We start from the raw sequence: 54174 nt of genomic DNA on the forward strand, positions 1-54174 counted from the left end.
TGATCCGGAAATCCCAGCTCTCGGCGATGTCTCTGGTGGCAGCGACGATCGCCGGTACGTCGAAATCGTCGCGGGTGGCTGTCCCCTTGCCCTCCAGCGCGGCGATTACGTAAGCGGTGGCGCTCTCCCACGTCTCGGACACCGAACTCTCCCCTCGGTCGCACAAAGATACGGTCGATCACGGTTCTGGACCGACGCCGTGCGCGGCGCATGGCGCCGTCCCCGACACGGCGGGCGTGCAGCCAGTCTTCCGACAACGCGGCCGCCGCGAAAGCGCCGAACGCGCCACCTTCGGGCAAAACGCGCCAATGTGCGGCGCCTCAGTGCGGGGTGTAGCGCCACACCCCGAGCATCGCCTGCTCGTCGAGGAAATCGTCATCGGTGTGCACGGTCTCGCGCAGGCGCGACAGGGCGGTGTCGGCGGGCATGCCCGCCCCGATCAGCACCAGCCGGCTGGTGCGCGGTTCGCCGCGACGCCACGCGCCCGGTTCGAAGACGATGTGCCTGCCGACCATGTGCAACACGAACTTCCTGCGCTCGGCCGCGACGCCGAAGGCCGCGAAGCCCTTGGCGCGGAACAGGCCGGGCGGCGGGTCCTCGAGGAAGCCGATCAGCCTGCGGGGATCCAATTCCCGTTCGCTGGTGAAGGAGACGCTGGTGTAGTCGTCGTGCAGGTGGCGGTGCTCGTCGTCGTGGTCGTGGTCGTGGTCGGCGAGCAGTTCGTCGAAGCTCAACTGCTCGGCGACGCGCGGGGTCGCGCGCAACGGCTCGTCGAACAACAGGCCGGGATCGATGCGTCCGCGGGTCGTCGCGTACACCGGCACCGCGCCGACCAGGTCGGCCAGCTCGCCGCGCAACGTGTCCAGCTCGGTCGCGGCGACCCGGTCGGCCTTGTTGACCACCACCAAGTCGGCCAGGCGCAGATGAGTCAGCAGTTCCGGGTGCCGTTCGCTGGTGACGGGGAACTGTTCGGCGTCGACCACCTCGACCAGACCGCCGTAACGGATGCGCGGATTGTCGCTGCCGACCACCATCCGGATGAGGTTGCGCGGCTCGGCGAGCCCGCTGGCCTCGACCACGATGACGTCGATGTTCGCCCGCGGCTGCGCCAGCCGGGTGAACAGCTCGTCGAGCTCGGTGACGTCGACCGCGCAGCAGACGCAGCCGTTGCCGAGCGAGACCATCGCGTCGACCTGCCCGGCGACGAGCATGGAATCGATGTTGATGGCACCGAAGTCGTTGACGACCACCCCGATCCGGGTGCCGCGATTGTTGCGTAGCAGGTGGTTGAGCAGGGTGGTCTTCCCCGAACCGAGAAAGCCGGCGACGATCAGCACAGGAATCCGGTCAGCCACCCGGACCACCCTAGTGTGGCGCGCGACGGCGCGAAAACGGCCGAACGCCGCCCGGTGAATCGGGCGGCGTCCGGTGGCGTGACGACTAGCGCGCGGGGCCGAACAGTTTGCTCGCCAGGGTGTAGGCCAGGTTGATCAGCTCCGTGGTGATCGCGGTGTTGTCCATGCCGAGCGCCCGGGCCAGCGGCATGAGCATTTCCAGCACGGTGGTCGCCAGGACGCCGAGAGTGCTGGATTCCGAGTTGGACTCGGCGTTCGGCGTCGACTGGGTACCGGGCAGCGCAGAGGTTCCCGGTGTCGCCGGGTTGTTCGGCGTCAGCTGGTTGCCCGGGCTCGTCTGGGTGCCGGGGCTCGCCTGGCTGCCCGGCATCGGCTGACTGCCCGGAGCGGACCTGACGCCGGGAGACATCCCTTGGAGGGTTTCCCCCTGCGGCGCGGTGGGGTCGGGAACGCTTTGCGCCGAGCCGTTGGGGGTGCCCGGTGTCGTTCCGCCGGGCGCGCTCTGTGCCGCGCCGTTCGGTGTCGAGCCGCCGTTCGCGGTCGAGCCGTCGGCATTCGGCGCGGACTGCGCCGGAACACCCTGACCGGGCACGGACGCGGGCTGGTCGGCGGCCGATCCGCTCGCCGCGGGCGGAGCGGCGAGCAGGTAGCTCACCAGGCCGGTGGTGATCGCGACGGCGTGCTTCAGCTGTCCGTCGGGACTCTCCAGCAGCGCGGCGTCCTCCGCGTTCGCGCCGTTGCCCATTTCGACGAACACGTTCGGCACGGTGGTCAGCGCCGGTCCCGCGATATCGGATCGCGTCTGGAGTCCGTCCTGCACCCCGGCGTAGGTCGCCGCGGGGAATCCTGCACCCAGGTACGCGTCGCGGACCGACCTCGTCGCGGCCAAGCCGGGTCCGGACTGGACCTGGTCGACCTTGGCGTCGGGCACCGGCAGCTGCGGGACGATCAGGTGGAAGCCGCGGAACGCGGACGGCGCGCTGTCGGCGTGAATGCTCACCGCCACCGCGGCGCCGGAGTCGTTGGCCGCGCGGGCCCGTTCGTCGATGCAGCCGCCCCAGCCGCTGTCGTCCTGGCGGCTGAGCACCACCCGCGCGCCGAAGCTCTCCAGCGAGGTCTTGACCAGCTGGGCGACGTTCCAGTTGATGGTGTGTTCCGGTACGCCGTTGACGGAGGTCATGCCGGTGGTCTGGCAGTCCTTGGTGCCGCCACGGCCGTTGACCACCTGCCTGCCGAGGTTCTCGGCGTGGTCCGCCCCTTGGTGGCCGGGGTCGAGGAAAACCGTTCTGCCTGCGAGCTTGCCCGTCACATCCGGTACGGGAACGGCCGTCGCGGTTCCGGGGACGAACCCGGCGAGCGTCGCGGTCACCGCGGCCGTGACGGTGGTGGAGATACCGGCCTTGATGATGCTTGGCTTCATGTTCGGTCGGCGCCCCGGGACGGAGCACCCCTCCCTTCCCATTAGTAACACCAAACCCAGTGGTCCACTCTTGCAACGCGCCACTCAGCGAAGCAAGGACAGTTATCGAACTGTTACCAAGGCCGACAAAGCAATCTCACCTGGTCAGAAGTATCAGCAATACCTTGTCGACCGCCGCGCAGACGGATACAGCTTCCGCGCAGCAGCGTTCGTCAGGCGGTGACGATGCGGTCGCCGTCGACGCGAACGGGGCGCGGCGCGAGGGGTCGTTCGGCGGGGCCGGTGGCCACGGTGCCGTCGAAGCGGAAGGCGCTGCCGTGGCAGCGACAAACGATGGTGTCGCGCTCGATTTTCGACACCGAGCATCCGAGGTGCGTGCAGGCGGCCGAGAATCCTTGGTACACACCGGCTTGCGGTTGGGTCACCACGGTGCCGCTCGAGATGACCGCGCCGCCGACCGGCACGTCGGCCACCTTCGCGACCTCGGTGCCTGGCGCGACTTCGCTCGCGGACGGCTTGGCGGGCGCGCACGCGGCGACGGTGACGGCAGCGGCGGCCGCACCGGCGCCCGCCAGCGCGGTCCGCCGATCGATGCGCAGCTCACCACGGTCTTCGGGTTTCATCGGTCGATCTCCCACCTGGTTCGGGCACTGCCGAACACGGTAGAGGGACCGGTCACCCGATCGCCGCCCGGGTCAGGCGCCCTGCGGGAGCTGCCGCAGCGATCGCAGCGCGTAGTGCACGCGCGTCTTCACGGTGCCGACCGGAACACCGAAGTCGGCGGCCACCTCCCGGTACGCGCGGTCGCGCAGGATCACCTCGACGACCGCCTCGCGCTGGGCCGAGGGCAGCCGGGACAGCAGTTCGGCGACCAGCAGTCCGTCGACGAGTCCGTCCACGAAATCGGGGTCTGCGACGGGCGTCGCGGCGATCTCGCTGAGTTCGTCCCACGCCGTGTCGAACGGCCGCGCCGCGCGGGCACGGGCGATATCGATGATGACGTTGCGCTCGATCGCCAGCAGCCAGGTGCGCACACTGCCGCGGCGCGCGTCGAACTGGGCACAGGAACGCCAGGCCCGCAGCAACGTCTCCTGCACCGCATGCTCGGCCACGCCCGCGTCCCCGAGACCACGGAGCGCACGCCAGTGCAGCAGGCCGCGATCGGCGGCAAGCACCTCAGCCAAACCGTCTTCGGTGCACAGGCCCGCGCAATGGGCGCCACACGTTCGCCGCCGCTCCGTGAGCGCGCGCAACGGCCGAATACCTCTCACACCATCGATATCGCGGCCGCCCGGTCCGATGACATCAGCGATCGGCGATTACGGCGGATTCATGCGAACAGCGCGCGCATCTGACGGAAATCGATCGAATACCCCCTCTCCGGCGGACGACTCTGGTAGATCTGGCCACGAAGATGCGGGGATCTTCGCAGGTCAGCCGTCCAGCCAGGGCGTCGATACCGAGGAGAAGAAGCGCATGCGCATGCTAGTGATCGCGGGGGCGATGGCGTCCGCCGCGACCCTGTTCGGAGCAGGAACCGCGGCCGCCGAGCCCGCCACCGTGATGCCGGGCGACGGCCTCTACATGGTCGGCGTCGACATCCTCCCCGGAGTCTGGGAAGCGCCGGGAACTCCCGACCTCGCCTATGGCTGCGATTGGCGCAGGCTGTGGAAGGTCGAGGGCGACAACACGAACATGCAATACATCATCGGCAACAACTTCACCCGGCTGAGCCCGGTCCGCGCGGAGATCAAGCCGACCGATGTCGCCTTCAAAACCGTGAACTGCGGCGCGTGGCGGAGGGTGTCGCAGCTGCCCCCGACCGGTTCGTCCGGCTTCTGATCCAAGGACCGAGGTCCCGCAGGCGGCGGACTCCTCGCGGTCGCCCGCGTTAAGGTCGGCCGCATGACGAGGACCAAGATTCTGATCACCGGCGCGAGCGCCGGCCTCGGCGCGGGCATGGCAAGGGACTTCGCGGCCAAGGGGCGCGATCTGGCGCTCTGCGCACGACGGCTGGAGCTGCTGGAAGACCTGCGCACCGAACTGACGGCCGCGCACCCGGGCATCACCGTCGCCCTTCGCGCGCTCGACGTGGACGATCACGCCGCCGTGCCGCGCGTATTCGGCGAACTGCGCGACGAACTGGGCGGACTCGACCGGGTGATCGTGAACGCGGGACTCGGCAAAGGCGCGGTGATCGGCAGCGGTCGCGCCGACGCCAACCTCGCCACCGCCACCACCAACTTCGTGAGCGCGCTCGCCCAGGTGGAGGCCGCGATGGAGATCTTCCGCACGCAGAATTCCGGACATCTGGTGCTCGTGTCGTCGATGAGCGCGGTGCGCGGACTGCCGAGGAAGAAGGCCGCGTACTCCGCCAGCAAAGCCGGGCTGGCCGCGCTGGGCGAGGGCCTGGCGGCGGAATTGGCGAAATCCCCCATCGCGGTCACCACGCTGTTGCCCGGATTCATCGCGACGGACATGGCCGACAAGGCGGGCGACGCCCGCATGCTCGCGCCGTTGGACAAGGGCGTTGCCGCGATGGTGCGGGCGATCGAGCGGGAACAGACGCGGGCCTGCGTGCCCGGCTGGCCGTGGCGGCTGGTGGATGTCGTACTGCCCCATCTGCCGAACGCGGTGGTCGCCCGCATGGGTTGACCGCCGCGCGAGACCGGAGCGCGGATTCCCGCCAAGCACACACGGATCGACGCCGATTACCCCTGAGGTAATCGACCGGCGCGCCACCGCCCGGCAGCATGGTCGCCATGATCGACGAGACCGGCACCAAGCTCTTCCACCAGTCCATGCCGTTCACCGAGCGCCTCGGCATCGAGGTGCTCGAGCACGGCCCCGAGCTGGTGCGCAGCCGGATCGCCTGGGACGAGTCGCTGTGCACGCTCGGCGGCATGCTGCACGGCGGCGTGCTGATGTCGCTGGCCGACGCGACCGGCGCGGTGTGCGCGTTCCTCAATCTGCCCGAGGGCAAGCAGGGCACCACCACGGTGGAGTCGAAGTCCAACTTCGTGCGCGCCGTGCGCTCCGGCCACGCCGTCGCCACCGCACGCCCCCTGCACGCGGGCCGCTCGTTCATCGTCGTCGAGACGGAAATCCGCGACGACGCGGACAAACTCGTCGCCAAGGTGACCCAGACCCAGGCCGTCCTATAAGCCCAGTTTCACCATCGTGAACTGCATGACGTCGACGTGCCCGCAGCGGAAATGCGCCCCGCAGCCGGTCAGGTACTTCAGGTAGCGGGCGTACACCTCCTCGGAGGTGAGCTGCACCGCGCGTTCGCGGTTGGCCACCAGCGCCGCCGCCCAGAGATCGAGGGTCCGCGCGTAGTGCTCCTGCAGCGGCTGGATTCGTTCGGTGCCGAGTCCGGCCTGCCCCGCGAACCGGGTGACCTCCGCTGGTCGCGGCAGCTGCCCGCCGGGGAAGATCTCCTTCCTGATGAACAGGCTGAACCGCGCGTCGTCCCGCGTGAAGGGAATATTCATCCGGCGCAGGTCGTTGAGCGTGAAGCCGACGATCGTATGCAGCAGCATCCTTCCCTCGTCGGGCAGCATCCGGTAGCAGCGCTCGAAGAACGCCGCGTACCGCTCCCGCCGGAAATGTTCGAAGGCGCCGATGCTGACGATCCGGTCCACCGGTTCGTCGAACTCCTCCCAACCCTGTAGGCGGACCTGGACCTCGGGCAGCCCGAGCCGCTCGATCTCGGCCACCACGTGGTCGTACTGATTGCGGCTCAGCGTCAGCCCGACGACCGCCACCCCGTACTGCTGCGCCGCGCGGAACATCGTTGCGCCCCAACCGCATCCGATGTCGAGCAGGCGCAGTCCCGGCCGCAGGCCGAGCTTGCCGAGCGCGAGGTCGATCTTGGCCAGCTGTGCCTGCTCCAAGCTCATACCGGGGCGCTCGAAGTAGGCGCAGCTGTAAGTCATCGAGGGGTCGAGGAACAACCGGTAGAAATCGTCGGATACGTCGTAGTGCGATTGGACGTCCCGGTAGAACGGCTCGAGTGCGGGCATGATGGACCTCCCGTCTGTGGCTGAGCACAAGGCCGGTCACAAACGGGTACGGAGCGCATGCCGGGCAGGTTCATCCTTGCGCTGATCGATGCGCGGCGGGTACCCTCGGCGCTGTCGCCCTCGTGGTTGTAGATACTCCTCCCACGGACGACTCCGAACTCCCCTTTTCCGCGATCTCGGATTCGCGACGAACGGGACCCATCACCCGAACCGGCCCGCCGCGCCGAACGGTATCGCGGTTTACCGGATCTCTTCCGCACTCATGGCTTTCGCCACCGCATCACTTATCCCAGTAAGGAAACATCATGAAAGACAACAACTCTCACCAGACCAGCGCCGAATACGCCGAACGACCGGTCGCCGGCATTCTCGACATCGTCGGCGCAACAGCCACCTTGCGCGTCGACGGATACCTCCCCGGGGACGACGACCTGCACGTGCCGCCCCGGCTCGTCCGCGAAAACGGCTTACGCCGAGGCGATTTCGTCACCGGTGCGGCACAGTCCGGGCAGCGCGGCGCGAAGCGCGACCCGCTCGTCCGCGTCGAGACCGTCAACGGCCAGAGCCCCGGCAGCGCGCGCAAGCGACCCGTCTTCGAGGATCTGATCCCCCTCTACCCCAATCAGCGCCTGCGCCTGGAAACCGAGCCGCACGAGCTGACCACCCGCGTCACCGACCTTGTCATGCCCATCGGCAAGGGTCAGCGCGCCCTCGTCGTCGCGCCGCCCAAGGCGGGCAAAACCTCGGTGCTGCAAGCCATCGCGCACGGCATCGCCAAGAACCACCCCGAATGCGAGCTCCTTCTCGTGCTCGTCGGCGAGCGGCCGGAAGAGGTCACCGACCTGGCCCGCACCGTTCCCGCCGACGTCGCCGCCGCCACCTTCGACCGCCCGCCCCGTGATCAGATCGCGCTGGCCGAACTCGCCGTCGAACGCGCCAAACGCCTCGCCGAAACCGGTCGCGACGTGGTGGTCCTGCTCGACTCGCTGACCCGCCTCGCCCGCGCCTACAACAATGCCGCCCCCACCTCGGGCCGCGTCCTCTCCGGCGGCGTCGACGCCGCCGCCCTCGCCCTCCCCAAGCGATTCCTCGGGGCCGCACGCAATTTCGAGAACGGCGGTTCGCTCACCATCGTCGCCACCACCCTGGTGGAAACCGGTTCGCTTGCCGACACGGTGATCTTCGAGGAGTACAAGGGCACCGGCAACGCCGAACTCAAACTCGACCGCGCCACCGCGGCCCGCCGCGTCTTCCCCGCCGTCGATATCGCCCAGTCCAGCACCCGCAAGGAAGAACTCCTGCTCACCCCCACCGAACTCGCCGCGACCCACCAGCTGCGCCGCACCCTCGCCGCGGTCGACGGCAATCACGCCACCGAGTTGCTGCTGGAGGGCCTGCGCCAGACGCAGACCAACGCCGAGTTCCTCACCCAACTCCCCCGCTCCCGCACCTAACCCCTTTTAAGTCCCCTTTAAGCCGCTGTCAAGACCCCCAAGGCATTGTTTATTTCAGCCCGGCCGGGCCTGTCCTAGGAGGGGGGGACAGGGTCGGCCGGGCGCTTTCGTCGGCGGGCATTCTCGAGGACCGCATTCTCACCCAAGCGCGAGACAGCTCACGCAGCTGGCGCAGATCGGCGTCGAAGTCCCGGGCGGGTAGCTCGAGTAGCTCTGCGCCCCTTGGGTTTCCGGGCTGCGCACCCGACTTGCGCGCGGCGGTCGCCAGCGCCAGCCGATGCGCGAATCGATCGAGTTCACCGTGGCCACCACGCAGGTCGTCCCCTTCATCGTGGACTGGAGGTAGGTATGGCCCGAGGTGGAGGATGGCATCGCGGATCTCCACGGTCATCCGGAACAACCGGCCGTGGCTGCCGGTGCCGACACCCGGCGGCATCACGATTTCGGGAACCGCCTCGGTCAGGTCGCGCCACAGCACGCGCAGCCTGCGGCGGGAGCGGCCCGCTGCGTCCAGCCCGGCCGCCTCACCCAATGCGGTAGCCAGGGGCAGTGCTAGCAGCACACCGTTGGCGGCGATGCACACGGTGAAGGTCCATTCGACACGGGGCAAGTGTGGCCCCAGATCGGGTCGCCCGAACACGAGCTGTGACACGCACAGCAGCTGACTCGTCCAGGAGAAGACGTCGACGGCGACCAGCGCGAGCGCGACCAGCTTCTCGACTGCTTCACGGCTCCCGGTTTGCAGCTCCCGAATCCCGCGGATAGCGAACAGGACCGTGTTGGCGGTGATCGGCACGCTGAAGGAGAGGAAGAAAAGGAAGCCCTGCCAACCGATTCCGAAATCCAGGGCCAGACCCTCCGCGTCGGCCGACCACCCGGCGAAGAGAATCGCCGCGGTACACGCCAGTGCGATCGCGCAGTAGCGCCGCTCGCGCCGCCGGACCCGGCTCATGTCCTCGTTCGGCCCCTCGAGACGCGCGATGCCGAGGAGATAGGTGGTCGACAGCACCACACATCCGATCGCGAGCTGCTCCACCACCCCAGCGAACGGCCCCGTCTTCGACCAGCGGTACAGCAGCAGCGTGAGCAAGCTGCACAGCAGCAACCGATTCACGAGGTAATCGATTACGGTGTCGCGGACAAGGAGGAATCTACCGGCGAGCACCAGGATCAGCGATCCGATGATCGCCCAGGCGACCCCATCGGTAATCGTGAAGGACATGGCTCCATCCTTCCTCGCGCCGCCCGGTCCGGCGCAGCCGGGCGGTGCCGCTCGAATCCCGCCGGACATCGGCAATCTCGGTCAGAGTCGCAGCGCGGCAGTGGAATTCGTACTAGCCGGCGATCACCAGGACGGTTGCGCCGAGGAACACCACCTGCACGAGGGTCCGCAGCGGCAGCGGCATCGTCTTGACGCCGACACCCCGTCGCGCTGCCCGCACATTGGCGGGGAACATCACCAGCAGCAACGCGGCGAGACCCGCCGCCGCCAGGTCCGCCGTAGCCGGGATCAACAGGCCGACAGCGCCCGCGATCTCCAGTACGCCGGTGAGCGTGACCAGCGCCGGGGCGGCAGGCAGCCGGGGCGGCACCATCTCGATCAGCGCCGAGCGGCGCGGTTGCTGGAAGTGCGCGCCCGCGGTCAGCGCGAACATGGCGGCGAGACCGAGACGAACGGCGTCGGACCACGAAGCGAGCCATGCGATCTCGCCGAGCAGGCCGATGAGGCGGGCCAGCGCGGTGACGACGGCGAGGACGACGAGGGGGGCCATGAGTATCTCCCTGGGGATTACGACGAACCAATCTTGACAGTGGCAAGATTAAGGACGACCGCCGAACTTGTCAACGACAAGATTGTCGGCCACTATCGGGGTATGGCGAAGAGCGGTTATCACCACGGCGACCTACGCACCGCGATCCTGACCGCGGCGGCCGAGCAGATCGCCGCGGACGGCGTCGACGCGATCTCGCTGCGCGGACTCGCGCGACGTGCGGGCGTCTCACACGCCGCGCCCGCGCACCACTTCGGCGATCGCGCCGGGTTGCTCACCGCGTTGGCGACCGAGGGCTACGACCTGCTCGGCGCCGAACTCGACAGTGCCGGGCCGGATTTCCGCGACGTCGCGGTCGCGTACGTCCGTTTCGCGCTGAACCATCCCGGACACTTCGACGTGATGTTCCGCCGCGACCTGCTGCGCGCCGACGATCCCGAGCTCCGCGCCGCGCGCACCCGCTCCGGCGCGGCGCTGCGTTCCGGCGTCGCCGACCTCCGACCCGAGCGCACCGACGGGCGCGAACGCGCCACTCAGCTGGCGGCTTGGTCGCTGGTGCACGGTTTCGCCGCACTGTGGCGGGAGGGCGCGCTCACGGACTCCACGCTGGCCGACTCGACGAACCCGGAGGAACTGGCCCGCGCCATGCTCGCCACGGTCCAGTTCGACTGAGACACTCGCGGGCGGCGTATCTTCTTGCACAGCAACGACGAAAGGAGCAGGCGGTCGATCGCCGCTCGATCCCGCCACCGCACCATGGAAGTCCACGCCTACCCCACCCGAACGACCACGCCGGTGGATCTCCCCGCTGCCGAACACATCGCCGCCGAATACCTGTCCTCTCCGGAAGAGCGCGCGACCGGAATCACCAACGTGGTCACCGAATTCGAGGGCGGCTTCGTCGTCGTCGCGATCCACGGTCCCGTGCCCGAGGGAGACTCCCCGCTGCCGCCACCGGTGATCGGCGGCTCGGTCAGCGTGATCGACAAGGCCACCGGCGCGGTCTCGTACTGGCCGACCTATCCCCCCGCGCTGGTCGCCGAGCACTACGACCAGATGCTGAGCACCGGCAAGCTGATCATCGCCGACGACTGGCCAGACCCGGACGAGGACACCGAGCCTGCCGCGGAATAGGCTCGCCCGCTACAGTTTCGGCGCCCGCGCGTCCCCGCCACCGCCGAGAACCGACGGTGCCCGACCACTTCGACCGACCTGTTCCGGAACACCTGGATGATGCGCTAGATGGTCCTGGAAGTCGGAATGCCGGAACTGATAGACCACACCGGCGGTGCGCAGCAGGCCGAGCCGGTGGGCATGCTGGCTACCTCGATTCTGCGGCGAGTGAACCGGCGGGTCGTCCCAGCCTGCCGCAGCTACAGGTGCCGGGCTGCGACAGCGCTGAATACGCGCCACCGCGTGGCGGGGCCTTTCCTCGGAGCTGTGATTCTGCGGACAGGATCAGGTCGCGGGCTGCACCACCGCGGGCAGCGGTTCGCGGTCGGCGTCCGGGACCGCGGTTCCGCGCAGCGACGTGCCCGCGGTCTCGCGCAGGAAGACCCAGGCGACCAGGCCGATCAGCGACGCGGCGACCATGTACGCCGCGGGGAAGAGCACCCAGCCGGTCGATTCGATCGCGGCCTCGTTCACCAGCGGCGCGGTGCCGCCGAAGGCCGCGGTCGAAACGTTGTAGGCGAAGGCGAAACCGGCGTAGCGCACGTGCGTCGGGAAGATCGCGGGGAAGGTCGAGCTGATGGTGGACAGCTGCGGCACGTACAGCAGGCCGAGCACGATGAACCCGACGATCGCCCACGCCGTGCCCTGCCCCATCAGCCAGTACATGGGCAGCGCGAACACCGCGAGGCCGATCAGCGAGAACAACCACATCGGCCGCCTGCCGACTCGATCGGAGAGCCTGCCGAAGAACGGCAGCACCAGCATCATCACCAGCTGACCGGTCAGCATCATCGCGGTGGTGGCCGACTCCGACATCCCGATGGTTTTCTGCAGGTAGGTCGGCTGGTAGGTGAGCAGCGTGTAGTTGACCACGTTGAGGGCGATCACCAGCCCGCCGAGGGTGAGGATCTCGCGCCGGTAGCCGGTCAGCAGCCCGCGCAGCCCGGTCGGCGGGTGCGGGTTCTCGGCGACCTCCTGGAAGACCGGCGATTCGTCGAGCTTGGCGCGCAAGTACCAGCCGGTCAGGCCGAGCGGGACGGCGAGCAGGAACGGGACGCGCCAACCCCAGTCGTGCATGGCGTCGGATCCGAGCGCGAGCTGGCAGGCGAGCACCACGGCCGAACCGCCGACGAACCCGGCCATCGTGCCGAATTCCAGGAAGCTGCCGAAGAACCCGCGCCGCCGATCGGTCGAACACTCCGCCAAATACGTTGCCGCGCCGCCGTATTCGCCGCCGGTAGAGAAGCCCTGCAACACCCGCAACGCGATCAGCAGCACCGGGGCGAGCACGCCGGCCGAGGTGTGCGTCGGCAACAGGCCGATCGCGCCGGTCGCCACCGACATGAGCAGAATCGTGGTGGCCAGCACCGCTTTTCGGCCGATCCGGTCGCCGAGCGGACCCCACACCATGCCGCCGAGCGGGCGTAGCACGAACGCGATGGCGAAGCCGAGCATGGTGCCGAGCGTCCCGAGTTCGCCGGGAAAGAACGCGTCGGTGAGATAGGTGGCCGTCGCCGCGTACACGCCGTAGTCGAACCACTCGGTGGCGTTGCCCATGGCCGACGCGGCCACCGAGCGCCTCAGTCGCGTCGGATCCTGTCCGCGATCGGTCATGACCGTCTCCTCACCGACCCGTCCCCTCGGGCCTCGATTCGTCCGTCCGGCCCACCTCGAAAAACGGGGGCCGGGCACGGAACAAACCGATACCCAGGTTTCACGCGGACCAAACGGCGGCGCACCCGCGCCACCGTTCGGCGAATACCCGGCCACCTGCACCACAACCGGTGAATGTGATTGTCGTCACACAGGCGACGAGGAGGCTCGATCGAAGCGGACACGGCCGAGCGCCCCGGACCGGCTCGATGACCCCGTCCGGGCGGCCGTGAAGCCCTAGATCGGCGTGACGTAGGCCCCCGAAATGCCGCCGTCGACCAGGAACTGCGAGGCGGTGATGAAGGAGGCGTCATCGCTCGCGAGGAAGGCGACCGCGGCCGCGATCTCCTCCGGCTGCGCGAAGCGGCCGAGCGGAATGTGCACCAGGCGGCGCGCGGCCCGCTCCGGGTCCTTGGCGAAAAGCTCCTGCAGCAGTGGCGTGTTCACCGGGCCAGGACACAGCGCGTTCACGCGGATGCCCTGCCTGGCGAACTGAACGCCGAGCTCCCGGCTCATGGACAGCACGCCGCCCTTGGACGCGGTGTAGGAGATCTGCGAGGTGGCCGCGCCGAGCACCGCCACGAAAGAGGCGGTGTTGATGATCGAGCCCTTGCCGCGCACCAGCATGTGCTCGATGGCGTACTTGCTGCACAGGTACACCGAGGTCAGGTTCACCTCCTGCACGCGGCGCCAGGCGTCGATGCCGGTGGTCAGGATGGAATCGTCTTCCGGCGGGGAGATTCCCGCGTTGTTGAAGGCGATGTCCAGCCCGCCGTAGGCCGCGACCGCGGCCTCGAACAGGTCCCTGACCTGAGCCTCGTCGGTGACGTCCACCTTCACGAACAGGCCGTCCACCTCCGCCGCGGCCGCCTCGCCCGCGGCGGCGTCGATGTCGGCCACGACCACCTTGGCACCCTCCGCCGCGAAGCGGCGCACCGTGGCCAGCCCGATCCCGCTGCCGCCGCCGGTGACGACGGCTACTCGATCCTGTAAGCGCTGCAACGCATCTCCTTCTCGGTGGATCACTGGGTTCGATGGATCACTGGGTGGCGATGAAGACGTTCTTGGTCTCGGTGAAGGCGAGCGCGGCGTCCGGGCCGAGCTCGCGGCCGAGGCCGGACTGTTTGAATCCGCCGAACGGAGTCCAGTACCGCACCGAGGAATGCGAGTTCACCGACAGGTTGCCGGCCTCGACGCCCCGGGAGACGCGCAGCGCCCTGCCGAGGTCGTTGGTCCAGAGGGAACCGGACAGGCCGTATTCGGTGTCGTTGGCGAGGCGCACCGCGTCGGCCTCGTCGTCGAACGGGAGCACCGCGACCACCGGACCGAACACCTCCTCGGTGAGCACCCGATCGGCAGGCCCGGTGGGCAGCACGACCGTCGGCGGGTACCAGAACCCGGGGCCTTCCGGGCGGTGGCCGGTGAAGGCCACCTTCGTCGACGGCTCCACGAATCCGGCGACCCGCTCGCGGTGCGCTGCCGAGATGAGCGGGCCCATCTCGGTGTCCTCCGCCCCGGGGTCGCCCACCCGCACCCCGCGCACCGCCGGCTCGAACAGTTCGAGAAATCGATCGAACACGCTGCGCTGCACCAGGATTCGCGAGCGTGCGCAGCAGTCCTGGCCGGCGTTGTCGAACACGCCGTACGGCGCGGTGGCCGCCGCCCGCTCCAGATCGGCGTCGGCGAACACGATGTTCGCGCTCTTGCCGCCCAGTTCCAGGGTCACCCGCTTCACCTGCTCGGCGCAGCCCGCCATGATCTGCTTGCCGACCTCCGTCGACCCGGTGAACACCACCTTGCGCACCGCGGGATGGGTGACGAACCGCTGCCCCACCACCGAACCCTTGCCCGGCAGCACCTGGAACACGCCCTCGGGCAATCCCGCCTCCCTGGCGAGCTCGCCGAGCCGCAGCGCGGTCAGCGGCGTCAGCTCGGCGGGTTTGAGCACCACCGTGTTCCCCGCGGCGAGCGCAGGCGCGAAACCCCAGGCCGCGATGGGCATCGGGAAGTTCCACGGCACGATGACGCCGACCACGCCGAGCGGTTCGTGAAACGTGACGTCGAGGCCGCCCGCCACCGGAATCTGCTTGCCGGACAGGCGCTCCGGCATACCCGCGGCGAAATGCAGGACGTCGCGGACGTTTCCGGCCTCCCAGCGAGCGTTGCCGATGGTGTGCCCGGCGTTGTCGACCTCCAGCCGCGCCAGCCGCTCCAGATCCGCGTCGACCGCCTCGGCGAAGCGGCGCAGCAGCCGGGCACGGTCGCCGGGCGCGACCTCCCGCCAGTGCGCCGCCGCGCGCTGCGCGCGCTCGATGGCGGCGTCGGTTCCCGCCGCGTCCGTCGGTTCGACCGTCGCCACGACCCGCTCGGTCGCGGGATTCACCACCTGGGTTACCGCCATGTCGTCCGCTCCTCTCACCCGACTCGTGTCCGCCGGTAGGCCGCGGCCGCGACCACCAGTGCCCGCATCAGACGATCATCGGCCGGATCGGCCTCGGGATGCCACTGCACGCCGATCAGGAATGGCCCGCCGGGGAATTCCGCCGCCTCGATCGACCCATCGCGCGAGCGCGCGCTGATCACGAGTCCGGGCGCGAGCGCGTCGATCGCCTGGTGGTGATGGCAGTGCGCCCGCAGCTCCGGCCCGGCCAGGTCCGCCACCAGCGTGCCCGGCTCGGTCAGCACCTTGGTGACGCCGAACGAGCCGCTGCCGCCCGAGTGCTCCTCGTGACCGACCACATCGGGCAGGTGCTGGATCAGCGTGCCACCCAGCGCCACATTCACCAGTTGCAGTCCGCGGCACACCGCGAGAATCGGCACACCGGCCGCGCGGGCCAGGCCGAAAAGGCCGAACTCCGACTCGTCCCGGTCGAGCCGCGTGTAGCCGAGTGCGGCGTCACCGAGCCGCGCGCCGTAGCGGGCCGGGTCCACGTCCGCGCCGCCGGTGAGGACAAGCCCGTCCAGCCGCTCCATCAGTTCCGGCCGCGCGGCGCCCGTGGGCGGCAGCAGCACCGGGATGCCGCCCGCGCGGTCGACCATGTCGACGTAGTCGTGTTGCAGCACCGCGCTTCGCGTGTCCCAGGTTCCGAATCGGGCTTGCTCCACGTAGGTCGGCAGGCCGATGACGGGGCGCGGGGCGCCGGGGTCAGAGTCGTTCGAATCCACGGGTTCGCTCCCAATCGGTGACGACGGCGTCGAAGGCGTCCAGCTCCACCTGCGCCGCGTTCCGATAGTGTTCCACCACCTCCGCGCCGAAGGCGGTGCGGGCCACGGCGCTCTCGCCGAACAGCTGAGCGGCTTCCCGCAGTGTCTTGGGCACCCGAGGGCGCTGCGAGCGGTAGGCGTTGCCGTGGAACTCCGGCTCCAGCGGCAACCGCCGCTCGATGCCGTGCAGCCCGGCGGCGAGCGAAGCCGCCACGGCGAGGTAGGGATTCACGTCGCCGCCCGGGACTCGGTTCTCCACCCGCAGCGAAGGGCCCTCGCCGACCAACCGCAGCGCGCAGGTGCGGTTGTCCCGGCCCCAGGCCAGCGCGGTCGGCGCGAAGCTGCCCGAGACGAAACGCTTGTAGGAGTTGATGTTCGGCGCCAGCAGGTAGGTGAACTCGCGCAGGCAGTCCAGTTGCCCCGCCACGAAGTGCCGCATCAGCGCGGAGGTGCCGTCCTTGCCGTCGCCCGCGAAGACCGGCTCGCCTTCCTCGTCACGCAGGCTCAGGTGGATGTGGCACGAGTTGCCTTCGCGCTCGTTGTATTTCGCCATGAAGGTGATACTGCGATCCTCCTGGGCGGCGATCTCCTTGGCGCCGGTCTTGTAGATGCTGTGGTTGTCGCAGGTGACCATGGCCTCGTCGTAGCGGAAGGCGATCTCGTGCTGGCCGGGATTGCATTCGCCCTTGGCCGACTCGACGTACATTCCCGCCCCGGCCATCTCGTTGCGGATCCGCCGCAGGAGCGGTTCGACCCTCGACGTGCCGAGCATCGAGTAGTCGACGTTGTACTGGTTGGCAGGCCGCAGGTCGCGATATCCCCGGTCCCACGCGGATTCGTAGCTGTCGTCGAAGACCAGGAACTCGAGCTCGGTGCCGACGTAGGCGCGCAACCCGTGCTCGGCCAGCCGGTCCAGCTGCTTGCGCAAGACCTGGCGCGGCGAGGCCGCCACCGGCGCACCCGCCGGATGCACCTGCTCGACGTCGCAGAGCACGAGCGCGGTGCCGGGCAACCACGGCGTCAGCCGCAGCGTGCTGAGGTCGGGGCGCAGCACGAAGTCGCCGTAACCGGTGTCCCAGGACGACATGGCGTACCCGTCGACGGTCGTCATCTCGACGTCGACCGCGAGCAGGTAGTTGCACGCCTCGGTCGCGTGGTCGAGCACCTCGTCGACGAAATATCGTGCCGCGCAGCGCTTTCCCTGCAATCGTCCCTGCATGTCGGTCATCGCGACCAGCACCGTGTCGAGTTCCCCCGTCTCGACCCGCTCCCGCAACTCCGCCAGCCCCAGCATCCCCGTTCGCATCCCACGGCCCCTCTCGGCGTCGACCCGTGATCACGCTAGAACAAAAACCGACCGCGCGTGCGGGGACACGCAAACCGGCGACGCGGCGGCGCCTACGCTTCCGGCGGACGGAACAGGGCCAGGGCGGACGGGCGGCTGGCGAAGACGAAATCGGTTCCGCGAAGATCGACTTCGCCGTCGGTGGCCAGCGATACCGAGTTCTCGGCGACGTGCACCGCGAGCGCGGGGACCTCTCTGCGCACGTAGGTGGCGGAGCTGCCGAGAGTGCCGGTCAGCGCGGCCCAGATCAGGCGGGTACGGGAGAAGCGAACGTCGGCGCGCAGGTAGCGGACGTCGAGGGTGCCTCGGTGCAGTTCGGGCCGCGACATCGGGACCTGATCGGCGGGGTCGTAGCGGCCGTTGCCGACGAACAACATCCAGATGGCCGTCGGAACCCGGTCGATGACGGTGTGCAGCGGCTGCGCGCCGAGCAGGACCCGGATCATCGCGACGGCCGCCGCGGGCCATTTGCCCACCCGCGGCTCCCACCGCTCGCGCAGCCGCACGAAGTCGGGGTAGCCGCCGAGGCTCGCGGTGTTGACGAAGATCCGCGAACCGCCGTCGTCGAACCGCACCTCCGCCGCGTCGACCCGGACGACCGTGCCGTGCTCGAGCGCGGCGAGGGTCGGCTCGGCCGCGTCGACGCCCGCGTCCCTGGCGAAGTGGTTGAGGGTGCCGTCGGCGAAGACCGCCAGCGGCACACCGCGCCGGACCGCCACCTCGGCCACCGAGGAGACCGTTCCGTCGCCGCCGGAGACGCCGAGCGCGCTGACGTCGGCGCGGTCGAGCCGCACGTCCAGTTGCGCCGCCAGATCGCGTTCCGGATCGATCTGCACGATCTGCGCCGCGGGCAGCCCGTCGCGCAGCTGCGCCGACGCCAGTTCGCCGTTGCCGCTGCCCGCCAGTGGATTGGTCACCAGCAGCAGTCCGCGCCCGTGTGGCGCCGGCTCTACCTGCTCGGCGCGGCCGAGCAACGCGGGTTCGTCGGCGCGCGCCGCCCACCACCGATGCGTGACCAGCGCGACCGCCGAGCCGAGCAGCGCGCCCGCTACCACGTCCGATGGCCAGTGCACACCGATGTGGACCCGCGAATAGCCGACCGCGAGGGCGACGGGCACGATCGCGGCGGCCGCTGCCGGACTCTCCAGCGCGACACCGGTCGCGAAGGCGGCCGCCGAGGCGGCGTGGCCGGACGGAAACGACGACGAGACCGGCGGCCGGACCAGACGGCGAACGAACGGCACCGACTCGTCGGGCGGCCTGCGGCGCGGGAACACCGGCTTGGCGATGCCGTTGGCGATCCCGCTGGCCAAACTCACCGCGAGCAGACCGCGCGCGCCCGCCCGCCGCAGCGGCCGGTTACCGAGCAGGATCAGGCCCGCGCCGATGCCGATCCAGAGCCGACTGTGATTGGCGCTCGTGCTCAGGCTGCGCAGCAGCCGGTCGGCGCGCGTCGGCCGCACCCGCGCGCTCCGGCCGATCAGCCAGACGTCGAGATCGCTGGCCAGTCCGGGCGGCGGCTTGCGGATCCGAGGCGGTCGCATCGCTCCAGCCTAGTGACGGCCCCGTCACTCGACGGTCAAGACGACCTTGCCCGGTCCGCGGCCGTGCTCCATCTCCCGCTGCGCCGCGGCCGCCTCGGCCAGCGAAAAGACGCGCGCCGGGCCGGGGAGACGGACTTCGCCGCGCGCGACACGCTCGGCGATCGCACCGAGCAGGGTGGCCGAACGCGGTCCCGGACCGGCCGAGAACACGATGCCGAGTTCGGCCGCCGCACCATCGGCGATGGTGACGATGCGATCGGTGCCGCCGCGCAGTTCGATCGCGGCGGGCAGCACGCCGTACCCCGCGGCATCGAACACGGCGTCGACACCGTCGGGAGCCAGTGCGCGCACCCGTTCGACCAGTCCGTCGCCGTACGGGGTCGGGATCGCGCCGAGCGCGCGCACCAGATCCTGGTTGGCGGGCGCGGCCGTGCCGATGACGGTGGCGCCCTCGGCGCGGGCCAGCTGCACCGCCATCGAGCCGACCGCACCCGACGCACCGTTGACCAGCAGGGTCTCGCCCGCCCGCGGCCGCAGCAAGTCGAGCACCTTCGCCGCCGTGCTCACCGCGACCGGGAGCGCGGCGGCATCCGCCCAGGCCAGGTCCGCAGGCTTGGGCGCGACCTCGGCGCTCAGCGCGTACTCGGCATAGCCGCCGCTCGTCCAGCCGATCACCTCGTCGCCGACCGCGACGCCGGTCGCGTCCGGTCCGAGCGCGTCCACCACGCCCGCCACCTCGGCGCCGGGGAACTGCGGAAAGCTCGGCTCACCGAAAACCAATGCGCCCGAACGGATCTTCCAGTCGGCGGGATTGACCCCCGCGACGCGCACCGCGATTCGCACCTGTGCGCCGGTCGGCTCCGGCAGGGCGATGTCCACCAGCCGCAGTACGTCGGGTTCGCCGAACTCGTAGAACGCGATGGCACGCATCCGGCCTGCCTCTCCCGGCCCGATCCGGCCGTGGTCGATGGAGACGAACAACAGCCGACAGGATATGCCCGCACCGAACCAGGCCTGGTAGGCCGCGATTCGCGGCACGGGCGTGTCGATCGGCGGTAACGGGGAAACCCTCCTGGTACGAGCTTCATCGCGAAACCTGGGCCGAGATCGGTTCGGCCGTCCACGAGTTGTCCGAGTGAATCGACCGTGCGCGCGGGCGCCGCCGCGTACGACGGGAGGTGCGATGTCTTTCTCGGCCCGGCCTTTCCGGCCGATCCTGCTCGCGATCGCCGTGGGCACGGTGCTGGCGCTGGTGGCGGCGGTGGCGCTGGTGGCCGGGCACGACGAGGCCGCAGCGGGACGCGATGAGGCGTGCCCAGGCATCGGCGTCGAGACCGCCGGATGGACACCGACGAACACCGACGTGGACGCCCCGATCGACGGTCATCCCTTCGTCGGCAACGGCTATCTCGGGCTGCGGGTGCCGCCGCGCGGGACGGGTTACGCCGGGACCGACGAGCCCACCGGCTGGCCGCTGTACACCCCGGCCTACGACGGCGCGTTCGTCGCCGGTCTGTACGGGCACACCCCCGGCGTGGCCGACGACCGCGAGGTGGCGGCGGCCATCCCGAACTGGTCGGGTCTGCTGGTCGGGGTCGGCGACGAGACCTACTCTCCCGCGACGCCCGCCGCGCGGATCACGAACTTCGCGCAGACCCTGCACCTGCGCTGCGGGCTGGTGCGCACCGAGGCGACCTGGACGACGGCCGACGGCCGGGCCACCGACCTGGTGTACGACGTGGTCGCCGCCCGGCCCGATCAGCATGTCGGCGCGGTGCGGCTGCGCCTGACGCCGCGCTGGTCCGGCGAGCTGGTGCTCACCGATCTGCTCGACGGAGCAGGTGCCCGACGGGTCGTACCGACGGGCGCGGGGCCGCGCGGCGACGCCGCTGTCGGCGTCGGATTCCGCACGGCGGGAACCGAATTCGCCGGTTCGATGGTGTCCGTTATGGACGCCGGGCCCGATGCGGCGATCGCGCCGTCACCGCCGCGCGACGACCTGAGCGCGAGCCAGCAGGCGCGAATCACGGTGCGGGACGGCCAGTCCTACACGGCCGCCAAATTCGTCGGCGTCGACACCGCGCGCACCGGAGCCGATCCCGCCGCTTCCGCCCTGGCCGCCGCGCGGCGGGCAGCGGACGGGGGCTGGGCCGCGCTGCTGGCGGAGACCACCGCGACGTGGGCGGGACTGTGGCGCGGCGACGTCGAGATCCCCGGCGAACCCGATGTGCAATCCTGGGCGCGCGGCGCGCTGTATTCGCTGTACTCGGCGAGCAATCCGGCACAGGACAACAGTCTTTCGCCGGTCGGGCTCAGCAGCGACAACTACGCGGGCGCGGTGTTCTGGGACGCCGACATCTGGATGTTCCCCGCTCTCCTGTATTTCGCGCCGGAGCTGGCGAGATCCGTTGTGGAGTACCGGTACAAGACGCTGCCCGCGGCGAAGGACAACGCCCGGCGACTCGGTTTCCCCGGCGCGTTCTACCCCTGGACCAGCGCGACGGACGGCGATCTCGACGAATGCCACAGCTGGGATCCGCCGCACTGCCTCGATCAGATCCACCTCCAGGGCGACGTGTCGCTGGCGGCCTGGCAGTACTACCTCGCCACCGGCGACACGGCATATCTGCGCGAACGGAGCTGGCCGATCATGAGCGCCGTCGCCGCATTCTGGGCCGCACGGGTGACACCGAATCCGGACGGCAGCTTCTCGCTGCGCGATGTCTCGGGCCCCGACGAGTACAGCAACGGCGTCGACGACAGCGTCTACACCAACGCGGTCGCGGCGCGCGCCCTGCGCAACGCGGTGCACGCGGCGGAGATTCTCGGCGCGCCGCACCCCGCGGAGTGGACCGCCGTCGCCGACGGTCTCCGCATGCCCTTCGACGCGGCGCACGGTGTGTTCGCCCAATTCGACGGCTACGCGGGCACTCCCATCAAGCAGGCCGACACCGTGCTGCTCATCTACCCGCTGGAATGGCCGATGCCGACCGACGTCGCGGCACGGGTGCTCGAATACTATTCCGCGCGAACCGATCCCGACGGTCCGGCGATGACCGATTCCGTGCACGCCATCGACGCGGCGGAGATCGGCGCGCCGGGCTGCGCGAGTCACACGTTCCTGGACCGCGCCGCCCGTCCCTTCGTGCGGCCGCCGTTCGCGCAGTTCGCCGAGGCGCGCGGCGCGAAGGCGGGCGCCCGCGATCCGCTGGCGGGCGCACCAGCGTTCACTTTCACCACCGCGGCGGGCGGCTTCCTGCAATCGCTCACCAACGGACTGCTCGGACTGCGGCTGCGCGGCGACGCCGTCGAGGTGAACCCGACGCTGCCACCGCAGTTCGAACGCGGCGTGACGCTGCGCGGCATGCACTGGCAGGGACGCACTTTCGATGCGGTGATCGGCGCGGAGCGCACGACGGTGACGGTGACCGGCGGCGATCCGATGCCGCTGCGGACGCCGAGTGGGACGCGCACCGCCACGCCCGGCGATCCCCTGACGGTCGAGACCCGCCGCCCTGACCGCGCCCCCACCGACAACCTCGCCCGTTGCCGTCCGATCACCGGCTCGTCCACCGAGCGGGGCCGCTATCCGAACGCCGCGGTCGACGGCGACACCGCCACCGGGTGGGCGCCCGACGGCGCGCACGCCAGCCTCACGGTGGATCTGGGCGACTCGGCCCGGGTCGAGCGGGTGTTGCCCCGCTTCGGCGAATTCGCGCCCGCGGCAGCGTCTGTCGCGGTGTCCGAGGACGGGCACGCGTGGTCCGCCGTCGCCGCCGACCCCTCGACCGGGGCGCTCCCAGAATCGGTCGCCGCGCGATTCGTCCGGCTGGAGGTGACCGGCGCGGATCCGGCCGCGCCGCCGAATGTCCGGGAGCTGGAGATTTCCGGCTCTCGCGACTGATCGATGCTCAGGCGCCCGAGGTCACCAAGGGCGTCTCGTCCCGACGAATCCTGCGGCTGATCGCCGTGCCCGCCAGGTAGGCGATGGGCAGCATGACGATGCCGTAGACCCCCGCGGGCACCGCCATCCGGATGTCGCCGAGCACGCTGATGGCGATGGTCATCGCCAACGCGCTGTTGTGGATGCCGACCTCCATCGAGCACGCGATGGCCTGGGTGCGCGTGACGCCGAACGCCTTCGGCACGAAATAGCCGACGCCCAAACTGGTCACGCACAGCAGCGCGACCACCAGCCCGACCGCCGCGAGATAGCCGGGCACGTTGCCTCGCTCGGCCACCAGCGCCGCCAGCGTGACCACCGCGAGGAACCCCACCGACACCACCCGCACCGGTCGGTCCATGCGGTCGGCGAAACCGGGCCGCAGCCGCCTGACGACGATGCCCGCGACGACCGGAATCAGCACCAGCGCGAAGACCTGGGCCACCTTGCCGAACTGCAGCCCGATACCATCGGCGCCGGGCGGCTCGAAGAAGCCGAGGGCGAAGTTGCCGACCAGCGGCATGGTGATCACGGAGAGCACCGAATTCACCGCCGTGAGAGTCACATTCAGCGCGACGTCGCCGCGGAACAGATGGCTGAGCAGGTTCGCCGTCGCCCCGCCCGGCGAGGCCATCAGCAGCATCACCCCCACCGCGAGCTCCGCGCTCAGACCCACCGCGAGCACCAGCCCGAACGCCAGCGCGGGCAGCACCACGAGCTGACAGCTCAGCGCGACCACCACCGCGCGCGGATACCGCACCACCCTGGTGAAATCGTTCGCCGTCAGCCCGAGCCCGAGCCCGAACATGATGAGCGTCAGCACCATCGGCATCGCGACGGTGACCGGCCAGCTGTCCATGAACTCCTCGTCATGTCGATGCGGCCCACCACCCCGCCGGCCACCGAACGTGTGTAGCACGATGCTACGGCCGGTCTCGGCGCCGCGCCGAACTCCCGGGACGCCGCGCAACGAGCCCTCGGCCGTTCCCCGTTCCGCAGCTGCGTGAATCCGTGTTAACTTAGTCGAGAATGGCAGTTAACTTAGTTGATCGGAGACAGCTATGAGGTCCGCCGTCATCGTGGATGTCGTCCGCACCCCCTCGGGTAAGGGCAAGGCCGGTGGCGGCCTGTCGGAGGTGCATCCGGCGACGCTGCTCGCGGGCGTGCTCGCCGAGCTCGTCTCGCGCAACGATCTGGATCCGGCGCTGGTCGACGACGTGGTGGGCGGTTGCGTCACCCAGTCCGGCGAGCAGGCGTTCAACATCTCGCGCACCGCCGTCCTCGCCGCGGGCTTCCCCGAGTCGGTGCCCGCCACCACCGTGGACCGCCAGTGCGGCTCCTCGCAGCAGGCCGCCCACTTCGCCGCGCAGGGCGTCATCGCGGGCGCCTACGACATCGCCATCGCCTGCGGCGTGGAGTCGATGAGCAGGGCGCCGATGTTCTCCAATGCGCAGGACAAGGACGCCAATCGTGGGCCCATCGCCCACCGCTACCCGGAAGGCTTGGTCCAGCAAGGCATTTCGGCGGAAGTGATCGCGGCGCGGTGGAAGTTCGACCGGACCGCGCTCGACCAGTTCGCGGCGCGCTCGCACCGGTTGGCGGCCGAGACCGCCGCCGCGGGCGGGTTCGACCGCGAACTGGTCGCGGCGGGCACGCTGACCGCCGACGAGACCATCCGCGCCACCACCACCGCCGAGGGCCTGGCGGGGCTGCGCCCGGCCTTCGTCGACGAGCAGTACAAGGCGCGCTTCCCCGAGATCGAGTGGTCGATCACCCCGGGCAACTCCTCGCCGCTCACCGACGGCGCCTCGGCCGCGCTGATCATGAGCGAGGAGGCCGCGACCAAGCTGGGCCTGCGCCCGCGCGCCCGCTTCCACTCGTTCGCCGTGCTCGGCGACGATCCGCTGCTGATGCTCACCGCCGTCGTTCCCGCCACCCGCAAGGTCCTGGACCGGGCCGGGCTCGGCATCGACGACATCGACGCCTACGAGGTGAACGAGGCGTTCGCGCCGGTGCCGCTGGTCTGGCAGCACGAACTCGGCGCCGACGCCGACAAGCTGAACCCGCGCGGCGGCGCGATCGCCCTCGGCCACCCGCTCGGCGCGTCCGGTACCCGAATCCTGGCCACGCTGGTCAACCACCTCGAGCAGACCGAGGGACGCTACGGCCTGATGACCATGTGCGAGGCGGGCGGCCTGGCGAACGCGACCGTCATCGAACGCCTCTGATGACGCTGCGACCCGGCTCTCGCGCAACGCGGTGATTCCCGACATCGTCCTCTCCCGCGTGGGCGACCTGATGTAGCGGGCTCGAGCCACGGCGATTGAGATCCGAGGGACCGGGTATGCGGCCAGTGTCAGCCGATAACCGAGATTTCGGAGGTAGACATCGTGTCGAAGCACGAAAGCGGTCCCCGCGAAGGTGTCAAGGGCGTCGTCGAAGACGCCAAGGGCAAGGTCAAGGAGGCCGCGGGCATCGTCACCGGCAACGAAAATCTGGAGAAGGAAGGCCGCGCTCAGCAGAGCAAGGCCGAATCGCAGCGTGAGGCCGCCCAAAAGGAGGCCGCCGCGGAGAAGGCGCGGGCCGAAGCCAGCGTCGACGAGGCGCGCCAGAAGGCGCACCAGCGCGGTAACTGATCGCTGACATACGACGAGTGGGCGGGTCCAATGGGCCCGCCCACTTTTGTTTGCGCTGTGCTCAGCGCGCGGTCAGCCGCTCGGCGACCGCGCCGAGGCCATCGGCGATCGCCCGCTGTTGGGCCGGAGTGAGGACATCGAGCAGCGCTCGGCGTACGGTTGCGACGTGCCCTGGAGCAACCTGCTCCAACCGGCGCCGTCCTGCCTCGGTGAGGACGGCGACCACGCCGCGTTCGTCGCATCGGGCGGCCGCGCGGCGGACGAATCCGGCCTTTTCCAGCTGCGCGACCTGATAGGTCAGCCCGCTCTTGGACGTGTAGAGCGCGTCGGCGAGATCGGTCATGCGCAGTTCACCGTCCGGCGCGGCGGACAGCCGGACCAGCGTCTCGTACTGCGTGTGCGACAGACCCTCTCGCTTCAGATGCTGTTCGATCTCGCGGTTGACGAGGGCCCCCGCCGCGAGGAATCCGTGCCACGCGCGCATCTCGCCGTCGTCGAGCCAGTTGGGTTCGTCCACACCGCCACCCTAGCGTTGTTGTTCAAATTTGAACTAAGAGGTACGGTCATGTCGTTCAAATTTGAACAAGCATCCGAGCGACGCAGTGGAGGAGCCATGGCCGACGGCGATGCCGAGCGGATGCCCGTGCTGTATCTCTCGCACGGCGCGCCCCCGCTCGCCGACCACCCGCACTGGCCGGCCGAACTCGGCGCATGGTCGGCCGAACTGCCGAAACCCACGGCGATCCTGATGATTTCGGCCCACTGGGAATCCGCGCCCATCGCGCTCGGCGCCACCACGACGGCGCCGCTGATCTACGACTTCAGCGGCTTTCCCCGGCACTATTACGAGGTCGTCTACCCGGCGCCGGGAGCACCCGAGCTGGCGGACCAGGTGCGCAAACTGCTCGGCGCCGAGGTGCACGAGGCACCGGGGCGGGGCCTGGACCACGGCGCATACGTGCCTCTCAAAGAGATGTATCCGGCCGCCGACGTGCCCGTCCTGCAACTCTCGCTGCCGACGCTCGACCCGCGCAGGCTCATGGCGATCGGCCGCAGGCTCGCGCCGTTGCGCGCGGCGGGCGTGCTGATCGTGGGCAGCGGTTTCTTCACCCACAACCTGCGCGCGATGACCCCCGACGACGAGCAGGTCTACTCGTTCACCGCGGAGTTCGACGACTGGGGCGCGCGAGCGCTGGCCGATCGGGACATCGACGCCCTGCTCGACTTCGAACACAAGGCGCCCGCGGCGCGGCGGGCGCACCCGCGCTCCGATCATTTCGCACCGCTGTTCGTCAGCCTCGGCGCAGGCGAAGAAGACCTCGACGACCTGCGAACCGTCATCGACGGCTACTGGTTCGGCATGGCACGCCGTTCCATTCAACTCGGCTGAGCACCGAAAACCCGGTTCGACAACCGAATCCACGACAGCAGACCGGCTGCACAGAGAGGACCTCGACATGACGACCACAACAGCAGCACCGACCACGACAACGGCCGCCAGCACGCTTCCCACCGATCTCGGCCTGCTCGTACTGCGCCTTGCCCTCGGTCTGACCATGGCCGTGCACGGCTCGCAGAAGCTCTTCGGCTGGTTCGACGGCGCCGGAATCGACCGCACCGCCAAGTTCTTCGAGTCGCAAGGCTATCCGGCGAGCAAGGCGGCCGCGATCCTCGCGGGCATCTGCGAAGGCTTCGGCGGCCTCGCGCTGGCCATCGGCCTGCTCACGCCGCTGGCCGCGGCCGCCGTTCTCGGCACCATGCTCAACGCGATCTCCGTCCGGTGGGGCGGCGGGTTCTTCGCCCCCAAAGGCGTCGAGTACGAGGTGCTGATCATCGCCTCCATCGTCACCATCGCGCTGGCCGGTCCCGGCCGCTTCGCCGTCGACAGCGTGGTGGGTTTCCTGCGTCCCTACCGCCTGGTGTACGGCTTCGCGGCGATTGCCCTCGCCCTGGTCACCGCGGGTGTGGTGCTGCTGGTGCGCAACTGATCACCGCAGCCGATGTACTACTCGTCGTAGAATCGCCGCCACCGAATCCAGGAACGACGAGGCGAGGGCACATGGTTGATCCGCGGGCGACCAACGAGGATCTGACCGCGAAGGCGCGGATCAGGAACGCCGCCATGGACCTCTACGCCCAGTACGGCGCCGAACGGGTGTCGTTGCGCGCGGTCGCGGCCGAGGCGCGGGTCACGCTCGGACTCGTCCAGCACCATTTCAAGACGAAGGCGGGCCTGGAGGCGGCGGTCGACCAGTTGGTCGTCGACTACTTCGGACACGCCGTCGCGTCCGTGCCGGTGGTGGGCGCCACCGTGCAGATCGCCACCGCTCGGGACGAGGCGGTACGGCGGATGCTGGCCGACAACCCCGCGGTGGTGAACTACGTCCGGCGCGCGGTGCTCGAGCCCTCCGGGACGCGGATCGAGCTGCTCGAGTCGCTGGTCGAGCTGACCCGACGGGAAGTGGTCGGGCTGCGCGAGGCGGGCGTGGCCTCCACCGATCGGCGCGAGTCGACGCAGGTCGTCTCGGTCCTCATCCGCCAGCTCGGCGAGCTGCTGCTCGCGCCGCTGATCGAGGCGGTGTGGGAGCGGGTCGCCGGGCCCGGCGACGCCGAGCGGCCCCGGTTGAGCATCACGGTCGAGGACTGAGGACGTACCTCCGTCTCGGCTCGGGCCGTGCGCGGTCCTCGGATGGACTCCGTTCCGCTGCGCCTACGATGCGTGTCATGTCGCACGATGCGGAGCTGGAGCGGTTGGCCGGGGTGCTGGCCGGCCGCCGGGTCGCGGTGCTGACCGGCGCGGGGATCTCCACCGACAGCGGCATCCCCGACTACCGCGGCCCCGATTCCCCGCCCCGCACTCCCATGACCTACCAGCAGTTCGTCGGGGATGCCGCCTTCCGCCAACGGTATTGGGCGCGCAACCACATCGGCTGGCGCCGGATGGACGCCGCCCGCCCCAATCGGGGACACCGCGCGCTCGCCCGGCTGGAACGCCTCGGCGTCGTCACCGGATTGATCACCCAGAACGTGGACCTGCTGCATACGAAGGCGGGCCACCGCGGGGTGATCGACCTGCACGGCGTCTACGCCCGGGTGCGCTGCCTCGGCTGTTCCGCCCTGATCTCCCGGATGACGCTGGCCGACCGGCTGGAGACGGCCAATCCCGGCTTCGCCGAGTCGGCCACCGCCACCGGCGTCGAGGTCGCGCCCGACGCCGACGCCGTGGTCGCCGACACCGACAGCTTCCGGATGGTCGACTGCGCCCGCTGCGGCGGCATGCTCAAGCCGGACATCGTCTACTTCGGCGAGAACGTCCCGAAGGACCGCGTCGCCGCCGCCTTCGACCTCGTCGACGCCGCCGACGCCCTCCTCGTCGCAGGGTCCTCGCTCACCGTCATGTCCGGCCTGCGCTTCGTTCGCCGCGCAGCGGCCAACGGCCGTCCCGTGGTGATCCTCAACCGCGGCCGCACCCGCGGCGACGATCTCGCCACCCTGACCATCGACGCGGGGTGCTCGGAAATTCTCGAAGCACTGGCTCGTCTCTACACGAACGAGCCCGCAGCCGCGGCGGTCGAGTCGAGGTAGCGTCCGCCTCGGCTACGCGACAGGTGGAAACCGTTGCCGCCGAGGCAGTCTCGGAGCTCGGCACGCCTGGATCGCCGCCCGGGAGCCCGCCTTCGGGTTGGCCAACCGATGGCGGAAGCCGTTGTCGCCGAGCCGGACTCGGAGATCGGCACGGCTCGCTCGCCGACGGGGACCGCTTTCGTTCGGCTAACCCGCGACAGAAGCCGTTGTCGCCGAGCCGGACTCGGATACCGGAGCGTCGGGCCCGATCGCACGGTCGGCGAGCCAGTGGAGCACGCGCACCACGGGACTCCAGCGCGCGGGCCGCCGGACCGACCCGGTGAGGGCGCGTTCGGCGCGGTCGAAGGAGTCCTCCAGGCACGCGTCGTGCATCCAGCGGTAGGCCAGTGGCCAGGTCAGGCGGGCCGGGCCGCGGGCGTGCATGGCGAGCAGGTGGATCAGGTCGACGCCGCCGGGAGTCGGCTGGACGGTGAATTCGTGGAAGCCGTCGAAGCCGCGCGGGCCGGTGAACCGGAAGCGCACCCACCGACCGGGTTCGTAGCGTTCCACCGTGTAGCGGACCGGACCGTGCCCACCGGCCGCGCCCACGCTCAGCGGGCGATCGAAGCGCATGGGTGGCCAAGCAGGCGCGGGCCAGAGCCTGTCGTCCTCGCTCGCGAGCGAGTCGAGCAGCGAGCCGGCCTCCGCCGCCGACGCGGCCAGGTGGCGAACGTGAATATTGATGACGGCCATGGTTTTTCGCTCCTTCTTCAGCCGTGCGCGGAAATCAGGCGGCGTGCGGGGTCGCGGTGGCGACGCCCGAGCATTTTAGAGAGTTGTCTCTAAAACAGAATTAGAGCATATCCTCCAATACATGGGAAGACCACCGAAGCACGACGCCGATCGGCTGCTCGACGCGGCCGCGGAACTGCTCGCCACGGGCGGGCCCGCCGCGGTCACCATGTCGGCGGTGGCCAAGGCGGTCGGCGCGCCGAGCGGGTCGGTCTATCACCGTTTTCCGGACCGGCCGGCGCTGCTCGCCGCGCTGTGGTCACGCACGCTGCGCCGCTTCCACGAGGAACTGCTCGCGGTGTTGACCATCGAGCGGCCCGAGGAGGCGATCCGCCGCAGCGCGCGGGCGACCCTCGACTGGGCACGACGAAACCCCCGCGATGCGGCCGTGCTGCTCACGGGGGCGAGGGAATTGGGTGAGCGAGACTGGAGCAGGCAGGCGCGCGAAGACACCGCGCGGGCCAACACCGCGATCCAAGACGCGCTGACCGAGCTGATCGCACGCACCGGCGACACGGGCGCCCAAGCTACCGACCAGGTGCTGCTTGCGATCGTCGACCTGCCCTACGCCCTGGTCAGGCGGTATCTACGGGCCGGGCAACAGATCCCGCCGCACGCCGCCGATCTCGCCGAGCGCGCCGCGGTGGCGCTGCTCGGCGCGACCGATTAGCGACCGAGAGCGCTCTGCAGCTGCCTCTTCGTCATCGTGGAGCGGCCCTTGATGTTGCGCTTCTTGGCCTCGTTGTACAGCTGATCCCTGGTCGGCCCCTTCGGACCGCTGCGGCCGGAGCGCTGCCCGCCGCGCTGCTGCGGCGACATGTCCTCGAGCGACGACCGGCTCGCGGTCTTGGTCTGGCCTGCCTGGGCGCGGTTCTTGTTGACGGTTCGGGCCGCGATCTCCTTGGCGCGCTTGGTACTCGCGCCGCGGTCCTGCGCGGAATCCTTGATGTGCTCGTACTGCCGTTCCTGTTTGCCGGTCCATTCCTTCGGCATGACACACACCTCCTCTGTCGATCGAATACCCGGGAAACGCGTCGGAAACCGGAAAAGCCCGCCTACCGCCACCACCCGGAGATCGGTGCAGCAATCCCGCCTGCCGCCACCGCCGCTCGTCGGTGACCGTCTTGGTCCGCTGCCTCGTGCGAGACTGGGCCGGTGAGAGTGCGTGAGCGAGTGGAAGGCATGTCGTGAGCGAGCCGGACAAGGCCACCGCCGGAACCGACACCGGCAAGAACGAGGCGCTCGTGCTGCGTGAGCGCGGCGGTGTGATCGGCGTCGGACTGCTCTGGCTGGCGAAGTGGTCGCTGTGCCTCGTCGCGATCGCCGCGGGAGCCTGGGTGCTCGGCTGGATCGTCGCGCGGCTGTGGGTGGTGGTCCTGCCGATGGCGCTGGCCGTCGTCGTCGCGACCGTGTTGTGGCCGCCCACCCGGTGGCTCACCAAACACGGCCTGCGGCCGGCTCTGGCCGCCGCGCTCGCGCTGCTCGGCTTCCTCGGTCTGCTCGCCGGTGTGATCGCGCTGATCGTGCCCTCGGTGGTGGATCAGGCCCCGGAGCTGGCCGACAAGGCGACCGAGGGCGTCAACCAGGTGCGCCGTTGGTTGCAGGGCCCGCCGCTGAACATCCGCGACGAACAGCTCGATTCCGCGGTGGACGCCATCGTGTCGCGATTGCAGTCCAGCGCCGAGCAGATCGCCACCGGCGTTTTCAGCGGCGTCACCACCGCCACCTCGGCGCTGGTCACGCTGTTCCTCGTGCTGGTGCTGGCATTCTTCTTCGTCAAGGACGGGCCGCGCTTCCTGCCCTGGCTGCACAGCGTGACCGGGACCCGCGGCGGCAGGCACTTCGAGGAGGTACTGCGCCGGGTCTGGTTCACCCTCGGTGGCTTCATTCGCACCCAGGCGCTGGTCAGCCTGATCGACGCGGTGTTGATCGGCGCGAGCCTGGTGATCCTCGGTGTCCCGCTGGCCGCGGTGCTCGCCGTGCTGACGTTCATCGGCGGCTTCATCCCGATCGTCGGCGCCGTCGTCGCGGGCGCGCTCGCGGTGCTCGTCGCGCTGGTCGGCAACGGCCTGACCACCGCGCTGATCGTGCTCGGCGTCATCCTGGCGGTACAGCAGCTGGAAGGCAATGTGCTGCAACCGGTGTTGCAGAGCCGCAGCATGCAGTTGCACGCGGTGGTGGTGCTGCTCGCCGTGACCGCGGGCGGCTCGCTGTACGGCATCGTCGGCGCGTTCCTCGCCGTGCCGGTCGCCGCCATGGTCGCGGTGGTGCTGCGCTACGTGGGCGAGCAGATCGACGAAGCCACCGCGCCGCCGCCGGAGCCCGAGGACGACACGGCCGAACCCGCGCGGTAACGCCCGCCCCGCATGCGGTTGTGGCAGTGTGGGTTTCATGAAGACGATCCTGATCACGGGGGCGACGTCGGGTATCGGTCTGGAAGCCGCGCGGCAACTGGGCGAAGCAGGCGATCACCTGATACTCGTCGGACGCAATCCCGAGAAGCTCGTCCACGCCGCGCAACTGGTCCGCGAGGCGGGCGCGGGGCAGGTGGACACGCTGGTGTGCGATTTCGCGAGTCAGTCCGCGGTGCGCGAGCTCGCCGCGACGGTGCTCGCGAGCTACGACCGCCTCGACGTGCTCGCAAACAACGCGGGCGGCTACTACCCGCAACGCTCGATGACCGACGACGAGGTCGAAGCCACCTTCGCGGTCAACCATCTCGGCGGCTACCTGCTCACCGAGCTGCTGCTCGACCTGCTGCGGCGCAGCGCCCCGGCGCGCATCCTGTTCACCTCGTCGGTCATGCACTACGGCGCCACCCTGGATTTCGACGATCTGAGCCTGGCGCGCGGCTACTCCGGCGAGAAGGCCTACAGCCAGTCCAAGCTGGCCAACATCCTGTACGTCCGCACGCTGGCGCGGCGGCTGGAAGGCGCCGGGGTGACCGTCAACGCCTTCCATCCCGGCGCGGTGGCCACCGGGATCTGGGACGCGATGCCGTGGTGGGGCAGGCCGTTCGCGGCGGTGGCCAAGCGCGTGTTCATGATTCCCGCCGCCGAGGGCGGGCGCAGGCTCACCTATCTCGCCTCCGCGCCGGAGCCCGCCGGGCACAGCGGACGCTACTTCCAGAACAACGAGCTGAAGACGCCGTCGCGCCGCGCGCAGGACGACGCGCTCGCCCAGCAGCTGGACGAGGTCAGCGCGCGACTGGTGGGACTCTCGAGCTAGGGCGTACCTCCGAGCCAGGGCGTACCTCCGGCCGTGCGCAGGGCCTGCATTCCGGCAGCGCGACTCAGCGGTGCACAGGCACCGCGCTCGCGAGGAATTCGTCGAGCACCGACCAGCTGGCCGCCTCGGGCCCGGCGACGAGCCCGAGGTGGCTGGTGCGCGGCACTTCGACGTAGCGCGCTTCGGCCGCGCCCGTCAGCACCCGCACGCCGGGCGCGACCGTGGCGGCGGGCGCGATGTTGTCCGACAGACTGCCGACGAGCAGCACGCGGCAGCTCACCTTGGCCATTTCGATCACGCGGTCCGCGTCGAGCGGGATGCTGCCCTCGGCCATATGGTTGCCGACGATCATCAGCCGGTAGTTCTGGCGGTAGAGCCGTCCGGGATAGCCGGGCATCCGTCCGATGAACCGGTCGATCGCCTCCATCCGGGCCAGCGCCTCGCTGCGGGCGAGATTGCGCGCGATGAACCACGGGCGCATGATCTCGCGCGGCAGCGCCATGCCGCGGAACCCGAGCTGCACGGCGAACGCCGGGATACCGCCGAAAAGCTCGGTGGCCCAGGCGACTTCACGTCCTCCGGTGACCCGCGCCAGCAGCCGGGACGGCGCAAGCATCGGGTGGTGGCGATAGTCGATCGGGGTGCCGAGCGCGGTGACCGAGGCGATCGGCAGGTCCGCGTGCTCGGCGGCGGTGAGCAGCGCCAGGGTGCCGCCCAGCGACCAGGCGACGACGTCGACCCCTGCTCCGCCGTGCTCGGCGCTGACCCGGGCGATCGCGGTGGGGACGATGTCGTCGATCCACTCCTCGAAGCCCATGTTCCGGTCCGCGTAGGTGATCCTGCCGTAGTCGACGATGTAGGGCGCACGTCCGGTGTCGAGCAGGAACCGGGCCAGGCTCTGCCCGGGGCGCAGGTCGAAGCAGGAGCTGTGCACGGCGAGCGGCGGCACCAGCAGGGCCGGGTTTCCGGAGCCGGACGCGCCCTCGTAGCGGCGCAGCTGCCGGTGCGGCTCGTCGTAGAGCACCGTCGACGGGGTCGGGACGGCGGGTTCGACGCCACCGCCGAAGGTGAGCGCCCAGCCGTTGTCGAGCGCATGCGCCAGATCGGTGAAGATCACTGTTTTCCTCAGTGCACGGACGGATTCGAGTCGAGCGCCGGCTCGGTACCAGCAGCACCGAGTGTAAATAACTGTTACTCGAAGTTACAATTTGGTGGCCGATCTCACCGGCCGCTCCGCGACGCCGCGACCGCCGCGACCTGAATCGCCCGCGTGCCATCGCGTGACGCGGCGGCGGGCGACGAGTTCGATGGTGACCGCAACCGCGCACGACTGGGCGAGCAACAGACCCGAGAGCACCAGGATCTGGACCGCGCCCGCCTGGACGGCCGAGCCGCTGGCGATCAGCACGCCGACGAACGTGCCCGGCAGCGTGACCAATCCGACCGTGCGGGTCTGATCCACGCCGGGCAACAATGCGTCGGCGGCGGTCGGGCGGATCACCTCCAGCCGCGCGTCGCGCTCGGTGAAGCCCAAGCTCAGCGCGGCTTCGACCTCGCCGCGCCGCTGTTCGACGGCGTCGAGAGCGCGGCGTGCCGCCAGCGAAGTCGCCGTCATGGCGCCGCCGAGCACGATCCCGCCGATCGGCACCACAGCCACACCTTCTACCGGGACCACACCGCTGAGCAGCATGGCAGGCAGCACCGCGCCGACTCCCGCGCCCAGCGCCAGCGCCAGCCACGGGCCGGAGTTCCCCGCGCCCGCGCGCCGCGCCGAGGTCACCACCGCGGCGACGAACATGACGGCGAGCACCAGGATCGCCGACCACAGGTGCGCCAGCGACGCCGCCAGCACGAGCGCGACGGCCGCCAACTGCAACGCACCGCGGACGGCCGCGCGCGGCGCCACGAACGGTGAGCCCAGCGACGCCACCCGATACACCGCTGCCGCCGCGATCGCCAGCCCGACGCACAACGCCGCCAGACCGAGATCGGGCCGGATCGCCGCGTTCATCCGCGCTCCGCCCAGGGACTGACACTCACCATCCGACGATCACACCACGACGCAGCCGTCGCGCATCCGCCGAACGGGGTCGTCCGCGGCCCTGCCACCGGCCGTCATCGCGGATTACCATGCAGTGAGGGCTCGAAGAGCACGCGCTGACACTTCGATCGCCCCTCCGCCGATCGGCGTCCGGACCGGGCAGCGTCGCCCCTCGCCGATCGTTCGTCCCGCTCCCGGAGGAGGACGCATGTCCTACCCGCTGCACGAGAAGGTCTGTCTCACCGGCGAGGGTTGCCGCTGCCCGTCGGTCACCCTGTTCCTCGTCCCTGAGCCGCTGATGCCGGGCGGGAACATCCTGCACCTGCTGGAACAGGCGACCGTCGACGATTCCGGCGCGCCGCCGCGGCCCGACGTCCCGCTCATCGAGTCGCTGGAGACGCCCTCGGTGCCCGGCCGCTCCGAACCGCCGATCCACGCCGAGCTGCGCCCGTGCACCGTGCACCTGCCCGACCCCGAACGCCTGCACGCGATCCTGCACGATCACCTGATCATCGATCCCTTCGGACTCGATCTCGGCGATCGCGCCGAGATCACCCGGCTGGCGCTGCTGCCCGAACGTCGCATCGGCTTCCGCCGCAGCGAGGATTTCCAACCCGAATCCATCCGCCGGGCCATGCTCGCGGTCTACCGGCACTTCGCTCTCGACCAGCGCGCACCGCTCGTCTACCACGGCTTCGCGGACCCGACCACCGGCTGGTTCGAGCTGCGCACCGCGGTCGCTTGACCTCACCGCGACCACCGGGGCGGTCATCGGGCGCGCGTGACCGCGGGCGTGATCGCGAAGTCGAGTCCGAAGTGGTCGAGAGTCAACGGAAGGGGGCGGTCCGGCGACAGCGCGGGGGTAGGCCGGGAGTGGAAGTCGGCGGCCTCGATGAGGTGCGCAAGCAGGGCGCTGGTGGTGAACAACACCAGGTTGCGGCCCGGACATCCGGCCGGGCCCGCGCTGAACGGCACCAACTGCGGGTACTGCTGCTCGAGTCCTTCCAACCAGAGATCCGGGACGAACCGGTCGGCGAACGGCAGGGAATCCGCATCGCGATGGAACGCGGGCACGACGATCATCAGGGCCGCGCCGCCCTCGATGGTGAATCGATCGGCGCCCGCCCGCCACTCGGTGTCCTCGGTGATGTCACGCAAGATGACCGGCGTCGTCGGCCACAGCCGCAGCGATTCGAGCACGCAGGCGCGCAGGTAGTCGCGGGACTGCGGGGTGTGCGGATCGGCGGCGTCGGCGGTCGCGCGAGCGTGCTGATCGGGGTGGGTGGCCAGCAGCGCGAGGGCCCGGCTCGCGGCGATGCCCGCCGCGTCGAAAGCGAAGAGCCAGTGCGGAATCTGGCCGACCGGATCGACCGCTCCACCGGCTTCGGTCGCGGCCAGCGCGCCGACGAGACTGTCCGGATCGGCGGCCTCGACATAGCGGTAGAGCCGTTCGGTGAATCGGTCCCTGCGCTTGCGGCGCGGTAGCGCCAGGAACGACCAGTTGGCGGCCGAGCGCAGCTTCCACAGCTCGTCGGTGATCGCGTCGTCGTCGCGCCCGCGCCTGCCGAGCACCAGATGACGGACGAGCCGCCACCAGTCGGCGGTGAACTGGTCCGCGTCGAGGTGTCCGCGGCGCAGCGCGGCCGCCGTCAGGTCGCGCGCCTCGTCGGCGATGATCTCGGCGAACGGTCCGGCGAGGCGGTGCAGCGGCGCCGAGGTGTCCAGCGCCGCCTCGTTCACCGCGCGCCGCTGCGCGCGCACCGGCCCTTCCGACAGCAGCACGCCGTGCGGCTGGAATTGGCGCAGCGCGGCCCGCTTCTCCCGATTGGCCGGATCGAACGGCCGCGGCGCGCCGTCCAGCACCATGCCGACGTCACCCGGGTCGAGCACGACCACGACGCGACGTCCCGGTAGCACCAATTCGACTGGGCCCGCGCCGAATTCGTCACGCAACCGACGCATGCGCGTCACCGCGCGCCGGTCGGCCTTCGCCCGTTCCAGCACACCCATGACGGCGCGTCTGCGAGCGATCACCCCCGAGGCGATCGATGCGAAACCCAGATCCGCCAACGTCGCGAGCGCTCGCGCGCCCACCAGCTGGTTGTAGTGATTGCCTGCCATACAGCCTCCTCCCATGTAGCTGCCCTCGTCAGGGCCGATGTCGTGCGCGTACCCGGCGCCGCCCGGCCGAAACGAGCAGGCCCACCGCCGCTACCCGCGCAACTCGGTGGAGATCGCGCCGACGAAATCGGCCAAATCTCTTGGGGCGCGCGAGGTGATCAGCGTCCAGCCGCCGTCGGACGAGCGGACCACCGGCTCGTCGACCCACGCGCCGCCCGCGTTGCCGACGTCGGTGCGCAGCGAGTGGTAGGAGGTCAGCGTCTTGCCCCGCACCAATTCGGCCTCGACGAGCAACCACGGTCCGTGGCAGATCGCGGCGATCGGCTTGCCCGCGCTCGCGAAATCCTTGGCCAGCGCGACGGCGCGGTCGTCGGCGCGCAGTTTGTCCGCGTTCACGGTGCCGCCGGGCACCACGAGGACGTCGAAGTCGTCCGCGTCCACCGCGTCCAGCGCGGCGTCCGGCGAGATCGCCTCGTCCTTGTCCACATCGTGCCGGAAGGTCTGCACCGGTTCCGATTTCGGCGCCGCGTGGGTGACCTGGGCGCCGCGCTTGCGAAGTTCGTCGCGCGGTACCAGCAGTTCGTCGTGCTCGACGCCGGTATTCGAGGTCAGCACCAGCACCCTGGCGTCGTCCAGTTCAGGCATGGGCGACTCCTCTCTCGATTCGACCACCCCCTCCCCCTGGTCGCATGCCGCGATTCGCCGCCGGTAAACCTCGATCCGGCTCACGCGGTCGCGGCGGGCTCGCTCCAGATGTCCGCGCGTACCACGCGCCTGCTGCGGCCGCGCGGGTCGAGGAGGTGCCCGAACAGCTTGTCGTGGCGCAGGGTGATGGTGCGTTCCGCGATGCGCAGGCCGGGGTGCACGCCCGCGAGCCCGGCCTCGAAGCGCGGTATGTCGGCGAGGCTGTGCAGGTTGGCCTGGATCAGCAAGTTGTGACCGCCGCTGATGGCGGCGCAGTTGCGCGTCTGCGGGAGCCGGATGATCGCGTCGCCGATCTCGGCCAGCCGATCCGGCGGCGCGTCCAGCCACAGCGTCACCGCGACCGGCCAGCCGCCGAGCGGACGCGCGAAATCGCAACGGAACTGGAGCAGTCCGAGCCGGGTGAGCCGGTCCAGCCTGCGCTTGACGGTCGAGGCGGAGGAACCGACAGCGGTGGCCAAGGACTGGTGCGAGGCCCGGCCGTCGAGCGCGAGCTGGGCGAGCAGCGCCCGGTCTCCGTCGTCGATGCTCACCGCCCGCGCAGGCTCCGTCGGCTGCCGCGGCGGAATGTCGAGTTCGGCGCGTTGGTCCGGCGCGAGCGCGTCGATGCGCCAGCGGCCGCCCTCGGTGAACATGTGCGTGACGATCCTGGCCCGCACCGCCGCGACGTGCGGGATGGCGGGCAGCACGTCCAGTGTGTAGTGCGACATGGTGGCCAGATCGCGCGCGCCGACGGTGGCCAGCAGGTTGTAGGTGCCCGCGCAGCGCTCCACGGTGACCATGTGCGGGTGCTCGCACAGGCTGCGGCTGACCGCGGCCGCGGCGTCGGCGGTGCAGCCGATCTCGACGTAGGCGACGGTGATCTGATCGAGCAGCCGCGGGCCCGGCGAGGGACTCACCCACGCCGCGCCCCGCCGCGTGAGCCGTTGCCAGCGGCGGGCCACCGTCACCGGATCGACCCCGAGCGCGTGCCCGAGCTCCGACCATGAACCGCGCGGCCGCAGCTGCAACGCGTTGATCAGGGCGAGCTCGTCTTCGCTCAGCAGTGCGGCGTCATCCTGCATTCGTGCTTCCCATCGTGCCTGATTCCTGCATTCTAGTGGCGTCGAGTGAACGGCGGCCCATGCTTTCTCCGGGCGGCGCGGTGCCGCGCCGACAGACGAAAGGGCAACCGAACCCATGGCCTTCGCCGACTACCAGAACGAGATCTACCTGCGCGGGCTCGGCGGCGTCCAGCCCACGCTGCCCATGTCGTTCGCCGAGCTGGAGGACAAGGCTCGCGCGGCGCTGCCGCCGTCGGTGTGGTCGTACGTGGCGGGCGGAGCCGGTGACGAGCGCACGCAGCGCGCCAACGTGACCGCATTCGACCGGTGGGGACTGGTGCCGCGGATGTTCGTCGGCGCGGCCGAGCGCGACCTGTCGGTGGATTTGTTCGGGCTGACGTTGCCCGCGCCGGTGTTCCTCGCCCCGATCGGAGTCATCGGGCTGTGCGCCCAGGACGGGCACGGCGATCTGGCGACCGCCCGCGCCGCGGCGCGCACCGGCGTCCCGATGGTGGCCTCCACGCTGTCGGTGGATCCGCTGGAGCAGGTGGCGGCCGAAATGGGCGATACGCCAGGCTTTTTCCAGTTGTACACGCCCACCGACCGCGATCTGGCCGCGAGCCTGGTACAGCGCGCCGAGCAGGCGGGCTACCAGGGCATCGTGGTCACGCTCGACACCTGGATCACCGGGTGGCGCCCGCGCGATCTCGGCGTCTCGAATTTCCCGCAGCTACGCGGCCACTGCCTGGCGAACTACTTCACCGATCCGGTGTTCCGCGCCGGGCTGCCCGGCCCGCCGGAAGAGCACCTCCAGGCCGCGGTGCTGCGCTGGGTTCAGCTCTTCGGCAACCCGCTCACCTGGGCCGACCTGCCGTGGCTTCGCGAACTCACCACGCTGCCGCTGATCGTGAAGGGCATCTGCCATCCCGACGACGCGCGGCGCGCGAAAGACGGTGGCGTGGACGGCATCTACTGCTCCAACCACGGCGGCCGCCAGGCCAACGGCGGCCTGCCCGCCCTCGACATGCTGGCCGAGGTGGTCGACGCGGCCGACGGTCTTCCCGTGCTTTTCGACTCCGGCGTCCGCGGCGGCGACCACATCGTCAAGGCGCTGGCCCTCGGCGCGACGGCGGTCGGCATCGGCAGGCCCTACGCCTACGGTCTCGCGCTCGGCGGCGTCGACGGCATCGTGCACGTGCTGCGCGCGCTGCTCGCCGAGGCGGACCTGATCCTGGCCGTCGACGGTTATCGAGGTCTCGCCGACCTGACCAGAGACGCCCTGCGCCGAGTGGCGGTCTGAACAGCCCTTGACTTCAGGTCGACCTGAACTCGCACGCTGAGGGTCGACCTGAAGAAGGGGATGAGATGACCGAGTTCGGAGAACAGGAAAGCCGCGGCTACGACCGGCGCGCCACCAAGCTGCTCGGCGGGCTGTACCGGCACATCGCCGACGAGGCGGCCGCCTCGACCGGCACGGGCGAGGCGGTGCTCGACGTCGGGACCGGACCGGGATTGCTGCTGGCCCACCTCGCCCGCAGGCGACCGGATCTGCTGCTGCACGGGGTGGACCTCTCGCCGCACATGATCGCGCTGGCCCGGGCCAATCTGACCGGGCACGCCGCCGAATTGTCGGTGGGCGATGTGGGCGCACTTCCCTACCCGGACAACAGTTTCGACCTGATCGTCTCGAGCCTGAGCATGCACGAGTGGCCGGATCCGGTCGCGGCGGCGGCGGAGTTGGAGCGGGTGCTCCGCCCGCGCGGGACGCTGGCCCTCTACGACTTCCGGTTCGTCCGCGACGCGTCGATACGGTCGGCGTTGGGCGCGCGCTTCGCGACGCCGACGGTGCGCAGGAAGGTCGTGCGTCCACGCGGGTATCCGATCGGGCTGTACGCCCAGTGGACGGCGCGCGCGGCCTGAGCGGCGCGGCCGGCGCCGAGTGACACATAGGGTGCTGATATGCCGGGTCCTGATATGTCCGAATCCGCCTTGACGATCGGCGAACTGGCCGCGCGATTCGGCCTGGCGACCCATGTGCTGCGCCACTGGGAGGACCTCGGCCTGCTCGCGCCGCGCCGCGATTCCGGCCGCCGCCGCGTCTACCGCGCCGACGACGCGGAGACCGTGGCCGTCATCCTGCTCGGCAAGCGGGTCGGGCTGTCGCTGGCCGAGATCGCCCGGTTGTTCGAGAGCGCCGCCGATCGCGACGCGCGCCGTGAACTCCTGCGCGCGCACCGCGATCAGCTGGCCGTGCGGATCGCGCGCGCCACCGCGGCGCTGGACACCATCGAGCACGCATTGGATTGCGGCGCACCGGATTTCCGCTCGTGTTCGCATTTCCGCGCCAAGGTCGACGAGGCCCTGCGGCTGGGCGTCGACGGGGTGGCGGGCCACCCCGTCGACGTTCCGCTCAGCGAGCGGTGACCGTGGTGGGCAGGCTCGCGAAGCCGCGGTTATTCGAGGAGTGGACGCGGCGCAGGTTCGCGGCGTCGATGTCGTAGTCGGCGATCGTGCCGACGATCTCCTCCAGCGCGACGCGCAGTTCCAGCTGCGCCAGGTTCGCACCGAGGCAGTGATGGCGGCCGCTGCCGAAGGACAGCGCGGCGCCGGTGTCGCGGTCCAGGTCGAAGGCGTCGGGGTCGGCGAAGACCTCGGGGTCGCGGTTGGCCGAGCCGGTCAGCAGCAGGATGCGCGCGCCCGCCGGGATGTCGACGCCGTGCAGGGTGATCGGCTCGGTGGTGCTGCGCAGCTGGGACTGGGTGGCGGGTTCGTAGCGCATACCCTCGGCGATCCACTCGTCGATGCGTCCGTCGAAGGCCTCGCGGCGCTGGTCGGGGTGCTGCCACGCGGCATGCCAGAGGTTGCCCAGCGTCAGCATGGCGGTCTCGATGCCCGCGCCGACCAGCAGGATCAACACCCCGACGATCTCCTCGGGGGTGAGCCGGTCGTCGCCGTCCGCGGCGTCCAGCAGACCCGAGAGCAGGTCGTCGCGGCGGGTCTTGCTGCGTTCGATGGTCAGCTCGGTGTAGTAGCCGACCAGCGTGCCGATGGCCTGCATCGCCTCGGGGCGCAGATCGGTGGATTCCTCGTCGGTGTACATGATCTCCATGCCCAGTTTGCGGAGCATGTCGCGGTCGGCCTCCGGGACGCCGACCAGTTCGGAGATCACGTCGGTCGGGAACGGACCCGCGAAATCGGCCATCAGATCGAAACTTTCGCGTTCCAGCAGCGGCCGCCACAGCCCGCGCGCGATCTCGCGTAGTCGCGGCTGCAATTCCTGCACCCGCCGGTTGGTGAACGCGCGGGCGACGAGACCACGCAACCGGGTGTGCTTGGGCGGGTCCATGGCGACGAAGGAAAAGAACCGCTCGGCCTGCGGTCCCCAGAACGCGGGCTCCATCCGTAATCCGTTGGCACTGGAGAACCGATCCGAATCACGCAGTGCGGCAACGATATCGGCATACCGGGAGAAGGCGTAGAAGTCGTCGGCCGGGTTGTGGAAGACGGGCGCCTCCGCGCGTAGCCTTGCGTAGTACGGATAGGGATCGCGGTGGACGTCGAAATCGTATGGGCTGTACTGCAACTGCATGACGGAGCCTTCCGGGGGCCGTGCGAGTTCTCACCCTCGCTACCGGTTCGCAACTCGAGCTGACATGATGAGCGTAGTCGAGATGAATTGAGGGCACGGTGGACTCGGAATCGGCAGCTGCCAGGGTGGATGTCAGCAAACCGCACCCGGCGCGCCGGTACGACTACTGGCTCGGCGGAAAGGACAATTTTCCGGCGGACCGGGACTCGGCCGACGCGGTGGCCGAAGCCTTTCCGACCGTCCGGCTCGCCGCGGTGGAGAACCGCAACTTTTTGCGTCGCGCGGTGACGTATCTGGCCGCCGAGGCGGGCATCCGGCAATTCCTCGACATCGGCACCGGACTGCCCACCGCGGGCAATGTGCACGAGATCGCGCAGGGCATCGCACCGGAATCGCGGATCGTGTACGTGGACAACGACCCGATCGTGCTGGTGCACGCCCGCACGCTGCTGGACAGCTCACCCGAGGGCGCGACCGCCTACCTCGACGCCGATCTGCGCGACCCGGATCGGATCCTGACCCACCAGGACCTCACCTGCACGCTCGATCTGACCGAGCCCGTCGCGCTGATGCTGGTGGCCATCATGCACTTCATCACCGACGACGAGGCGCCCTACGGCCTGGTGCGCCAGCTCTGCGAGGCGCTGCCCTCCGGCAGCTACCTGGTGATGACCCACGCCACCAGCGATCACCTCACCGACGAGGACCTCGCCGAGACGAAGCAGGCCAACAAGCGCAGCGGCGTCCCCTTCCAGCTGCGCTCCACCGCCGAATTCCGCCAGTTCTTCACCGGCTTCGACCTCGTCGCGCCCGGCATCACTTCGGTGATGACCTGGCGCCCCGAAGTCTGGCGCGCCCACCCCCGCCCCGAGGCGGTCTCCATGCTCGCCGGCGTCGCCCGCATCCCCTGACTCCCACACACCATTCCCGCGCCTCACAACGCCACCGGTTTTTGTGCGGCGTGCACTGGCCTTGTGGGACGGGTTCAGGAGGTGCGACGAGCCTTGGCGCGGCGTTTGCCTTCGTGCATGGCTTGGACCCTGGCGACGGGGATGGTGTGGCCTTCGGCGATCAGGTCGGCCGGAAGTTGTTGCGGGGCAGGCATTTCGTCGGCCCAAGGGTCGCGGTCGCCGAGGTGGTCCGGGGCGGTGCGGAGGGTGAAATCGGACGGCTTCGCGTCCGCGAGGTCGGCCCAGCCGACCGGGAACGACACCGGGACGCCGGGGCGGATGCGCGGGCTGTAGGTCGCGACCACGGTCGCGCCGCCCGCGCGGGTGGAGTCGAGGAAGACCTTGCCCTCGCGGTCCTCGCGGATGAACGCGGTGGTGGCCAGGCCGGGGTCGAGACGCTCGGCGCGGGCGGCGATCGCCCGGGTGGCGGCAGCGGCGTCCTCGACCGCGGTGCCCGCGACGACCGGGACGAACACGTGCACCCCTTTGGCGCCACTGGTCTTCACCGCACCCGAGAGCCCGTCGGCGGCCAGCGCCGCGCGGATCAGCTCGGCGGCGAGCACGGCGTGGCGAAAGGTCTGACCGGGCGAGGGGTCGAGATCGAGGACCAGATGCGTCGGCCCGGCGGAATAGTCGGCAGTCAGCAGCGTCGGGTGGTACTCGACGGCGCGCTGATTACCGAACCACAGCAGGGTGCGCACGTCGTCGCACAGGGCATAGGTCACCTCGCGGCGGGAGCTCTCGGCCCACAGCGTGGTCCGGGGCACCCACTCGGGGGTGTATTTGGGCAGATTCTTCTGCATGAACGGCTCTTGCCCCGGCCGGATGCGCACCACCGACAGCGGGCGGCCGCGCAGCTGGTTCACCAAGCGGTCGCCGATGAACTCCAGGTAGTCGACGAGATCCCGTTTGGTCGCCTCCGCCCCGTCGAAGAGCGGCTTGTCCAGATTCGTCAGCGTGACGCCCGCGCGCACCTCTTCGCTGCCCATCGCCCCACCCTGCCCGGCGGCCTCGGTGCGGTCAACCCTGTGGGTGGTCGGTGCGGCAGGCGCTGCCGCACGTCCCCGGCACCCCGCGACGAGGGTTACGTTTCGAACTCCCCAGAGAACTTCGTGCCGTCCGGCAGGTTCGCCGGACGGCACGAAACTCGTGTTCAGGAAGCTCCGCACCCACAGTGCGGAACGCTATCTCCTTGGCGGGCAAACAGAATCGAGCGGATTCCCCCGCCGCGCCTACCCCGACGCAGCGGACGAATGATCAAATTCCGGCAAATTCACTGCAATAGCGTGCAATCGCTGATGCTCAGCGGCACGTAGAATCCAGCCCCAAGGGGCAAGGCTGGCGCAGCGGCGAGCTACCGAGAGAATCAGGCGGCGGGCTTGGCCTGGGTCAGCTCGTTGACGCCGGTGATCGCGTCGATGATGTTGACGATGGCGGAGGTGCCGCCGTCGAAGGCCGAGCTGCCGGAGTCGAGCATGCTGGAACCGGCGGACGAGCCGCTGAACGAACCCGAGTCGGCGGAGCCCGAGGCCGAACCGGTGCCGGAGGAGCCCGTGGACGAGTCGGAGGCGACGGGGGTCAGCTCCAGCGGGACGGACTGATCGGCGGAGGCCACCGCGACAGGGCCGAAGAACATGGCGGCGGCAGCGGAGACGGCACCGGCGGTGGCGAGGGCCTTACGAGAGAACATGCGTGGAGCTTCCTTTCACAGATGGATAACGACGCCATCACAGGCGCGCATCAGCAACATTAGGAAAAAGAAAACCACAAATCCACTTTCAATATTGTGCCAATTATCACCGTTAATTCTGGGCTAACAGGGCATTGTGCCGAGGTAACACCATTTGATCTTCATATTCGTGCGAATTCGATGATCAAATTCGGTTGATTTCTCGAATGCGCCACGTATCAGCTTGCGGCGGAGCCGATCTCACAGTGGACCTTCGATTCCGGCACGGCGCGGCCCGAGCCGACGACGCTCTCGGGGTCGCGGCCACGACGACGATCCGGCTCGACTCACCGGACGAGGTGGCGCGCCGCGCGACGGCGCGACACACTCGTGACCATGAGTTCGATGTCATGGCGACGCGGCGCGACGGCGGGCCCGGCGTGACCGCGCTGGCTCGCGGCGAGAACCGGCCCGCACCCGGTGACCGGATGACGGTCACCGTCACCTGCACCGCGGCCGTCGACGTGTCCGCCCTGCTGCTGAACGCCGCGGGCCGGGTGCGCTCCGACGGCGATTTCGTGTTCTTCAATCAGCCGGTCGGCCCCGGCGTCACCTATCGGCACGGGCGCGGCGCGGGCGACATGGTCGACGTGCAGACCTCCGCGTTGCCCGCCGACGTGGACAAGGTCGTGGTCACCGCCAGCCTGGACGGCAGCGGCCCGCGCACCTTCGCGGGCGCCGGCTCGCTCACCGCGACCATAGGATCCGATTCCGGCACGATCACTTTCCCGGTGACCGGGCTCAGCACCGAGGCCGCCGTGGTGTGCGTGGAGATCTACCGCCGCGGCGGTGGGTGGAAGATCCGCGCCGTCGGCCAGGGATACGACGACGGGCTCGCCGGGATCGCCAGGGCGTTCGGCGTGAACGTCGACGACGAGCCCGCCCCGGCGCAACCCGCGCCGCCACCGACCACACCACAGGCCGCCCCGCCACCGTCGTACCCGGCCGGACCACCACCGTCCTACCCCGCCGCACCGCCACCGGCGCACCACCCCGGCGGCAGCCCCGCGCCAGGCGGCTACGGCGCCCCGTCCTCTCCGGCCCCCGCCTACCCGAGCACCCCGGCGGCCGGATACGGAACACCGCCCGCACCGGGTTATCCCCCCGCCGGGCAGCCACCGTCCGGCTCGTTCCCTCCCCCGCAGATGTCGACACCCCAGCAAGGAGCGCTGCCGATGCAGAGCGATCTGTTCAACCCGAGCCACGCCGAGGTCAGCGGCGTCGGGATCCAGAAACAGGGCGGCAAGATGATCAAGGTCGGCCTCGTGGGCGAGGTCATGGCACGCGCCGGATCCATGGTCGCCTACCAGGGCGAATTGCAGTTCCAGGCGCTGGGCTCGGGCGGCATCGGCCGCGCCATCCAGCAGCGGCTGACCGGCGAGGGGGTGCCGCTGATGAAGGTGTCCGGCCGCGGCGATCTGTTCCTGGCCAACTCCGCCGCCGACGTGCACATCATCGATCTCGACGGCAGCGATGGGCTGACCATCAACGGCAGCAACGTGCTCGCCTTCGACTCCACGCTGCGCTACGACATCAAGATGGTCCAGGGCGCGGCAGGCTTCGCCAGCAACGCCGGACTCTTCAACTGCGTATTCACCGGGCGCGGCCGGATCGCCATCACCACCCACGGCACACCGGTGGTGCTGAACGTCGACCAGCCGACCTACGCCGATCCGCAGGCCGCGGTGGCGTGGTCGTCCAGCTTGCAGACCGGCATCAAGCGCAACGACTCGTTCGGGCTCGGCAGGCTCATCGGCCGCAGCACGGGCGAGGGCATCACGCTGGCCTTCTCGGGCCGCGGTTTCGTCATCGTGCAGCCCTCGGAGCTGCCGCCCGGCGGGATGCTCGGCGGCACCGGCGGCGGCCAGCAGGCCGGGCAGAGCGGTGGCGTGCTCGGCGGCCTGTTCGGCTAGGCGCGAACCCTGCCCACCTCACGACAGCAGCGGACGCCCCTGATCCACGAGCGTCGCCCACACCACCTTGCCGACCGGCCAGCGCGGTGCGCACCCCCATGCCCGTGCCAGCGAGGCGACCACGTGCAGGCCGAACCGGGCCGGGTGCCCGGCGGCTGGTTCGCGCAACATCGCCTCGTGCGGATCGGCGTCGGCGACCGCGATCGTGAGCAACCCGTGCTGGAATTCCAGGCACAGCCGTAGTTCGCCGAAGGCGTGCAGCAGCGCGTTCTCCACCAGCTCGGTGGCCACCAGCAGCGCGTCGGTGCGCACCTGACCTACACCCCAGCGATCGCACATGCGGGTCACGAATCGCCGGGCATTCATCGAGGAGATCGTGCTCGGCGCCAGCTCGATCGACGCCTCCCGCCGCGGGGGCGCGTCGGGCAGCGACCGCAGCGCCGCCTCGACCGACTCGAAAGCCGGCACCCGGTGCCTGGCCGCGACGGTTGCCGTCGGGTTCGCGATCCCGTCGGCGACCAGCACGATCGGCACGTGCGGCCAATCGTCGACCCGCACCCGGGCGGACGCGCAGGCCGTCGCCACCGCATCCTCGACCAGGTCGAGGTCGTCCACCGCCACGATCACCGCGCGCGGGTGGTCGATGGCGTAACGCACCAGGTCGTCGCCGAAACGGCGACAACCGTCCCAGTCCAAGACCCCAGTAGGCCGGAGCACGGTGCAACCGGCCAGTTCGGATGGGCGCCACCGCAGTGCGCCGCGACGGAACCCGGACATTCGCTCTCCGCCCACACCGTGCCGCTCGGCGGCGCGCGGGCGGTGGCCTATCCCGCTCACGCCGCCGCGGGCTGCGCCCGCCGGATGCGGTGCGGCTGGTCGAGGCGCTCGGCGATATCGACGAACAGGTTCCGAGTCACGCTGGACTGAGTCATCGCGCACGCCTTTCTCGTCGTCGGTCCATGTCACAGATGGGCTACCCAGCTTCGGACCGTCGTATCGGAAGCCGCGCGTTTCACTCCGGTGCGATGCGCGGCCGTTCGGCATCCGGGTTTCCCGCCGAGTCCGCAGGGCACACGGTCGGCATGGACGACGACAACGAGAAGCGCCCCCACTCCACGGTCACCGAGGACGATCTGCGCCGGCTGCTCGCCGCCGGTCCTGATGCGTGCCTGGTCCTGCTCGAGGGGCGCGTCGAAATCACCGAGGGCGCCCCGGACGGGCTGACCATCGCCAGCCGCGACGAGGTGGCCGGCCGCACCGGAGCCGCACCGGACAGGACCCGGTTGAGCGAAGTGGCGGCGGAACTCTCCAGCGAGATCCGGCTCCAGGGCGCCTGAGGGCGCGGCCTTCCCCGCCGAGCGCTCGCCGCGCGGTCGGCGGACCAGCGCCGTGCGCGGCCCGATGTACCGTGACATATGGACCTGTCTCGTCGGCAGCTGTTGAGATTCGGCGCCGCGGGATCGGCCGCGGTGCTCGTCGGCGCCTCGGCCGCGAGCAGCGGGCGCTTCCGCACACCGCGCTGGTCGGAGGATCCGTTCACGCTCGGAGTCGCCTCGGGCGATCCGACGCCGGACGGCGTCGTCCTGTGGACCCGGTTGGCGCCCGACCCGTTCGCACCCGACGGCCACGGCGGCATGATGAATCACCCGGTGACCGTCGATTACGAGGTCGCCGACGACGAACTCTTCCGCCAGGTGGTGGTCCGCGGCTCCGCCGTCGCGACCCGCGAACTCGCGCACAGCGTGCACCCGGAGATCGACGGACTCGCACCGGATCGCTGGTACTACTACCGCTTCCGCGCGGGCTCGGTGATCTCGCCGGTCGGGCGCACGCGCACCGCGCCGCCGCCGGGGCGCCCGACCGCGCGCATGCGATTCGGCTTCGCCTCCTGTCAGTCGTGGAGTTCCGGCTACTACACCGCCTACGAACACCTGGCCCACGAAGACCTGGATCTGGTGGTGCACCTCGGCGACTACATCTACGAGCGCGCGTGGACCCAAGGCCGCCAAGGGCTTTCGACGGGACCGGAGTTTCAGGACGAGGCCGTCGACCTGCCCACCTATCGGCTGCGCTACGCCCTGTACAAGGCCGAGCAACCGCTGCGCGACGCGCACGCCGCGTTTCCGTGGCTGGTCACCATGGACGATCACGAGGTCGACAACAACTGGGCGGCGAACTCGCCCGGCCTCGGCATCGACATCCACCTCGTCCCCACGCTGTTCCGTCGCCGCCGCGCCGCCGCTTTCCAGGCGATGTACGAACATCAGCCGTTGCGGATCGCCCAATTGCCGCGCGGTTCCGGCATGCATCTGCACCGCCGCTACCGGTTCGGCGACCTCGCGGAGATCACCATGCTCGACACCAGGCAGTACCGGACGCCGCAGGCGTGCGGCGGCAACGTCACCGCCGACTGCGACGAACGCCTCGATCCCGACCGCACGATTCTCGGTGCCAGGCAACGGGATTGGCTGCTGGACGGTTTCGCCGCGTCACCCGCCCGCTGGCAGATCGTCGGCAACCAGGTGGGCATGAGCCAGACCGACACCGATCCCGGGCCGGATCTGAGCGTGTCCACCGACTCGTGGGACGGGTACGTGGCCGACCGCAACACCGTGCTCGGCGCGGCCACGGACCGCGGCGTACGCAACCTGGTGGTGATCACCGGCGACCGGCACCAGAACCACGCCACCCAGCTGCGTCGGGACTACACCGATCCCGAATCACCGGTGGTGGCTTCGGAATTCACGGGCACCTCGATCACCAGCGGGAGCGACGGCGCGGACATGAACGACATCGGCCGACGCCTGCTCGCCGCCAACCCCGACCTGAAGTTCTTCAATGCGCAGCGCGGCTACGTCCGCGTCGAGCTGGATCATGGTATGTGGCGCAACGACTTTCGGGTGGTGCCCTACATCCGGCGCCGAGGTGCGCCCATCCACACCCGCGCGAGCTTCGTCGTGCAGGACGGGGTGCCCGGCGTCCAGGAGGCGTGGCGGCCCGAGCCTCCGGTCGAGCCCGCCCCGGAATCCGACATCAGCGCGGGACCCACCAGGGGAACGCGCTGACCCTCACCGGTGGGCGGCGTCGTACCAGTGGTGCGGTATCGCCCAATCCCGGTGCTGCGCAGGGGCGTCCGCGCCGAGCCATTCGTCGTGGCAGCGGGTCGAACCGCCGACGCTCGCGCCGTACAGCAACAGCCCGCGTACCAGGTGCCGCCACAGGGCGGACATGCGCGCTCGCATCGTTACCTCCTCGGCAGGTGCGGCAGGGCCCGGATTCGGGCCAGAATACGTGCGCGCACCAGGCCGCGGAGGCGAATTCGGCGATCGCGTCCGCGCCGCGGATCAGCCGAGGGCGAGGGTGGTGATCGGCGTGGACGTCGGCTGCGGCGAGCCGTCGGGCGGTTCGATCGTGATCGCCAAGGTGTCGGTCGGCAGGAACCTGGTGACGAACGGCGCGTCCGGCGCGGGCAGTTGCGGCAGCACACCGGCCGAGCGCGGCGTACCGTCCGCCGGCACCAGCCACAGCTGATAGGACTGTCCCCGCACCGGTCCGGCGACCCCGTCGAAGTTGACCGTCGCCGCGCCGAGCTGCGCGGAGGTGGTCACCAGCAGCGCCCCGCCGCCTTCGACCGCCGCCGAGCGGGTCCTGGTGTCGGGCTGTTCGTGCACCAGCTGGGCCGTCACGTCGAGGGTGATCGGTCCGGTGTCGCGGCCCGCGAAGATCACGGCTCCCGTCCCCGCGCCCAGTGCGACGATGAGCGCGGCCGCCGCCGCCAGCCACCGCCACCTCGGACGACGCGACCGCAGATCCGTGGTCCCGTCGATGGCGGACAGGACGGCGATCTCCAGACCGGCGGCGGGCGTGACGCTGTCGACCACCGTCATCGCCGCGACGGTCTCGCGGACGCCGCGCACGGTGTTCTCGAAGGCGGCGGCGGTGGCCGGGTCCGCCGCGCGCACCCGCCGCTCGATGGCCGCACGCTCGTCGGCGTCGACGGCGTCCATCGCATACGGGAAGGCAAGATCGAGCAGGTCCGGGTCGGGAGACTCGGCGTCGATCAACCGGATTCACCTCCGCTCAGGCAGGTCGCCAATCGCCGCAGTCCGTCGCGAATGCGGCTCTTGACTGTGGGCAGCGGGATGTCGAGCTGGTCGGCGACCTCGCGGTAGGTGCGCCCGCTGTAATAGGCCAACGCCAATGCTTCCCGCTGGGTGCTGGTCAGTGTGCCGAGGCACTCGAGCACCGATTCTTCGTCCAGGCGCTGGTCGACCGCCTCGGCGACGATGTCGTGGTCGCGGCCGAGATGGCTGTGGCCGTAGACGATGTCCCGATCGGCGGTGGACTGCTCGGTGCGGACGCGGTCGACCGCGCGCCGGTGCGTGAGCATCATCAGCCAGCCGATCGGACTGGCCCTGGTGCGGTCGTACCGGTCCGCCGTCGACCACGCCTGGAGGTAGACCTCCTGGGTGATCTCCTCGGCCGCGGCCTGGCTGCGCGCGATGCGCACCGCGAGGCCGAAGACGCGATGGCTGGTCGCGCGGTAGAACTCGGTGAAGGCATCCCGGTCGCCCGATCCGATGTCGGCCAGCAAATCCGCGAGCCATCGACTGCGTTCGGCCGCCGCGCCCGCCTCTCGGGTGGAGCATTGCGGGGCGCGCGTCCCATTGTCCGCCGGGGACTGGCGCAGCCGGATCAGGCCGCGCTTCCCCGACTCATCGGACATTCTTCACCTTTTCCCGCATAAGAGGTGCTTCGCTGCCGATCGAAATATGGATGGGTGTGATGCGGGAAAATTTCGCAGCAGACGACCGCCTTCGCTCCTCACCCTCCGCACCTGGTCGGCAGCGGCACTGCCGTACCCCAGCATCGGGGGCGACGGCATTCACGTCGTGTGCGGCGGGGAGTCTCGCCGAGTACTCCGTGTCCATGATGAGAAAAACCATCGCGGGCCTGGCCATCTCCGCCGTGCTCCTCGTCCCTGCGGGCATGGCGTCCGCGGCGCCGCACCAAACGCCCGCTCCCGTAGCCGACAGCGGGTCGGCGTCCGCCGGATCGGCCACCCAATCCCTCTGCCTGCTGCTGCGCATGCTGCGCGCAGGCTACGTCGACAGCTCCGGCGGCGGACCCGCCTGCACCTTCCTGTGAACCTGCGTCCGGCGGGCGCCTGGCGGACCGATCCGTCGGCCCCTCGCCCGCCGGCCGCCACCACCGCAGGCCGCGGCTTCTCGGCACCAGTGCACAACCGACCGGCGCTACACCCGCAGCAGGTCCGTGTTTCCAGCAGCGGGTTACGGCCCTACTTCGACGCGGTGATCCGCGGGAAGGGGTTGTCCGCTTCGAGAAGGTAGCCGATCTCCAGGAGGGTGCGCTCGTCTCCGTATGCGGCGCTGCACATCACGCCTACGGGCAGGCCGTTGTCGCCGAGACCCATGGGCACCGAAATGGCGGGTGATCCGGTGACATTGTTCATCGGTGTGTAGCCGGCGTATCGACGCAAGCGGTCGATGAGTTCGTCGGCGGGCACCGTCGGACTGAGGTAGCCGAGCGGTGGGACGGTGTGGGTGGTGACCGGTGAGAGCACGATGTCGTAGTGGGTGAAGACGCGGTCGTAGACCCGCCTCGCCCGGCGCAACCGGTACAGCGCGGCAGGGCTGCCAACGAAACGTTCGCGGTGGTAGCGCGCCAGCCCCTTGGTCAGATCGTCGAGGGCGGAGCGATCGAACGAGCGGCCGTGCTGAAGCTTGCCGGTCAGCGCCGCCATATGCGCCAGCAGCGCCCAGTACAGCAGGAAATCGTCGGCCTGCTGCCGGGCGAACGGCACGCCCATCTCCTCGATACGATGCCCCGCTTTCTCCAGCGACAGCGCGGCCCGCTCGACGGCCATGCGGCTCTCGGCGTCCGGCTCGTCGCCGGTCCCCGATCCGAGCAGTACACCGGTGCGCAGTTGCCGATCGGCCGGACCCTCGACCAGTCCGATGGGAGCAAGTCTCGGGTTGTGCCAATAGCGTTCGGCCGCAGCGGTATACGCCGCGGTATCACGTACCGTACGGGTGAGCACGCCCTCCGAGACGAGCCTGATCGGCAGCTGACGAGCCTGGGCATTGTCCAGATGCCGGAACCGGCTCGGCTTCAGCGCCACCAGTCCCGCGCACGCAGCGGGAATGCGCAACGATCCACCGCCGTCGTTTCCGTGCGCCACCGGCACCACTCCCGCGGCGACCAGCGCGGCGGCGCCGCCGGAGGATCCGCCCACCGAGTAGTCCGGATTCCACGGGTTGACGGTCGGCACCGCGGTCTGGAACTCGGTCGTCGGGTTGAGCCCGAACTCCGGCATCCGCGTCTTGCCGAGCAGCGTCACCCCGGTACTCAGGAACTGCCGCGTGTACGCGTCGTCGCGCGCGGCGAGCCGGGGGCGGAACGCGACGCTGCCGTGGCGGGTCGGCATCCCGGCCACATCCGCGTTGTCCTTGATCAGCGTCGGTACCCCGTACCACACGCCCGAACGCTTCCGCGCGTAGCGCGGCGGATCGAAGCACTCGTGCTGGATGGCGTGCAACGTCGGCTCCACCCGCTCGGCGCGCACGATCGCCGCCCGGGCCAGTTCCTCCGGGCTCACCTCGCCGGACCGAATCGCCGCCGCCAGCGCGACGGCATCGTGGTCGGCCAGGACGTCATCGGTAAACGCGTGCACACGGTCAGCCATAACAGCGCTCGCAAGGTGGTCTAGGTTCACCGGACCTTAGGTAGACGACTGTCCAGTTTTGCGCCATGTTACGCCCGCACCACCGCGCGCGAGGTACTTCTGGCAGCAATCGCGACCGTACCTGCGGCGGTAGCGCCCGGCCGCAGGACACCGCACGGCCGGGGCTACGGATCGCAGCTACACCGATAGCCCTCGTCGTCGGCGACTTCTACTTCGCGCCGCACGGCGAGAGCAGGAAGACGCCCTATCCGAGATCCGAGGTCGGCGCGGCA

General features: G+C 70.0%; 57 protein-coding genes and 1 pseudogene (1 of these 58 running past the window's edge). 26 read left to right on the forward strand and 32 right to left on the reverse strand.

Annotation, left to right across the window (positions count from 1 at the left end):
- The 5 genes from ACRWNM_RS31995 to ACRWNM_RS32015 all read right to left on the reverse strand — a co-directional run.
- A protein-coding gene (locus ACRWNM_RS31995) for a hypothetical protein (RefSeq protein WP_431971876.1) crosses the window boundary here: on the reverse strand, window positions 1–142 show its 5' portion. It extends 50 nt beyond the left edge of the window; 142 of the gene's 192 nt are visible here — the first part of the coding sequence; its start codon is at window positions 140–142; the stop codon falls past the left edge of the window.
- A 178-nt stretch (window positions 143–320) separates the two neighbouring features.
- Entirely contained in the window at window positions 321–1355 is a 1035-nt protein-coding gene (locus ACRWNM_RS32000; RefSeq protein ID WP_431971877.1) for a CobW family GTP-binding protein, read from the reverse strand.
- An 85-nt stretch (window positions 1356–1440) separates the two neighbouring features.
- Window positions 1441–2775 carry an N-acetylmuramoyl-L-alanine amidase gene (locus ACRWNM_RS32005; protein WP_431971878.1) on the reverse strand — a complete coding sequence of 445 codons (1335 nt, stop codon included), beginning with the start codon at window positions 2773–2775 and terminating at the stop codon, window positions 1441–1443.
- Window positions 2776–2987: 212 nt separating this feature from the next.
- The gene (locus tag ACRWNM_RS32010) at window positions 2988–3398 is read right to left on the reverse strand and encodes a ubiquinol-cytochrome c reductase iron-sulfur subunit (protein ID WP_431971879.1); all 411 of its coding nucleotides are present in this window, start codon (window positions 3396–3398) and stop codon (window positions 2988–2990) included.
- Window positions 3399–3470: 72 nt separating this feature from the next.
- Window positions 3471–3887 carry a sigma-70 family RNA polymerase sigma factor gene (locus tag ACRWNM_RS32015; RefSeq protein WP_431971880.1) on the reverse strand — a complete coding sequence of 139 codons (417 nt, stop codon included), beginning with the start codon at window positions 3885–3887 and terminating at the stop codon, window positions 3471–3473.
- Between ACRWNM_RS32015 and ACRWNM_RS32020 the strand changes: the two genes are divergently transcribed.
- From ACRWNM_RS32020 to ACRWNM_RS32035, 4 genes are all read left to right on the forward strand, one after another.
- Entirely contained in the window at window positions 3876–4130 is a 255-nt protein-coding gene (locus tag ACRWNM_RS32020; protein WP_431971881.1) for a hypothetical protein, read from the forward strand. The two genes, ACRWNM_RS32015 and ACRWNM_RS32020, sit on opposite strands and share 12 nt — an antisense overlap.
- Before the next feature lie 121 nt (window positions 4131–4251).
- Entirely contained in the window at window positions 4252–4617 is a 366-nt protein-coding gene (locus ACRWNM_RS32025; RefSeq protein ID WP_431971882.1) for a hypothetical protein, read from the forward strand.
- Window positions 4618–4680: 63 nt separating this feature from the next.
- Window positions 4681–5430, forward strand: a complete 750-nt coding sequence (locus ACRWNM_RS32030) for an SDR family oxidoreductase (RefSeq protein WP_431971883.1) — start codon at window positions 4681–4683, stop codon at window positions 5428–5430.
- Between the two features lie 107 nt (window positions 5431–5537).
- Complete coding sequence (locus ACRWNM_RS32035) at window positions 5538–5939, forward strand: PaaI family thioesterase (protein ID WP_431971884.1); 402 nt, start codon at window positions 5538–5540, stop codon at window positions 5937–5939.
- Here ACRWNM_RS32035 and ACRWNM_RS32040 read toward each other — a convergent pair.
- Window positions 5934–6800 (reverse strand): cyclopropane mycolic acid synthase family methyltransferase, encoded by an 867-nt coding sequence (locus ACRWNM_RS32040; RefSeq protein WP_431971885.1) that lies wholly within the window; start codon window positions 6798–6800, stop codon window positions 5934–5936. The two genes, ACRWNM_RS32035 and ACRWNM_RS32040, sit on opposite strands and share 6 nt — an antisense overlap.
- 350 nt (window positions 6801–7150) lie before the next feature.
- Here ACRWNM_RS32040 and ACRWNM_RS32045 point away from each other — a divergent pair.
- A pseudogene (locus tag ACRWNM_RS32045) lies at window positions 7151–8254 on the forward strand (transcription termination factor Rho, short form); the annotation flags it as partial.
- Between the two features lie 49 nt (window positions 8255–8303).
- Here the strand turns inward: ACRWNM_RS32045 and ACRWNM_RS32050 are convergent.
- On the reverse strand, window positions 8304–9476 hold the full coding sequence (locus ACRWNM_RS32050; protein ID WP_431971886.1) for an MAB_1171c family putative transporter: 1173 nt from the start codon (window positions 9474–9476) through the stop codon (window positions 8304–8306).
- Between the two features lie 112 nt (window positions 9477–9588).
- Window positions 9589–10026 carry a DoxX family protein gene (locus tag ACRWNM_RS32055; protein ID WP_431971887.1) on the reverse strand — a complete coding sequence of 146 codons (438 nt, stop codon included), beginning with the start codon at window positions 10024–10026 and terminating at the stop codon, window positions 9589–9591.
- Between the two features lie 102 nt (window positions 10027–10128).
- On the opposite strand from ACRWNM_RS32055, the gene ACRWNM_RS32060 reads away from it, so the two are divergent.
- Window positions 10129–10698, forward strand: coding sequence for a TetR/AcrR family transcriptional regulator (locus ACRWNM_RS32060; protein ID WP_431971888.1), 570 nt, complete (start codon window positions 10129–10131; stop codon window positions 10696–10698).
- Window positions 10699–10821: 123 nt separating this feature from the next.
- The gene (locus ACRWNM_RS32065) at window positions 10822–11160 is read left to right on the forward strand and encodes a hypothetical protein (protein ID WP_431971889.1); all 339 of its coding nucleotides are present in this window, start codon (window positions 10822–10824) and stop codon (window positions 11158–11160) included.
- A 324-nt stretch (window positions 11161–11484) separates the two neighbouring features.
- On the opposite strand, the gene ACRWNM_RS32070 is transcribed toward ACRWNM_RS32065, so the two are convergent.
- The 7 genes from ACRWNM_RS32070 to ACRWNM_RS32100 form a co-directional block, all read right to left on the reverse strand.
- The gene (locus ACRWNM_RS32070; RefSeq protein WP_431971890.1) at window positions 11485–12813 is read right to left on the reverse strand and encodes an MFS transporter; all 1329 of its coding nucleotides are present in this window, start codon (window positions 12811–12813) and stop codon (window positions 11485–11487) included.
- Window positions 12814–13089: 276 nt separating this feature from the next.
- Entirely contained in the window at window positions 13090–13875 is a 786-nt protein-coding gene (locus ACRWNM_RS32075; RefSeq protein ID WP_431971946.1) for a 3-oxoacyl-ACP reductase, read from the reverse strand.
- Window positions 13876–13891: 16 nt separating this feature from the next.
- Window positions 13892–15253, reverse strand: a complete 1362-nt coding sequence (locus ACRWNM_RS32080; RefSeq protein ID WP_431971891.1) for an aldehyde dehydrogenase family protein — start codon at window positions 15251–15253, stop codon at window positions 13892–13894.
- Between the two features lie 14 nt (window positions 15254–15267).
- Window positions 15268–16017 carry a gamma-glutamyl-gamma-aminobutyrate hydrolase family protein gene (locus ACRWNM_RS32085; protein WP_431971892.1) on the reverse strand — a complete coding sequence of 250 codons (750 nt, stop codon included), beginning with the start codon at window positions 16015–16017 and terminating at the stop codon, window positions 15268–15270.
- Window positions 15998–17362 (reverse strand): glutamine synthetase family protein, encoded by a 1365-nt coding sequence (locus ACRWNM_RS32090; RefSeq protein WP_431971893.1) that lies wholly within the window; start codon window positions 17360–17362, stop codon window positions 15998–16000. Before ACRWNM_RS32090 ends, ACRWNM_RS32085 begins: the two co-directional genes overlap by 20 nt.
- A 92-nt stretch (window positions 17363–17454) precedes the next feature.
- The gene (locus ACRWNM_RS32095; protein ID WP_431971894.1) at window positions 17455–18945 is read right to left on the reverse strand and encodes a bifunctional phosphatase PAP2/diacylglycerol kinase family protein; all 1491 of its coding nucleotides are present in this window, start codon (window positions 18943–18945) and stop codon (window positions 17455–17457) included.
- Window positions 18946–18969: 24 nt separating this feature from the next.
- The gene (locus ACRWNM_RS32100) at window positions 18970–19875 is read right to left on the reverse strand and encodes an NADP-dependent oxidoreductase (protein WP_431971947.1); all 906 of its coding nucleotides are present in this window, start codon (window positions 19873–19875) and stop codon (window positions 18970–18972) included.
- 253 nt (window positions 19876–20128) lie between these two features.
- Between ACRWNM_RS32100 and ACRWNM_RS32105 the strand changes: the two genes are divergently transcribed.
- A complete protein-coding gene (locus ACRWNM_RS32105) occupies window positions 20129–22849 on the forward strand; it encodes a discoidin domain-containing protein (RefSeq protein ID WP_431971895.1) in 2721 nt (906 codons plus the stop codon).
- A gap of 7 nt (window positions 22850–22856) precedes the next feature.
- On the opposite strand, the gene ACRWNM_RS32110 is transcribed toward ACRWNM_RS32105, so the two are convergent.
- On the reverse strand, window positions 22857–23747 hold the full coding sequence (locus tag ACRWNM_RS32110; protein ID WP_431971896.1) for a bile acid:sodium symporter family protein: 891 nt from the start codon (window positions 23745–23747) through the stop codon (window positions 22857–22859).
- Between the two features lie 202 nt (window positions 23748–23949).
- Between ACRWNM_RS32110 and ACRWNM_RS32115 the strand changes: the two genes are divergently transcribed.
- Together ACRWNM_RS32115 and mbp1 are read left to right on the forward strand one after the other, a co-directional pair.
- Window positions 23950–25116, forward strand: coding sequence for a thiolase family protein (locus tag ACRWNM_RS32115; RefSeq protein WP_431971897.1), 1167 nt, complete (start codon window positions 23950–23952; stop codon window positions 25114–25116).
- A 162-nt stretch (window positions 25117–25278) separates the two neighbouring features.
- On the forward strand, window positions 25279–25524 hold the full coding sequence (gene mbp1, locus ACRWNM_RS32120) for a microaggregate-binding protein 1 (RefSeq protein ID WP_431971898.1): 246 nt from the start codon (window positions 25279–25281) through the stop codon (window positions 25522–25524).
- A 61-nt stretch (window positions 25525–25585) separates the two neighbouring features.
- Here mbp1 and ACRWNM_RS32125 read toward each other — a convergent pair whose 3' ends face one another.
- Window positions 25586–26041, reverse strand: coding sequence for a MarR family winged helix-turn-helix transcriptional regulator (locus tag ACRWNM_RS32125; protein ID WP_431971899.1), 456 nt, complete (start codon window positions 26039–26041; stop codon window positions 25586–25588).
- Between the two features lie 96 nt (window positions 26042–26137).
- Between ACRWNM_RS32125 and ACRWNM_RS32130 the strand changes: the two genes are divergently transcribed.
- From ACRWNM_RS32130 to ACRWNM_RS32145, 4 genes are all read left to right on the forward strand, one after another.
- A complete protein-coding gene (locus tag ACRWNM_RS32130; RefSeq protein WP_431971900.1) occupies window positions 26138–26914 on the forward strand; it encodes a dioxygenase family protein in 777 nt (258 codons plus the stop codon).
- A gap of 67 nt (window positions 26915–26981) precedes the next feature.
- Window positions 26982–27512, forward strand: a complete 531-nt coding sequence (locus tag ACRWNM_RS32135; RefSeq protein ID WP_431971901.1) for a DoxX family protein — start codon at window positions 26982–26984, stop codon at window positions 27510–27512.
- A 71-nt stretch (window positions 27513–27583) separates the two neighbouring features.
- Window positions 27584–28171, forward strand: a complete 588-nt coding sequence (locus ACRWNM_RS32140; protein WP_431971902.1) for a TetR/AcrR family transcriptional regulator — start codon at window positions 27584–27586, stop codon at window positions 28169–28171.
- A gap of 77 nt (window positions 28172–28248) precedes the next feature.
- On the forward strand, window positions 28249–29109 hold the full coding sequence (locus ACRWNM_RS32145) for an NAD-dependent protein deacetylase (RefSeq protein ID WP_431971903.1): 861 nt from the start codon (window positions 28249–28251) through the stop codon (window positions 29107–29109).
- Window positions 29110–29295: 186 nt separating this feature from the next.
- Here ACRWNM_RS32145 and ACRWNM_RS32150 read toward each other — a convergent pair whose 3' ends face one another.
- The gene (locus tag ACRWNM_RS32150; protein ID WP_431971904.1) at window positions 29296–29841 is read right to left on the reverse strand and encodes an SRPBCC family protein; all 546 of its coding nucleotides are present in this window, start codon (window positions 29839–29841) and stop codon (window positions 29296–29298) included.
- A gap of 121 nt (window positions 29842–29962) precedes the next feature.
- Between ACRWNM_RS32150 and ACRWNM_RS32155 the strand changes: the two genes are divergently transcribed.
- On the forward strand, window positions 29963–30550 hold the full coding sequence (locus ACRWNM_RS32155) for a TetR/AcrR family transcriptional regulator (RefSeq protein WP_431971905.1): 588 nt from the start codon (window positions 29963–29965) through the stop codon (window positions 30548–30550).
- Here the strand turns inward: ACRWNM_RS32155 and ACRWNM_RS32160 are convergent.
- Window positions 30547–30873, reverse strand: coding sequence for a plasmid stabilization protein (locus tag ACRWNM_RS32160; protein ID WP_431971906.1), 327 nt, complete (start codon window positions 30871–30873; stop codon window positions 30547–30549). The two genes, ACRWNM_RS32155 and ACRWNM_RS32160, sit on opposite strands and share 4 nt — an antisense overlap.
- A gap of 194 nt (window positions 30874–31067) precedes the next feature.
- On the opposite strand from ACRWNM_RS32160, the gene ACRWNM_RS32165 reads away from it, so the two are divergent.
- Together ACRWNM_RS32165 and ACRWNM_RS32170 are read left to right on the forward strand one after the other, a co-directional pair.
- A complete protein-coding gene (locus ACRWNM_RS32165; protein ID WP_431971907.1) occupies window positions 31068–32234 on the forward strand; it encodes an AI-2E family transporter in 1167 nt (388 codons plus the stop codon).
- 37 nt (window positions 32235–32271) lie between these two features.
- Complete coding sequence (locus ACRWNM_RS32170; RefSeq protein ID WP_431971908.1) at window positions 32272–33108, forward strand: SDR family oxidoreductase; 837 nt, start codon at window positions 32272–32274, stop codon at window positions 33106–33108.
- Between the two features lie 64 nt (window positions 33109–33172).
- Here the strand turns inward: ACRWNM_RS32170 and ACRWNM_RS32175 are convergent, their stop codons facing one another.
- Complete coding sequence (locus tag ACRWNM_RS32175; RefSeq protein WP_431971909.1) at window positions 33173–34225, reverse strand: alpha/beta hydrolase; 1053 nt, start codon at window positions 34223–34225, stop codon at window positions 33173–33175.
- A gap of 84 nt (window positions 34226–34309) precedes the next feature.
- Window positions 34310–35119 carry an ABC transporter permease gene (locus ACRWNM_RS32180; protein WP_431971910.1) on the reverse strand — a complete coding sequence of 270 codons (810 nt, stop codon included), beginning with the start codon at window positions 35117–35119 and terminating at the stop codon, window positions 34310–34312.
- Window positions 35120–35357: 238 nt separating this feature from the next.
- On the opposite strand from ACRWNM_RS32180, the gene ACRWNM_RS32185 reads away from it, so the two are divergent.
- Complete coding sequence (locus ACRWNM_RS32185) at window positions 35358–35894, forward strand: hypothetical protein (RefSeq protein ID WP_431971911.1); 537 nt, start codon at window positions 35358–35360, stop codon at window positions 35892–35894.
- A 23-nt stretch (window positions 35895–35917) separates the two neighbouring features.
- Here ACRWNM_RS32185 and ACRWNM_RS32190 read toward each other — a convergent pair whose 3' ends face one another.
- From ACRWNM_RS32190 to ACRWNM_RS32200, 3 genes are all read right to left on the reverse strand, one after another.
- A complete protein-coding gene (locus tag ACRWNM_RS32190; RefSeq protein WP_431971912.1) occupies window positions 35918–37270 on the reverse strand; it encodes a cytochrome P450 in 1353 nt (450 codons plus the stop codon).
- A 90-nt stretch (window positions 37271–37360) separates the two neighbouring features.
- Window positions 37361–37915 carry a DJ-1/PfpI/YhbO family deglycase/protease gene (locus tag ACRWNM_RS32195; RefSeq protein ID WP_431971913.1) on the reverse strand — a complete coding sequence of 185 codons (555 nt, stop codon included), beginning with the start codon at window positions 37913–37915 and terminating at the stop codon, window positions 37361–37363.
- 80 nt (window positions 37916–37995) lie between these two features.
- Window positions 37996–39036, reverse strand: coding sequence for an Lrp/AsnC family transcriptional regulator (locus ACRWNM_RS32200; RefSeq protein WP_431971914.1), 1041 nt, complete (start codon window positions 39034–39036; stop codon window positions 37996–37998).
- Window positions 39037–39151: 115 nt separating this feature from the next.
- On the opposite strand from ACRWNM_RS32200, the gene ACRWNM_RS32205 reads away from it, so the two are divergent.
- From ACRWNM_RS32205 to ACRWNM_RS32215, 3 genes are all read left to right on the forward strand, one after another.
- Window positions 39152–40315: an alpha-hydroxy-acid oxidizing protein gene (locus tag ACRWNM_RS32205; protein ID WP_431971915.1), complete on the forward strand. Its 1164-nt coding sequence runs from the start codon at window positions 39152–39154 to the stop codon at window positions 40313–40315.
- A 65-nt stretch (window positions 40316–40380) separates the two neighbouring features.
- Window positions 40381–40935, forward strand: a complete 555-nt coding sequence (locus ACRWNM_RS32210) for a class I SAM-dependent methyltransferase (RefSeq protein WP_431971916.1) — start codon at window positions 40381–40383, stop codon at window positions 40933–40935.
- Between the two features lie 39 nt (window positions 40936–40974).
- Window positions 40975–41439, forward strand: a complete 465-nt coding sequence (locus ACRWNM_RS32215) for a MerR family transcriptional regulator (RefSeq protein ID WP_431971917.1) — start codon at window positions 40975–40977, stop codon at window positions 41437–41439.
- Here the strand turns inward: ACRWNM_RS32215 and ACRWNM_RS32220 are convergent.
- Window positions 41426–42604, reverse strand: a complete 1179-nt coding sequence (locus tag ACRWNM_RS32220) for a cytochrome P450 (RefSeq protein ID WP_431971918.1) — start codon at window positions 42602–42604, stop codon at window positions 41426–41428. The genes ACRWNM_RS32215 and ACRWNM_RS32220 overlap by 14 nt on opposite strands.
- Before the next feature lie 98 nt (window positions 42605–42702).
- Here ACRWNM_RS32220 and ACRWNM_RS32225 point away from each other — a divergent pair, with 98 nt between their 5' ends.
- Complete coding sequence (locus ACRWNM_RS32225) at window positions 42703–43515, forward strand: SAM-dependent methyltransferase (protein WP_431971919.1); 813 nt, start codon at window positions 42703–42705, stop codon at window positions 43513–43515.
- Window positions 43516–43589: 74 nt separating this feature from the next.
- Here the strand turns inward: ACRWNM_RS32225 and ACRWNM_RS32230 are convergent, their stop codons facing one another.
- Window positions 43590–44543 carry a DNA polymerase domain-containing protein gene (locus tag ACRWNM_RS32230; RefSeq protein ID WP_431971920.1) on the reverse strand — a complete coding sequence of 318 codons (954 nt, stop codon included), beginning with the start codon at window positions 44541–44543 and terminating at the stop codon, window positions 43590–43592.
- 377 nt (window positions 44544–44920) lie between these two features.
- Window positions 44921–45244: a hypothetical protein gene (locus ACRWNM_RS32235; RefSeq protein ID WP_431971921.1), complete on the reverse strand. Its 324-nt coding sequence runs from the start codon at window positions 45242–45244 to the stop codon at window positions 44921–44923.
- 467 nt (window positions 45245–45711) lie between these two features.
- Between ACRWNM_RS32235 and ACRWNM_RS32240 the strand changes: the two genes are divergently transcribed.
- Entirely contained in the window at window positions 45712–47196 is a 1485-nt protein-coding gene (locus ACRWNM_RS32240) for an AIM24 family protein (protein ID WP_431971948.1), read from the forward strand.
- Window positions 47197–47214: 18 nt separating this feature from the next.
- On the opposite strand, the gene ACRWNM_RS32245 is transcribed toward ACRWNM_RS32240, so the two are convergent.
- A complete protein-coding gene (locus ACRWNM_RS32245) occupies window positions 47215–47973 on the reverse strand; it encodes an ATP-binding protein (protein WP_431971922.1) in 759 nt (252 codons plus the stop codon).
- Window positions 47974–48221: 248 nt separating this feature from the next.
- On the opposite strand from ACRWNM_RS32245, the gene ACRWNM_RS32250 reads away from it, so the two are divergent.
- Both ACRWNM_RS32250 and ACRWNM_RS32255 read left to right on the forward strand, forming a co-directional pair.
- Window positions 48222–48533 carry a hypothetical protein gene (locus tag ACRWNM_RS32250; protein ID WP_431971923.1) on the forward strand — a complete coding sequence of 104 codons (312 nt, stop codon included), beginning with the start codon at window positions 48222–48224 and terminating at the stop codon, window positions 48531–48533.
- Window positions 48534–48611: 78 nt separating this feature from the next.
- Window positions 48612–50261, forward strand: a complete 1650-nt coding sequence (locus tag ACRWNM_RS32255) for an alkaline phosphatase D family protein (RefSeq protein ID WP_431971924.1) — start codon at window positions 48612–48614, stop codon at window positions 50259–50261.
- A gap of 3 nt (window positions 50262–50264) precedes the next feature.
- Here ACRWNM_RS32255 and ACRWNM_RS32260 read toward each other — a convergent pair whose 3' ends face one another.
- The 3 genes from ACRWNM_RS32260 to sigK form a co-directional block, all read right to left on the reverse strand.
- A complete protein-coding gene (locus ACRWNM_RS32260; protein WP_431971925.1) occupies window positions 50265–50438 on the reverse strand; it encodes a hypothetical protein in 174 nt (57 codons plus the stop codon).
- A 102-nt stretch (window positions 50439–50540) separates the two neighbouring features.
- Window positions 50541–51260, reverse strand: coding sequence for an anti-sigma factor (locus tag ACRWNM_RS32265; RefSeq protein WP_431971926.1), 720 nt, complete (start codon window positions 51258–51260; stop codon window positions 50541–50543).
- A complete protein-coding gene (gene sigK / locus ACRWNM_RS32270) occupies window positions 51257–51922 on the reverse strand; it encodes an ECF RNA polymerase sigma factor SigK (RefSeq protein WP_431971927.1) in 666 nt (221 codons plus the stop codon). Before sigK ends, ACRWNM_RS32265 begins: the two co-directional genes overlap by 4 nt.
- Window positions 51923–52125: 203 nt before the next feature.
- Here sigK and ACRWNM_RS32275 point away from each other — a divergent pair, with 203 nt between their 5' ends.
- Window positions 52126–52344 (forward strand): hypothetical protein, encoded by a 219-nt coding sequence (locus ACRWNM_RS32275; RefSeq protein ID WP_431971928.1) that lies wholly within the window; start codon window positions 52126–52128, stop codon window positions 52342–52344.
- Between the two features lie 151 nt (window positions 52345–52495).
- On the opposite strand, the gene ACRWNM_RS32280 is transcribed toward ACRWNM_RS32275, so the two are convergent.
- Window positions 52496–53902, reverse strand: coding sequence for an amidase (locus tag ACRWNM_RS32280; RefSeq protein WP_431971929.1), 1407 nt, complete (start codon window positions 53900–53902; stop codon window positions 52496–52498).
- Window positions 53903–54174: the final 272 nt, after the last annotated feature.

The sequence above is a fragment of the Nocardia sp. bgisy134 genome (assembly GCF_965341865.1).
Lineage (GTDB): Bacteria > Actinomycetota > Actinomycetes > Mycobacteriales > Mycobacteriaceae > Nocardia.

Bases quoted from the DNA above. Each gene is read 5' to 3' on its own strand.
- ACRWNM_RS32005 (WP_431971878.1), bottom strand. From the start codon at position 2,775: ATGAAGCCAAGCATCATCAAGGCCGGTATCTCCACCACCGTCACGGCC.
- ACRWNM_RS32010 (WP_431971879.1), bottom strand. From the start codon at position 3,398: ATGAAACCCGAAGACCGTGGTGAGCTGCGCATCGATCGGCGGACCGCG.
- ACRWNM_RS32020 (WP_431971881.1), top strand. From the start codon at position 3,876: ATGCTCGGCCACGCCCGCGTCCCCGAGACCACGGAGCGCACGCCAGTG.
- ACRWNM_RS32025 (WP_431971882.1), top strand. From the start codon at position 4,252: ATGCGCATGCTAGTGATCGCGGGGGCGATGGCGTCCGCCGCGACCCTG.
- ACRWNM_RS32030 (WP_431971883.1), top strand. From the start codon at position 4,681: ATGACGAGGACCAAGATTCTGATCACCGGCGCGAGCGCCGGCCTCGGC.
- ACRWNM_RS32035 (WP_431971884.1), top strand. From the start codon at position 5,538: ATGATCGACGAGACCGGCACCAAGCTCTTCCACCAGTCCATGCCGTTC.
- ACRWNM_RS32040 (WP_431971885.1), bottom strand. From the start codon at position 6,800: ATGCCCGCACTCGAGCCGTTCTACCGGGACGTCCAATCGCACTACGAC.
- ACRWNM_RS32050 (WP_431971886.1), bottom strand. From the start codon at position 9,476: ATGTCCTTCACGATTACCGATGGGGTCGCCTGGGCGATCATCGGATCG.
- ACRWNM_RS32055 (WP_431971887.1), bottom strand. From the start codon at position 10,026: ATGGCCCCCCTCGTCGTCCTCGCCGTCGTCACCGCGCTGGCCCGCCTC.
- ACRWNM_RS32060 (WP_431971888.1), top strand. From the start codon at position 10,129: ATGGCGAAGAGCGGTTATCACCACGGCGACCTACGCACCGCGATCCTG.
- ACRWNM_RS32070 (WP_431971890.1), bottom strand. From the start codon at position 12,813: ATGACCGATCGCGGACAGGATCCGACGCGACTGAGGCGCTCGGTGGCC.
- ACRWNM_RS32080 (WP_431971891.1), bottom strand. From the start codon at position 15,253: ATGGCGGTAACCCAGGTGGTGAATCCCGCGACCGAGCGGGTCGTGGCG.
- ACRWNM_RS32090 (WP_431971893.1), bottom strand. From the start codon at position 17,362: ATGCGAACGGGGATGCTGGGGCTGGCGGAGTTGCGGGAGCGGGTCGAG.
- ACRWNM_RS32095 (WP_431971894.1), bottom strand. From the start codon at position 18,945: ATGCGACCGCCTCGGATCCGCAAGCCGCCGCCCGGACTGGCCAGCGAT.
- ACRWNM_RS32100 (WP_431971947.1), bottom strand. From the start codon at position 19,875: ATGCGTGCCATCGCGTTCTACGAGTTCGGCGAACCCGACGTACTGCGG.
- ACRWNM_RS32105 (WP_431971895.1), top strand. From the start codon at position 20,129: ATGTCTTTCTCGGCCCGGCCTTTCCGGCCGATCCTGCTCGCGATCGCC.
- ACRWNM_RS32110 (WP_431971896.1), bottom strand. From the start codon at position 23,747: ATGGACAGCTGGCCGGTCACCGTCGCGATGCCGATGGTGCTGACGCTC.
- ACRWNM_RS32115 (WP_431971897.1), top strand. From the start codon at position 23,950: ATGAGGTCCGCCGTCATCGTGGATGTCGTCCGCACCCCCTCGGGTAAG.
- ACRWNM_RS32130 (WP_431971900.1), top strand. From the start codon at position 26,138: ATGGCCGACGGCGATGCCGAGCGGATGCCCGTGCTGTATCTCTCGCAC.
- ACRWNM_RS32135 (WP_431971901.1), top strand. From the start codon at position 26,982: ATGACGACCACAACAGCAGCACCGACCACGACAACGGCCGCCAGCACG.
- ACRWNM_RS32140 (WP_431971902.1), top strand. From the start codon at position 27,584: ATGGTTGATCCGCGGGCGACCAACGAGGATCTGACCGCGAAGGCGCGG.
- ACRWNM_RS32145 (WP_431971903.1), top strand. From the start codon at position 28,249: ATGTCGCACGATGCGGAGCTGGAGCGGTTGGCCGGGGTGCTGGCCGGC.
- ACRWNM_RS32150 (WP_431971904.1), bottom strand. From the start codon at position 29,841: ATGGCCGTCATCAATATTCACGTTCGCCACCTGGCCGCGTCGGCGGCG.
- ACRWNM_RS32155 (WP_431971905.1), top strand. From the start codon at position 29,963: ATGGGAAGACCACCGAAGCACGACGCCGATCGGCTGCTCGACGCGGCC.
- ACRWNM_RS32160 (WP_431971906.1), bottom strand. From the start codon at position 30,873: ATGCCGAAGGAATGGACCGGCAAACAGGAACGGCAGTACGAGCACATC.
- ACRWNM_RS32170 (WP_431971908.1), top strand. From the start codon at position 32,272: ATGAAGACGATCCTGATCACGGGGGCGACGTCGGGTATCGGTCTGGAA.
- ACRWNM_RS32180 (WP_431971910.1), bottom strand. From the start codon at position 35,119: ATGAACGCGGCGATCCGGCCCGATCTCGGTCTGGCGGCGTTGTGCGTC.
- ACRWNM_RS32185 (WP_431971911.1), top strand. From the start codon at position 35,358: ATGTCCTACCCGCTGCACGAGAAGGTCTGTCTCACCGGCGAGGGTTGC.
- ACRWNM_RS32190 (WP_431971912.1), bottom strand. From the start codon at position 37,270: ATGGCAGGCAATCACTACAACCAGCTGGTGGGCGCGCGAGCGCTCGCG.
- ACRWNM_RS32195 (WP_431971913.1), bottom strand. From the start codon at position 37,915: ATGCCTGAACTGGACGACGCCAGGGTGCTGGTGCTGACCTCGAATACC.
- ACRWNM_RS32200 (WP_431971914.1), bottom strand. From the start codon at position 39,036: ATGCAGGATGACGCCGCACTGCTGAGCGAAGACGAGCTCGCCCTGATC.
- ACRWNM_RS32205 (WP_431971915.1), top strand. From the start codon at position 39,152: ATGGCCTTCGCCGACTACCAGAACGAGATCTACCTGCGCGGGCTCGGC.
- ACRWNM_RS32210 (WP_431971916.1), top strand. From the start codon at position 40,381: ATGACCGAGTTCGGAGAACAGGAAAGCCGCGGCTACGACCGGCGCGCC.
- ACRWNM_RS32215 (WP_431971917.1), top strand. From the start codon at position 40,975: ATGCCGGGTCCTGATATGTCCGAATCCGCCTTGACGATCGGCGAACTG.
- ACRWNM_RS32220 (WP_431971918.1), bottom strand. From the start codon at position 42,604: ATGCAGTTGCAGTACAGCCCATACGATTTCGACGTCCACCGCGATCCC.
- ACRWNM_RS32230 (WP_431971920.1), bottom strand. From the start codon at position 44,543: ATGGGCAGCGAAGAGGTGCGCGCGGGCGTCACGCTGACGAATCTGGAC.
- ACRWNM_RS32235 (WP_431971921.1), bottom strand. From the start codon at position 45,244: ATGTTCTCTCGTAAGGCCCTCGCCACCGCCGGTGCCGTCTCCGCTGCC.
- ACRWNM_RS32240 (WP_431971948.1), top strand. From the start codon at position 45,712: ATGACGGTCACCGTCACCTGCACCGCGGCCGTCGACGTGTCCGCCCTG.
- ACRWNM_RS32245 (WP_431971922.1), bottom strand. From the start codon at position 47,973: ATGTCCGGGTTCCGTCGCGGCGCACTGCGGTGGCGCCCATCCGAACTG.
- ACRWNM_RS32250 (WP_431971923.1), top strand. From the start codon at position 48,222: ATGCGCGGCCGTTCGGCATCCGGGTTTCCCGCCGAGTCCGCAGGGCAC.
- ACRWNM_RS32255 (WP_431971924.1), top strand. From the start codon at position 48,612: ATGGACCTGTCTCGTCGGCAGCTGTTGAGATTCGGCGCCGCGGGATCG.
- ACRWNM_RS32260 (WP_431971925.1), bottom strand. From the start codon at position 50,438: ATGCGAGCGCGCATGTCCGCCCTGTGGCGGCACCTGGTACGCGGGCTG.
- sigK (WP_431971927.1), bottom strand. From the start codon at position 51,922: ATGTCCGATGAGTCGGGGAAGCGCGGCCTGATCCGGCTGCGCCAGTCC.
- ACRWNM_RS32275 (WP_431971928.1), top strand. From the start codon at position 52,126: ATGATGAGAAAAACCATCGCGGGCCTGGCCATCTCCGCCGTGCTCCTC.
- ACRWNM_RS32280 (WP_431971929.1), bottom strand. From the start codon at position 53,902: ATGGCTGACCGTGTGCACGCGTTTACCGATGACGTCCTGGCCGACCAC.